We start from the raw sequence: 57514 nt of genomic DNA on the forward strand, positions 1-57514 counted from the left end.
ACCAACGACGTGCTGTACAAGGAGGGCCTGGACCTTCTCGTCGTGCCCTCCGCCGAGCTCTCCCGCGGCCGCGGCGGCCCCCGCTGCATGAGCATGCCCTTCTGGCGCGAGGACCTCTAAGGTTTTCATAGACCGTACGGGTCTTAATACAAACATCTAGCTGCCATTAGATGTCTCCCAATGGGGCGGTGCGGGTTTTTCGCACCGCCCCATTCTTGTCTAATAAGTTAAATTAGCATCAGATAAGGTGTCCATTATGTCTAGAGGCGGTCACGTTGATACCCCAACGGTGTCGGCTTCTTTGTCTTTTGGGCATCATCTCGATTCCCATGACCTTTGCCGGCATCATCCCCGTGTTCTAGCGATTGGAGCTTAGTCATGGATATCAAGACAATTGGCGTTGAGGAATGGCTCAACGTTTGGGAGAAGAGCGCTACGTGGGACATTGCCCAGTCGACGATTTCGTCGCTGACCATGGGCGAGCTTCGCGCGCTCGACGAGCAGGACGGCGCTACGTTCTACGAGCGTCTGGATCGCGAGAAGATGAACTACGGCTGGATCGAGGGTTCGCCGGAGTTTAAGGCCGAGGTCGCCAAGCTGTATCGTCGCGAGGTCAATCCCGATCACATTCTGCAAACCAATGGTTGCACGGGCGCCAACCTCAACGCCATCATGGCTGTTGTCGAGCCCGGCGATCATGTGATTGCCGAGTGGCCTACCTATGCGCCGCTCTATGAGATTCCGCGTACGCTTGGTGCCGAGGTCGAGTATTGGGAGCTTGGCGAGGAGCTCGGATGGAAACCCGATATCGAACAACTCAAGCGCCTCGTTCGCCCTAACACGAAGCTCATCTGCATCAATAACGCATCGAACCCCATCGGTACGGTGCTAAATGCCGATATGCTCGGCCAGATTGCCGAGATTGCCCGTTCGGTGGGCGCCTACGTGCTGTGCGACGAGGTGTATCTGCCGCTCGAGAACACCGAGTCCTTTATGTCGATGGCAGACGTGTACGAGAGGGCCATTGTCACCAATTCGGTGTCCAAGACCTATTCGACGCCTGCAGCCCGCGTGGGCTGGGTCGTTGCGGATGAAGAGGTGTCCAACCGCATCCGCACCTACCGCGACTACACCATGATCTGCGGTGGCGTGTTTAACGATGCTTTGGCGACCTACGTGCTCGAGCACAAGGACAAGATTCTCGAGCGCAACCGCAAGATCGTGTTTGGTAACCGCGATATCGTACAGGCTTGGATCGATACGCAGCAGCGTGTCTCCTGGACGGCCCCGCAGGGCGTGTCAACCTCGTTTATCCAGATGGATATTCCCGAGGATGACGAGGAGTTCTGCAAGCACCTGCTGGCTGATAGGGGAGTGCTGTTGGTCCCCGGTAGCCGTTTTGAGCTTCCCTGCGGAGCGCGCCTGGGCTACTGCGCGAGCGAAGATGTTCTTCGCGAGGGCCTGAGGCTTCTGGGCGAGGCACTGGCCGAGCTCGATCGCTAGTCCCTTGAGGTTCTCGAAGGCCTAAACCTTGCTGGACCCTAGGTGTACCGAATGCAGACCCGCTCCCTTTTGGGGAACGGGTCTGTTTGTCTTTGCTGCCGAAAAAGTCAAGTTGTTACAAATGGAGACGCAAGATCGATCGGGTATTCGATGGGCCTTATACTGAGCTTCCGGTGAACGGTATCCAACGTCTGGTAAACGGTAATCTGTTTGTCAAAAATGAATAGGACGCACTTTTTTCTGAATAAAAATCAAAATGGTTGAGACACAGCGAGAATTGCGAATTCTATTCATATCGTTGCTTGAAATATGCAATTTGAGGGTGGTTTAACAAAGATTAGTTTCAATTGATTTATCGGTTAAAAAAGCGTTTAAGCACGTAAATAAACTTTATTAAATCAAAGTGTGCCATGCGTGAAGTATATGTGTATGCCGTTCACCCCTCATATAAAACCGTTCGGGGGCAAGGTGGAAGTATGGACTGATTTTGGATATAAATATGTCGTCAGCAATAACGCCTCACACGGAGGGGCGCTAACGAATCGGCCCTGACAGGGGCCCGAAAGAAAGGTAGGAGGCCATGACGAAAGGTCTGCACGTGCCTTCCGAGATCGGCAAGCTCAGGAAGGTCTGCCTGCACCGTCCCGGCGACGAGCTCCTCAACCTGCCGCCCGACGAGCTCGAGCGACTCCTGTTCGACGACGTCCCGTTCCTGGAGGTCGCACAGCAGGAGCACGACACCTTCGCCCAGATCCTGAGGGACCAGGGCGTCGAGGTGCTCTACCTCGAGAACCTCGTCGCCGAGGTGTTCGACCAGGTCCCCGGCGCCCGCGCCGAGTTCACCGACCAGTACATCGCCGAGGCCGGCATCCGCGGCCAGCACATGCCGCAGATCGTCCGCGAGAAGCTGGACTCCATCGAGGACAACCTCGAGTTCGTCAAGAAGACCATGGCCGGCATGACCAAGGCCGAGATCGACATGCCCCTCACGGCGTCCACGACCCTCGACTCCCTGGTCAACTCCGAGTCCGAGTCCGACCTGATCATCGACCCGATGCCCAACCTCTACTTCACCCGCGACCCGTTCGCGGTCGTCGGCGAGGGCGTCAACCTCAACCGCATGTACTCGGTCACCCGCAACCGCGAGACCCTGTACGGCAAGTACATCTTCAAGTACCACCCCGACTACAAGGACGTCTCCCTGTACTTCCGCCGCGACTGCCAGTTCCACACCGAGGGCGGCGACGTGCTGAACATCAACGAGAAGACCCTCGCCGTCGGCATCTCCCAGCGCACCCAGGCCGCCGCTATCGACATCATGGCCCAGAACATCTTCTGGAACTCCGACTCCAAGGTCGAGCGCATCCTGGCCTTCGACATCCCGGTCTCGCGCGCCTTCATGCACCTCGACACGGTCTTCACCCAGATCGACGTCGATAAGTTCACGATCCACCCCGCCATCATGGGCACCCTGCGCGTCTACGAGCTGACCGCCGGCAAGAACCCGGGCGACGTGAACATCCGCCTGATCGAGGACACCCTCGAGCACGTCCTGGAGGACGCTACCGGCGTCGACCAGGTCAAGCTGATCCCCTGCGGCGGCGGCGACCCGATCGCGGCCTCCCGCGAGCAGTGGAACGACGGCTCCAACACCCTGTGCGTCGAGCCCGGCAAGATCTGCGTCTACGCCCGCAACACCGTCACCAACGACGTGCTGTACAAGGAGGGCCTGGACCTTCTCGTCGTGCCCTCCGCCGAGCTCTCCCGCGGCCGCGGCGGCCCCCGCTGCATGAGCATGCCCTTCTGGCGCGAGGACCTCTAAGGTTTTCCGTTTCCGGTGCGGTCCCCCTACAACCGCACCGGTTTCGCCCGTCAAACGGGCAACACTAATTACTTACGTAATTCATTTCTTCGAAAGGAAACGAACCATGGGTGTTAACCTCTCCGGCCGTAGCTTCCTCAAGCTCCTCGACCTCACCACCGAGGAGATCGAGTACCTGCTCAAGCTCTCCAAGAACTTCAAGGACATGAAGCGCGCTGGCGTTCCGCATCGCTATCTCGAGGGCAAGAACATCGTTCTGCTCTTCCAGAAGACCTCCACTCGTACCCGCTGCGCCTTCGAGGTCGGCGGCATGGATCTGGGCATGGGCGTCACCTACCTCGATCCTGGTTCGTCGCAGATGGGCAAGAAGGAGTCCATCGAGGACACCGCTCGCGTTCTCGGCCGCATGTATGACGGCATCGAGTTCCGCGGCTTTGCCCAGGACGACGTCGAGGAGCTCGCTGCTAAGTCCGGCGTGCCCGTGTGGAACGGCCTGACTACTGAGTGGCATCCCACCCAGATGCTCGCCGACATCCTGACCGTCCAGGAGAACTTCAACTACGACATCAAGGGCAAGACCCTCGTCTTCATGGGCGACTGCAAGAACAACGTCGCTCGCTCCCTCATGGTCGTCTGCTCCAAGCTCGGCATGAACTTCGTGGCCTGCGGCCCCGAGGAGTGCATGCCCGCTGACGACGTTATCGAGGCCTGCAAGCCCATCGCCGAGGCCAACGGCTGCACCATCAAGCTGACCACCGACGTCAAGGACGGCGTCACCGGTGCCGACGTTATCTACACCGACGTTTGGGTCTCCATGGGCGAGCCCGACGAGGTCTGGGCCGAGCGCATCGCTCAGCTCACCCCGTATCGTGTCACCTCCGAGGTCATGGCTATGGCCAACCCGGGTGCCATCTTCCTGCACTGCCTGCCCAGCTTCCACGACACCAACACCACGATTGGCGCCGAGAAGTGCGAGCAGTTCGGCATCACCGAGCAGGAGGTCACCGACGAGGTCTTCGAGAGCCCCGCTTCCAAGGTCTTCGACGAGGCCGAGAACCGCATGCACACCATCAAGGCTGTCATGTACGCTACGCTCAAGTAAGAGCTTCTAGCATCTCGCTCGGGGTGCATTGCTGCGCACCCCGAGCGCTTTTGTATGGTAAAAATCTCGCACTGAGCGACATGCACGGCACGGAAGAGCCGCTTCGGGCGAGATCAGTAATTGATTTATGAAGGGGGGATGAGAACTATGACTGAGACCGCTAAGAAAAAGCGCGGTATGCCTTCATCGTTCACCATTCTTCTTGCTCTGCTGGCAATCGTCGCGGTTGTTACCGTTATCGTCTCCGGTACGTCCGGTGGCGAGGTTACCGCTGCCCGCCTGAGCGATTTCTGCACCGCCCCGGTTAAGGGCTTCGCTGATGCTCTGCCCGTCTGCCTCTTCGTTATGATCCTCGGCGGCTTCCTCGGCATGATGACCGAGACCGGCGCCCTGGACAACGGCATTGCCGTTCTGGTGCAGAAGCTTAAGGGCAACGAGATCATGCTCATTCCCGTGCTGATGCTCATCTTCTCCCTCGGTGGTACCACCTATGGTATGTGCGAGGAGACCGTTCCCTTCTACGCCCTGCTTGCCGCTACCATGATGGCCGCTGGCTTCGACCCTATGGTCGGTGCTGCCACCGTCCTGCTCGGCGCTGGCTGCGGCTGCCTGGGCTCCACGGTTAACCCGTTCGCCGTCGGCGCTGCCGTCGACGCTCTGACCGGTGTTGGCATTGAGGTCAACCAGTCCATCATCATCGGCCTCGGTGCCGTCCTGTGGATTGTTACCACTGCCATGTCCATCTTCTTCGTCATGAGCTATGCCAAGAAGGTCAAGGCTGACAAGGGTTCCACCATCCTTTCGATGCAGGAGCTCAAGGACGCCGAAGAGGCTCACGGCAAGGCTGCTTCCGAGGTCAACAAGGAGGTCAAGCTCACCGGTCGTCAGAAGGGTGTTCTGATCGCCTTTGCCTTCACCTTCGTCGTCATGATCGTCGGCTTCATCCCGCTGGCCGACCTCAACGAGGGCGTCGCCAACTTCTTTGACGCTGGCGCTGTCTACGACGCCGACGGTAACGCCGTCGTCCAGGGCTGGTCTGCCCTGATCACCGGCCTGCCCATTGGCCAGTGGTACTTCGACGAGGCTTCCACCTGGTTCTTCCTCATGGCTATCCTGATCGGTATCATCGGTGGCCTGTCCGAGAAGCAGATCGTCAACACCTTCATCACCGGCGCTGCCGACATGATGTCCGTTGTCCTCGTCATCGCCCTCGCCCGTGGTATCTCCGTCCTCATGGCTAGCACCGGCCTCGACGTCTACGTCCTCGACGCTGCCGCCAATGCTCTGGCTGGCCTGTCCGGCGTGATCTTCGCTCCCATGAGCTTCCTGGTCTACTTCGGCCTGTCCTTCCTGATCCCCTCGACCTCCGGTATGGCTACTGTCTCCATGCCCATTATGGGACCGCTGGCTGTTAAGCTCGGCTTCTCGCCCGAGGTCATGGTCATGATCTTCTCCGCCGCCATCGGTGTCGTGAACCTGTTCACCCCGACCTCCGGCGCCATCATGGGCGGTCTTGCTTTGGCCAAGATCGAGTGGACGACCTGGCTCAAGTTTGCGCTTAAGCTCATCGTCGCTCTCTCCGTCGTCTGCGCCGTCATCCTGACCGTCGCTTGCGTGATGCTCTAAGTACCCCTTGGGTACCCCACGGAAACCATGACGATCCTGTAAAGGATCACCTGGTCATCGTCTGTCCGGTGGGGTAACCCCACCGGTAGACTCCTACCTTTAGCCCCCTCCCGTTCCGTGCGCGGGAGGGGGCGCTCTTGTGTTCCGGCGTTTTACCAAACGCCGGAACCACTCGACGCTGCAAACCCGCCAGAGCGGCAATCTGACGTTCAATCGTCGGGCATGGCCAAAAGGCCTATGCCCTCCTCTTTCACGTCACCTTGCTCGCTCTGACGGGCTTTCGCTGACTTATGCTCCACCTGCGACGTTCCCCTTGTTGGTGCAGGGGGAAGCTTGCTCGCTCTGGTGCCCGTTCGCTGGCTTCAGCTCTGCCTGCGACGTTTTCATTGTTGGTGCTGAGTGACTTGTTCCCCGTTCCAAACGAGCTGCCCCGGGTCCCCGGTGGTTGTGGTGAGCGTGTTTGGTTGGTGCCTGTTGATGGTCTGGGTATCGGGGAGGGCGGGCTCCGTTATAATCGCCTAGGACATTAAATGGAAACGGGACGGGAGCCACACATGCGCCAGGGTTTCGACAATGCGAAGTACATCGAGCTGCAGGCTGCTCACATTAAGGAGCGCATCTCGCAGTTTGGTGGCAAGCTCTATTTGGAGTTTGGCGGCAAGCTGTTTGACGACTATCATGCGAGTCGCGTGCTGCCGGGTTTTGAGCCGGACAGCAAGTTCCGCATGCTCAAGAGCATTGCCGACGACGTCGAGGTCATCATCGCAATCAATGCAAACCATATCGAGAAGAACAAGGCCCGTGGCGACCTGGGCATTACCTATGACGAGGACGTCTTGCGCCTGGTCGACCTGTTCCGCGGCAACGGTTTTGCTGTCGCGGCCGTGGTTATCACGCAGTATGCCGGTCAGCCCGCTGCCGACGTCTTCCGCAATCGTCTGAATGCACTCGGCATTCCCGCCAAGCTGCACTATCCCATTGAGGGCTATCCGCACGACGTCGATCTGATCGTTTCTGACGAAGGCTACGGCAAGAACGAGTTCGTCGAGACCACGCGTCCGCTCGTTGTCGTGACGGCGCCCGGCCCTGGCTCGGGCAAGCTCGCCACCTGCCTCTCACAGCTGTATCACGAGCATAAGCACGGCACCGCCGCCGGTTATGCCAAGTTTGAGACCTTCCCGGTCTGGAATCTTCCTCTGACGCATCCGGTCAATATTGCCTACGAGGCCGCCACGGCGGACCTCGACGATGCCAACATCATCGATTCCTTTCACCTTGAGGCCTACAACAAGACCACGGTCAACTACAACCGCGACGTCGAGGCCTTCCCGGTGGTCCGTGCCCTGATGGAAAAGATCCTAGGCAAGAGCCCCTACCAGAGTCCCACGGACATGGGCGTCAATATGGTCGGCTTTGCCATCACCGATGACGATGCCTGCCGCGACGCTTCCAAGATGGAGATCGTCCGCCGCTACTTTACCGCGGTCGAAAATGTGCGCCGTACCGGCGTGGGCGATGAGCAAGTCGACCGTCTCAAGATTATTATGAAGAAGGCCGGCATCGATAAGAACTACTCACCGGCGCGCTCGGCGGCCTTAACCAGGGAGCAACTGACGGGTGGTCCCGTGGGCGCCATGGTCATGCCGGACGGTTCCGTGGTGACCGGTAAGACCTCCACGCGCCTGGGCGCCGCAAGTTCGCTCATTATGAACGCTCTCAAGCATGTTTCGGGCGTCGACCTTGAGCTTGAAGTCATCAGCGACGAGGCGATCGAGCCCATCAGCAAGCTCAAGACGCATTTCCTGGGCAGCAAAAACCCGCGCCTTCACACCGACGAGACGCTTATGGCGCTGTCGATCACCTCGGCTACGAGCGAGACGGCCGCTCGTGTCCTTTCGGGCCTGGAGCAGCTGCGCGGTTGCGATGCCTTCTTTAGCGTGATTATCTCGCCGACGGACGAGACGGTGTTGCGTAAACTGGGCATCAACGTGTGCTGCGAGCCCAAGTTTGAGCGTCGTGGTTTCTTCCATCGCTAAGTTTGAAGTACCGCGGTAATTGCATCGCCTTTTGGCCGTATCGGGTTAGCGCCCGGTACGGCTTTTTGATCAATAAAGCGTCTATTTCGGCGAAAAATAGCCGTTTACCTGCCTAAAAACAATTTGGGCGGTATACAATAATCGTAACTGTTTCATCCTTAGCGGGATGCCGCATGATGGATATTACCTGCCATCGTGAGGTGTGTCGGTCGTGCACGGCGCGCTGGATGCTCGTGCTCGGTTAGAGGAGGCTGCCATGGCGGGCAAGGGTCGTGCGAGTGTCAACGATATGAAGCGTGTCGAAGTGCTGGTGTTGATGGAGATTGCCCAGCAATCCGAAAGTGGCGGGACATATGGCTTCTCGCGCAAAACGCTTGCGGAGCACGTTGGGGTGTCTCCGTATCGAGCCCGCGCCGCAATTGAGCGCTTGGATTCTGACGGTTTGATCGAGGTCGTTTCGCGTTATAGCGAGGATGGCGGCCAGCTTGCAAATGGTATTTGCCTTACCGAGCGTGGCGGGTGGTATCTGAAAGGCATCCGCGCGGGTATGCTCGTTCGGGATATGCTCAGGGACGAGCTTGCCGATCGGTAGCGATCTGCCGCCTAAGTTGTTGCTACGCCGCTCGGGTCCCGGGCGGCGTTTTGTTTCGAGATGGAGAAATGCAAGCACTTTGGTGAAAAATGGCGAACTGCTTCTTTCTCGAGTATTACAATGAAGACCCGTAAGATGTGTATGGACAACTTCTACGGGAAGCGCAGGTAATTCAATATGACTAAGCATGTGTTTGTGACCGGCGGCGTGGTTTCGTCTTTGGGCAAGGGCATTACCGCGGCATCGCTGGGCCGTTTGCTCAAGTCGCGCGGCTACAAGGTGACGATGCAGAAGGCCGACCCGTATCTGAACGTCGACCCCGGTACCATGAGCCCGTTCCAGCACGGTGAGGTCTTTGTGACCGAGGACGGCTACGAGTCCGATCTGGACCTGGGCCACTACGAGCGTTTTATTGACGAGAACCTGACCCGCGATTCTAACTTTACGACGGGCGCCATTTACAAGAGCCTGATTGCCCGCGAGCGTCGCGGTGACTTTTTGGGCGGTACCGTCCAGGTGATCCCGCATGTCACCAATGCTATCAAGGACAAATTCCGCCGCATTGAGGAGCAGACTGGCTCCGACGTTGTCATTACCGAGCTGGGTGGCACGATCGGCGACATCGAGTCGCAGCCGTTCGTGGAGGCTATCCGCCAGTACCGCAAGGAGGCCGGTCCCGAGAACGTCTGCTACATCCACGTATCGCTCGTTCCCTATATCGCCGCCGCCCACGAGGTTAAGACCAAGCCCACGCAGCACTCCGTCAAGGAGCTGCGCAGCTTTGGTATCCAGCCGGACATCATTGTGCTGCGCTCCGATCACCATATTGATGACGCTATCCGCGGCAAGATCGCGAGTTTCTGCGACGTCGACACCGACTGTGTCTTTACCAACGAGGATTGCGCGAGCATTTACGACGTGCCGCAGCTGCTCGCGGAGCAGGACTTTGACCTGCGCATTTGCGAGCGCCTTGGCCTCGATCCGCGCGAGCGCGATATGAGCGCATGGAATGAGTTCCTGCGCAAGCAAAACCATGCCAACCATCACGCCGATAAGGTTAAGGTTGCCGTTGTGGGAAAGTACACCCAGCTTCCCGATGCATATCTGTCGGTTATCGAGGCCCTGCATCACGCGGGCGTTTTCTACGATCGTCACGTAGATGTGCAGCTGGTCGATGGTGAGAGCCTCGATGCCGAAAACGTCAATGAGGTTCTGGGCGACGCATCGGGCATCCTGGTTCCCGGCGGCTTTGGCAAGCGCGCCCTGGAGGGCAAGATCCTTGCTGCCGAGTTTGCTCGCGAGCACAAGATTCCGTATCTGGGCATTTGCCTGGGTATGCAGGTTGCCGTGTGCGAGTTCGCCCGCAACGTTGTCGGCCTTGCCGGTGCCAGCTCCTCCGAGTTTGATCCGGACGGTCCGTTTAGCGTAATCGACCTGATGAGCTCGCAGGAGGACGTGACCGAGAAGGGCGGCACCATGCGCCTGGGCGCCTATCCGTGCAAGCTCGCTGCCGATACCCTCGCGCGTGAGGCGTATGGCGAGGAGCTTGTCTACGAGCGCCACCGTCACCGTTTTGAGTTCAACAATGCCTTCCGCGATCAGCTCGAGGACGCCGGTCTTGTCATCTCGGGTCTTTCGCCTGATGAGCGTCTGGTCGAGATGGTCGAGCTGCCGCGCGATGTGCACCCGTGGTTCGTGGCCACCCAGGCTCACCCCGAGTTTAAGAGCCGCCCCACCAATCCTCAGCCGCTATTCCGAGAGTTCGTGCGTGCCTCGATTGGCCAGCATGAGGGCGTCGATCGCCTGCAGGTGACGCCCATGAATCGTTCGACGGACTAAGGTTGCCGGCGAACCGGGAACATATCGGAGAAGCTCCTTCGCCGCTCGCTGTGGCGGCGGGGGAGTTTCTTGATTACCTTGCAGTCGAGCGGGGCTTGGCGCGTAACACGATTGCCGCCTATCGCCGAGACCTGACGACCTACTGTGCCTATCTGGAGCGGACGGGCATTGCGTCCTTTGAGGACGTGAGTCGGCGGGTCATTGAGGACTTTATCGCCGATCGGCGCGATGGGGGCTATTCCGATGCCTCGGTGGAGCGCGCGCTCGCTGCCGTCAAAGGCCTGCATGCCTTTTTGGTGCGCGATGGGGCCGTGACCCAAAATCCTACGGCGGCGTTGCGTTTGCCAAAAAAGGCCGAGCGCCTGCCGGAGTGCCTTTCGGTGGAGGATGTTTCGGCATTGCTCGACCAGGATTTTCCGGATGGTGAGATGGGTCTGCGCGATCGCGCTATCTTGGAAGTGCTGTATGGGTGCGGCCTGCGCGTGAGCGAGCTGGTGGGGCTCGATGTGAGTGATATCCATGCCGATGACGGCTTTGTGCTGGTTCGCGGCAAGGGCTCCAAGGAGCGTCTGGTCCCTTTGGTGGGAAGCGCGGCGCGTGCCCTGACGCACTATATATGTGATGGGCGCCGACTTCTGGCGGCTCATGCTCGTGGGACAGAGACGCCGGCGGTCTTTTTAAACAAGAACGGCGGGCGTCTGTCGCGTCAGGGTGTTCACGTCATATGCGAGCGCTACGGACGCCAGGTGGGGTTGGTGGGACTCCATCCGCACACGTTGCGCCATTCCTTTGCCACCCATATGCTCGCGGGCGGCGCGGACCTTCGCGTGCTGCAGGAGATCTTGGGACACGCCGATATATCGACGACGCAGGTCTACACGCATGTCGATCGTACGCAGCTGACTGAGGTTTACCTGGCGGCCCACCCGCTGGCACATCGCTAATACGCTGCTGAGCTGCGATTACATGCTATCCGAGGACGGACCCCCGATTGCTGGAACGTGCTGTTGCGCACGTTTTGGCAATCGGGGGTCCGTCCCATTTTGCGCCACCGGCCAATGGCGCGGCGGGGTGCACATGCCGCGCGTGGGAGAGTTTGGGGGCGATGTGAACGGGATGTAAAGGGACGTAAAAATCGCCTCAAGGTCAACTTGAAGGTTGAGGTTGAAAGGCGGGGTGCTACAGGTGGCATCCCGCCTTTGCGTTAAACACAACATATTGTGTTTTCGAACATATGCTCGGGGGTGGCGCCCAATAGTTAGGGGGTGGAGTGGTGGGGTAGGGTGGGGGAAGGGGTGGGGAAAGGTGTTGAAAAATGGGGCAGTTCCCCATATTATTAATGACGTCGACAGGCGGGGTGGTTCCCCGCGTACGTGCCATCTGAGTAACCGAGGGGAGGGCGCACATGGGAATGACTGGTGCATACGAGCGCAATCTCGATGCAAAAGGTCGTCTGTCCCTGCCTGCACCCCTTCGCGAGGAACTTGGAGAGCACGTTCGCGTGTTCAAAGCCTTGGATGTCGATGCTCTGTACGTGTTCTCTGCCGAGGCCTTCGATAAGTGGGTCGAAGGACTCTTCGCGGGTCGTGAGGGCCACGAGGGTTTTAACCCGCGTGACATCAACGACCAGAAGCTCATGAGGGCGATCAACAAGCGCACCACGTCGATGGATGTGGACAGCGCCGGTCGTATCGGTCTTTCTGAGTCTCTCCGCAAGCAGGCGAACCTTGACCGCGAGGTCACGGTTGTGGGCAACTACGACCACCTTGAGGTTTGGGACCGCGCCGCGGCCGATGAGGACGATGACGACGAGGCTCTGCTTGACCTCTTCTTCTCGTAAGGGCAAGGCACGAGTAACGGATGGAGCGTGGGATCTTGACACAAGAATATCGGCATGAACCTGTCATGCTCGGCGAAGTGCTTGAGTCGCTGCAGCTCAAGAGCGGCTCCGTTGTCTGCGATTGCACCCTTGGCGGTGCCGGTCATTCGGTAAAGATGGCCGCGCAGGTGGGGGAGACGGGCCTTTTGCTCGGCGTCGATCAGGACGACATGGCCCTCGAGGCCGCTGGCGCCCGTCTGGACCGCGAGGTTCCCGGCGTCCCGCACCAGCTGCTGAAGGGCAACTTCGGCGACTTGGACGAGCTGCTTTGCTCGGCCGAGGTGCCCGGGGTCGATGGCTTCCTGTTTGACTTGGGCGTTTCGTCACCGCAACTCGATATCCCTGGCAGGGGCTTTTCGTATAACGAAGATGCCCCATTGGACATGCGGATGGATCCGGGTAACAACACCCTAAACGCAGCTGAGGTCATCAACACCTATAACGAACACGACCTCGCCCGGATTCTACGCGTCTATGGCGAAGAGAAGTTCGCCTCGCAGATTGCGCGCGAGATCGTGTGCCGTCGCGAGCAAGAACCGATCGAAACCACCGGTCAATTTGTCGAGATCATCAAGGCTGGCATTCCGGCTGCCGCTCGTCGGCATGGTGGACACCCGGCCAAGAAGAGCTTCCAGGCCATTCGCATCGAGGTCAACCACGAGCTCGATGTGCTCGAGAGGGGGCTTGACGCCGCCACCAGGTGGCTCAACCCGGGCGGACGCATCTGCGTCATCTCGTATCACTCGCTCGAGGACCGTATCGTAAAGAACCACTTTAAGGAGATGAGCCAGGGGTGCACGTGTCCGCCGGAGATTCCGGTGTGCGTGTGCGGCAACGTGCCGATACTCAAGGTCATCACCCGCAAACCCTTGGTTGCCCAACCCGATGAGGTCGCGCGCAACCCTCGGGCGAGATCAGCCAAAATCCGCGTGGCGCAGCGCCTGTAGGCGCGACCGCGCGAAATTGGACCTCCCGCTCGCACCATAAACGAAGCTTAAACACACTACCAACGTACTCGGGATGGGAGGCGGCATATCATGGGCTATAACACCTCAAACGCAGCACTCGCCTATGATATGAACGCCATGCCCGCCTACCGCGAGGCACCGCAGGCGCCCGTTGCCCCTCGTGAGCAACGCACGCCGCGTTTTGATGTCTACACGGGCGCGGGCCGTCAGGCAAACCAGGCGGTAAGCCCGGTTTTCATGAGCGTTCTTAAAACGGTTTGCATCATTGCGGCTGTCTTCATGACGATCGGTGTCGCGCGCGTGGCGCTTGCCGGTGTTACGGCCCAGGTGCTTAACGGCAACGCAGGGCTTACCAACACGCTCGAGAAGGCGACCGACGAGAGTTCTAACCTTGAGGTCATGCATTCGGTCTATGGTGCCGACACGCGTATTCGCGATCTTGCGGGCGCCTATGGCATGGTGGAGCCCAGCGAGAGCGTTACGCTTGACTTTTCGCAGGATGCAGCCGCGGGCGCTAGCTCGACTGCGGCCGCTCAGTAAATAAGACGGTAGCTGAGTATGACAAATGACTATCGCCGCGGTTCCGACGGGGACCACGGGTCTGGACGTCCCTCCTCGCGGGGACGTTCTGGTTATCAAGGAACGGGTCGGCCATCTTACAACGCGGGGCCGTCCTATGGCAACGACCCTGCGTCGCGTCTTCGTGGTTCGGGCGGACCTCGGGTGCGCAATACGGGCGCGCGCAAGGGGTCGTCGTCTGAATGGGTTACGGGAACGCCGCTGCCTCGCCGCGATGTCGTTATGGGCTGTATCGGGGTTGGCCTTGCCGCGGGCGTCTTCCGTCTTGCCGAATACCAGATCGTGAATGCTGACAAGCTGCGCGAGCGCGCGGACGCGCGGCGTCTGCTTTCACAGACGCTCTATGCCAAACGTGGCACTATCTACGACCGCAACGGCAACGTGCTGACGTCGTCAGTCGAATGCCGCAATGTCGCCGTGAACCCTCAGCTTGTCGAGGACGTCGACAAGACGGTCTCGGCGCTGGTCAAGGCCACCGGTATCGATAAAAAGACCTGTCGCAAGCTGGTACTGTCTGATGGTTCCTGGGTGTATATCAAGCGCCAGGTCGACGAGGATGACGCTGCCGCCCTGGAAAAGAAGAATCTACCCGGCGTGCTCTTTGAGCAGGCGATGAAGCGGGTTTACCCGTATGGAAACCTGGCTTCTCAGGTGCTGGGCGTCGTGAACGTGGACAACGCTGGCCTGACTGGACTCGAAAAACAATACGATGAGCTTCTGACCGGAACGAATGGCTCTCTTGTGCGCGAGCGCGCAAGAGATGGCGGCTACATCGCGGGCGGTGCCTATAAAAAGGTTGCCGCGATTGATGGCGTGGATATCGTGACGACGATCGACGTCAACATTCAGCGCGCCGCGGAAGATGCCTTGGCCGAGGCGGTCGAGAAGACGAAGGCCAAAAACGGGTCGGCCCTGGTGACCGACCCGACGACTGGAGAGATCCTGGCCGCCTGCTCGTATCCGACCTACGACCAGACCAATTTGGAAAACGCCAAGACCGAGGACATGAACCTTCGTCTGGTGACGGATGCCTACGAGCCCGGCTCGGTCTTTAAGACGCTGGTTGCGGGCGCCGGATTTGATTTGGGCGTTGTGCGCCCGAGCACATCGTTTGAGGTTCCCGCGAGTATCAAGGTGGGCGACGATACCGTTACCGATGCCGACAAGCGTGACTACACCATGACAATGGACGTACGCGAGATGATGCGCCGTTCGTCCAATGTCGGTTTTGTCCTGGTGGGGCGCAAGATCGGTGCCGATGATTTTGCCACCTATGTGGACAAGTGGGGTATCGGTCATAGCTCCGGTGTCGATTTTCCGGGTGAGAGTCTGGGCATCGTCAAGGAGCGCGACCAGTACGATGGTGCCACCTTGGGTGCTATGAGCTTTGGCCAGGCGCTGTCCGTCTCGCCGATTGAGGTCGCACGTGCCGTGGGCGGCATCGCGAACGGCGGCGTGATGATGACTCCGCACTTCTATAAGTCGAGCAAGGGCGATGAAAAGGATTGGGGCGAGGGGGATCGCGCGATTTCCGAGGAGGCCGCCTCGCAGGTGACATCGTGTATGCAGACGGTCGTTGCCGAGGGAACGGGCGTTGGCGGCGCGGTGGACGGCTACGACGTGGCGGGCAAGACAGGTACGGCCGAGCGCGCCGATGAGAACGGCGGCTACCTCAAAGAGAACTACATGTCGTCTTTTATGGGGTTTGCCCCGGCGCAGTCGCCCAAGGTCCTGTGCTATATCACCCTTGACGGAACCCCGTCAGGCTCCGATGCCGCCGCAGTGCCGTTCCAGTCCATTATGGCCAGTGCGCTTGACGTGTTGGGTGTCCCGCGCACCAAGTAGGGGGTTACTATCTATGAAATGGCCAGTCGGTTAATCCGGGTTGTTCACACGCCCTGCACCACGCGTAGGCGGCGCTGGGATACAATACGCCGATAGCATTATTAGGTTTACAGGGGAGCTGCAATGATAGAGATCGCCGTCAACAATCTCGCGGCCGCAACAGGGGCCCGAACCGTGACGGGAGAAGCCGATCGGGTATGCCGCGGTTGCGTTATCGACTCGCGCCAGGTTGAGGAGGGCACGATATTCGTCGCCTTCCCGGGTGAAAAGGTCGACGGCAACGACTTTGCTTCCCGTGCCATCGAGTTGGGTGCCGGCGCCGTAGTGATGACGCGCGAGCCCGATGCCGAGCTGCTTTCGCTGGCCCATGAGAAGGGCTGCGCCATCCTGCATACCGATGACCCCGAGGAGTTTTTGCTGCGCCTGGCTCACGCTTATCGTTTGGAGCTTGGCTGCCTGGTAATTGGCATTACCGGCTCTATCGGCAAGACAACGACCAAGGACGTGCTCGCCGCGGTGCTCGCCAAGCGCTATCGCGTTTGGGCAACCAAGGGTAACTACAACAACCTGATCGGTATGCCGCTCACGGTGCTGGCGGCCCCTGCCGACACCGAGGTTCTGGTGCTCGAGATGGGCATGAACCATTTCCACGAGATTGAGCGCATGTCTCAGTCCGCCAATCCCAACCTTGCCATTGTGACCAAGATCGGCACCTCCCATATCGGTATTCTGGGCAGTCGCGAGAATATCGCTCGTGCCAAATCCGAGATTGTTGGCGGCATGTGCGCCGCCGGAGACCTTCTCCCGTTGCTGGTTTTGGGTGGTGAGGACGACTTTACTCCGTTCATCCGCGACACCTTTGCCGCGCCTGCGGGCGTCGACGTGATGCTTGCGGGCGTCTCGGACGACGATGAGGTCCGTGCGTGCGACATTCGCATTGATGACGAGGGGCGCCCGGTCTTTACGCTCGATTTTGGCTTGGGCGAGACTATCGACACACTGCTTGCCATTCCCGGCGCGCAGTCCGTTCCCAATGCCGTTAAGGCCGCGGCGGTTGCCTATCGTCTTGGCGTGACGCCCGAGCAGATCGATGCCGCCTTTAGGGGTCTTACGATTACCGGGCATCGCCAGGAAATCAAGCGCGCCAAGAGCGGCGCTCGCGTCATCGACGACTCATATAACGCCAGTGCCGAATCGATGGCAGCCGGCCTCGACCTGCTGTGTTCGCTTTCGTGCACGGGTTCGCGCATGGCGGTTCTGGGCGAGATGGGCGAGATGGGCGACGAGGCTCCTCGCATGCATGAGCTGGTGGGCGCCTATGCGGCGGCCAAGAAGCTCGATATGCTCGCATGTGTCGGCGGTGAGCTTGCCCAGCGTATGGCCGAGGCCGCGCGCATGATGGGTATGGATGAGGACCGCATTCAGGTGTTCTCCGACTATCAGCAGGTGCTCGACCGTATGGGCGGCGCTCTTGAGCAGCATGATGTCGTGCTGGTCAAGGGCTCACGCTTCGTTGAGCTCGATCGCTTTGTGGAAGGTGTGTGCTAGTCCATGTTCGGCAATCCTTCGTATCCTACGTACCAGGCATTTTTGGGGTTGGGCATCGCCGCCGTCATCGCGATGCTGCTTATGCCGTGGTGGATTAAGCTCCTGAAGGTCGAGGGCATCGGCCAGCAGGTTCGCGCCGATGGCCCCAAGCGTCACCTGATTAAGCAGGGCACGCCCACCATGGGTGGCGTCATCATCCTGGTTGCCGTTTCGCTGACCTGCCTTTTGATGGGAAAGCTCACCACCGAGCTCGTGCTTGTGCTGCTCGCCACGCTGGCAACCGGCGTTCTTGGCCTCATCGACGACCTGACTTCTGTCACGCACGGCCGCTCGCTCGGCCTGACGCCTCACGCCAAGATGATTGGCCTTACCCTCATCTGCGTTACCTTTACCGTGCTTGCTGTCAACTGGTGCGGCGTCGCCCCCGAGATTCGTTTCCCCGGTGGCCTGACGATCGACCTTGGTGTGCTCTCGACCACCATTTGCGGCCTCTCTTTTCCGTGGCTCTACCTTGTCTTTTGCTGGCTGATGATCGCGGGCCTTTCCAACGCCGTAAACCTCACCGACGGCTTGGACGGTCTTGCCGGCGGCACCTCCATGATCGCCATGCTGGCCATGGCCGCCATGGCGTTTTTGCACGGCGATGTGAACCTGTCCATCTTCTGCACGGCGTGCGCCGGCGCCTGCCTGGGCTTTTTGTGGTTCAACTGCTATCCGGCGAGCATCTTTATGGGCGATACCGGCTCGCTTGCCCTGGGTGCCGCTTTTGCCTGCACCTCCATCATGACCAACACCGAAGTCGTTTCCCTCATCATCGGCGGTCTGTTTATCGTCGAGACCCTGTCGGTCATGATCCAGGTTGTCTATTTCCACTTTACGCACAAGCGCGTCTTCCTTATGGCGCCCATTCATCATCATTTCGAAAAGAAGGGCTGGGCCGAGACCAAGGTCGTCATCCGTTTTTGGATTGTCGCCGCGGCCTTCGGAGCCCTGGGCCTCGCGTTGTTCTTCCAGTTGGGATAGTGGTCTTTCATGCCTCTTGCTAATGTCTTTAGCCTGCTCGTTTTGGGCCAGGGCAAGTCCGGTCTTGATGTCGCTCGCTGGGCGCTTGCGCATCCCGAGCGCGTGAGTGCCGTTACCGTTTACGGTGGCGGCGCGTCCGAGCCCAACGATGCCACGCGCTCGCTCGAGGCGCACGGGGCATCGTTTGTCTACGGAACCGAGCAGGTCGAGGGCGCGTTTGATGTATGCGTGACGTGTCCGGGCATCTCGGAGTTCTCGGCATTCTTTAAGGCTGGCCGTGATCACGCTGCCCAGATTATGGGTGAGCCCGAGTTTGCCTACCGTCTGTCTCCCCAAAATTGGATTGCCATTACGGGCACCAACGGCAAGACGACAACCACGTCGCTGACCGATTACCTGCTTAAGGCGGCGGGCGAGGCGAGCGTTGCTGTCGGCAACATTGGCGAGCCTCCGGTGAACGAGATCGATGGCCGTGCGCATAACGAGTGGTTTGTGGCGGAGCTTTCGAGCTATCAGATCGCAACGACCCAGGAGCTTCACCCCCGTGTGGCGGTGCTGCTCAACATTACCCCCGATCATCTGGGCTGGCATAAGAGCCATAAGAACTATGCGCTCGCCAAGATTAAGCTCTTCGAGAATATGGTCGACGATGACCTGGTGATTGTTGATGTCGAGGATGCCGGTATCCACGAGTTCGATGAGTACATCTATGTTCCGGGCCGTCGCATCTGCAAGGTTGCTTTTGACGAGCCTGCGGGCGAGGACGCCGCATTTGTTCGCGATGGCAAGATGGTCATTCGCCTGAAGGGCGTCGAGACCCCGCTCGTCGATACGTCCGAGCTTAAGATTTCGGGCCATCACAATGTAATCAATGCCCTGTGTGCTGCCACGGCGGCCCTGACGGTCGGCGCCGATGTTGACGGTGTGTGTCGCGGCCTGGTCTCGTTCCAGCCGCTGGAGCACCGCGTTGAGCCCTGTGGCGAGATCGATGGCGTGCGCTATGTTAACGATTCCAAGGCAACGAACACCGATGCGGTCGAAAAGGCCCTGACGGCGTTTCCCGATGACGATGTGATCTTGCTGCTCGGCGGTCACGATAAGGGCACGCCGCTCGAGTCCTTTGCCCGCGTTGTGATGGATAACGTTCGCTCGGTGGTCTGCTTTGGCGACGCGTGCGAGCGCTTTACCGCCGCTATGGACGAGGCGGATGTCGACGGTGATGTCGATATCGCTCAGGCCGACGACCTGCGCGATGCCGTGGACGTTGCCCGTTCGCTCTCGAGCCGCGGCGATGTGATCTTACTGTCGCCCGCCTGCTCTTCGTTCGATGAGTTCTCGGGCTACGAGGAGCGCGGTCGCGTGTTTAAGGACTATGTGGCCCAGCTTGCAGCTGCGTCCAATACGCAAATGGAATAGGGGTTGCCGGTGAGAGAGGAGAGCCCCCGACAGAATATGAGGAGGCCCGACTCGGACCGTGCTTCCTCGCAGCGCAGCACGCCGCGCGCCGGTCGTCGCACGCAGGGCATCGGCGAACGTTATATCGCCGGCGTCCCCGCACGTATCATGCGACCCCGCCTGGTCTTTTTGACCTGCCTGTTCTCGCTGGTCTGTTTTGGCCTGCTTATGGTGTACTCGGCTTCTTCAGTCGAGGCGCTTCACGAGAACGACTCCGCGACCTACTTTTTGTTCCGGCAGTTTATGTTCACTGTCGTCGGCGTTGCTGCCCTCGAGTTCATCGCGCGCGTTGCACCCGATAGCTGGTTTGGCGAAGGGGCGCTTAAACTTGCCCTTATCGCTATGATGATCTTGCTGCTTGCGGTGTTCCTCTTTGGTAGCGGCAGCCGTGGCGCTACGCGTTGGCTGAGCATTGCCGGCATTCAGTTTCAGCCATCGGAGTTTCTCAAGCCGTTTGCCATTGCCTATTCTGCCATCATGCTCGATCGCGTGTTTTCGCCCGGCGGTAACATCAATGAGTTCCTTAAGGGCATGGGCTTATATTTGGGCATATCGCTCGTCTTGATTTTTATTCAGCCCGACTTTGGCACCATCCTGATTATTCTGTTGACGATCATGTGCATGGCGCTCTTTGCCGGTCTTGACCCAAAATTCATTATCGGTGCGATTCTTGCTGGCGCCGTCATCATCGTGATCGCTCTTGTCGTCGAGCCGTACCGTATGGTGCGCATTCAGGTTCTCTTGAACCCTTGGGCAGATGAATATGGAGACGGGTATCAGGCAACGCTCGCCATTATGGCGTTTGCTTCGGGCGGACTGTTCGGCCGCGGTATCGGTAACTCAACCATGAAGTACTCGTATTTGCCCGAGGCACACAACGACTACATCCTGGCCATCATTGGCGAGGAGGTTGGCTTTTTGGGGACGCTGCTGTTTTTCTTGGTGTTTGCGATGCTGATCTACTCGGCGTTTCGAATTGCCGAGCAGGCCGCCGATCGTCGCGGGGCGCTCATGGCTTCGGGCTCTGCGGTTATCCTCGCGGTGCAGTTTTTGATCAACGCGCTGGGTATTCTCAACGTGTTTCCTATGACGGGTAAGCCGCTGCCGTTTATCAGCTATGGCGGCTCGTCGATTATCGTGTCGCTCATGCTCGCCGGGCTTATTTTACGCGTCTCGCACGAGAGCGCTCGACGCGATGAATACGATCGTCGTCGCGATAGCTTTGCCGTTATGGACGAGAGCACTGCCGGTGTTCCCCATACGCGTGGGGAGCGCTCGTCGCGTGGCGGTTTTACCGTCTTGAACGGTTTTGCTTCGGAGTCGGATGCTCGTCCGCGCTCGGTGCCGCAGAGTCGCCCGCAACGACCGACGCCGCGCAATACGGGTGGCGGATATAATCGGATCGACTTGAATTCGGACCCGTCGGCGCGCTTGCGCACCGACGACCAGGGGCCGCGCGTACGAAGGGACTACCATGACCGATAAGATGACCGTTGCTATCGCAGCCGGCGGCACGGCGGGACATATCAACCCCGCACTTGCCTTGGCCGAGGAGCTACGTGACCGTGGCCACCACGTTGTGTTTGTGGGTCAGTCGCATAAGCTCGAGGGTCGTCTGGTTCCCGAGGCAGGGTTCGATTTTGTGCCGATTACGGTTACGGGCTTCGACCGCTCTCGCCCTTGGACGGCATTGAGCTCGCTGTGGCGTGTCTATAAGGCGAAGCGCGCGCTCGGCAGCCATTTTTCTAAAGCCTGCAAGCCCGATGTCGCTATAGGTTTTGGCGCCTATGTCGAGGTCCCGCTTCTGGGCTGGTGCAAAGACTCGGGCATTCCGTATCTGCTGCATGAACAGAACTCCGTTCCGGGCCTTGCTAACAAGATGATGAGTTCGCATGCCGCCCGCGTTTGCATCTCGGTGCCGGCAGCACGTTCCGTGTTTGAGCGTGAGGGCGATCCTGACCATGTGCTCATGACCGGCAACCCCGTGCGCCGTTCTGTGATCGAGGGGGATCGGGTTCGCGGTCGCAGGGCTCTCGACGTGCCTGAGGACGCCACACTCCTGCTGGTTTTTGGCGGCTCACTTGGTGCTCAACATCTTAATGAGCGCGTGGCTTCGCTTAAAAACGAGTTGCTCTCGCGCGATAATCTCTATGTTTTGCATTCGACGGGCGCCGATGGCTTCGAGGACACCGAGCGTGCTCTTGCCCTGATGCCCGAGGAGGCGAAGCGGTATCGCGTCCAGCCCTACATCGACAATATGGGCGATATGCTGGCCGCGGCCGATTTGGTCCTCTCGCGCTCGGGCGCTTCGAGCGTTGCCGAGATCGCGGCCCTTGCCACACCTTCGGTACTGGTGCCGTATCCGCATGCGACGGCCGATCATCAGACCACCAATGCCCGCTATCTGGTCGATGCCGGTGCTGGCGTGCTCTGCGCCGATGCCGATATTGATACCCAGGCGTTTGCCGATGAGCTGCTGCATCTTATCGATGATGCGCAGGCGCGCGATGCCATGCGTCAGGTGGCTCGCGGTTTGGCCCAGGATCGCGCTGCCGTCCTTTTGGCAGACGCGGTAGAAGGATTGCGTTAGTTAGACGGGATATCGCGGGTCGCCCTCGCGCGGATGCGGTAGGTGCGGTACAGTAGACGGGTTACAGGCAGTGTTTACGCAAGGAGTACACGAGCACATGGCTGATTCCCAGACTGCAACCTCCGCGCCCGATTTCAAGAGCGCCCATTTTATCGGTATCGGTGGCGCCGGCATGAGCGGCATCGCCCTCGTCCTTCACGAACGCGGCTATGTCGTTACCGGCTCCGACCTTAAGACGTCGCGCTATATTCGCCAGCTTACCCGCGCCGGCGTGAAGGTGCATGTGGGCCATGAGGCCGCCACCATCGACGAGGTCAAGCCCGACGTCGTCGTGGTCTCTACCGCTATTCCCGAGTCCAACCCCGAGCTCGTCCGTGCGCGCGAGCTGGGTATTCCCGTGTGGCCTCGCGCCAAGATGCTCTCGGCTCTGGGCCACGGCTACACCACCGTCGCCGTCGCCGGTACTCACGGCAAGACCACGACCTCTTCGATGTGTGCCACCATGCTCGACCGCATGGGTCTGGACCCCAGCTTCCTGATCGGTGGCATTGTCGAGGGCTACGATACCAACGGCAAGAACGGCTCGGGCGACTATTTTGTCGCCGAGGCGGATGAGTCCGACAGCTCCTTCCTGTTCCTTAACCCCAATGTGGTCATCGTGACCAACGTCGAGGCCGACCATCTCGATCATTACTCGGGTATCGAGGAGATCGAGGCCACCTTCGCCAAGTTTATGAGTCTGGTGGGCGAGGACGGCACGGTCATCGTCTGTGGCGAGGACCCGCATCTGGTCGAGCTTGCCAAGTCGACGGGCCGTCATGTGCTTTCCTATGGCTTTGCCGAGACCAACGACATCGTCTGCGTGCATCCGGATGTCAAGGGCATCCAGAGCGACTTTATCGTTCGCTTTGATGACGGCACCGAGCACGCTGTCGAGATTAAGAGCAACCCCGGTCGTCACAACATGCTCAACGCCACGGCCGTCTTGACCGTCGCCCATGTCCTAGGCCTCGATATCGACGCCGCCGCTAAGGCACTTTCGAGTTTTGAAGGCGTCCGCCGTCGCTTTACCCACGTGGGCGATATCGACGGCATCACGGTGGTTGACGATTACGGCCATCATCCCACCGAGATCAAGGCGACGCTCGCTGCTGCCTCTTCGCTGGGCTACAAACATGTCGACGTCGTGTTCCAGCCGCACCGCTATTCGCGCCTGCAGGCTCTGTGCGATGACTTTGCCGACGCATTCGCCAATGCTGACAAGCTGCTGTTGATTGACGTGTTCTCTGCCGGCGAGATGCCCATCCCGGGCGTCACGTCCAAGATGCTTGCCGATACCGTGCGCGCCAAGCATCCCGGCAAGGAGGTCGTGTACTGCTCGAGCCGTCTTGAGCTCAATGAGGAGCTCGAGAAGATGGTGGGCGAGGGCGATTTGCTGCTTACCATGGGCGCCGGCGACGTCACGACGGTCGGCCCCGAGTTCATCGAGTATCTGACTGCCAAGAAAGACGCTTAAACCCCATGGGTCTGTTTAACGCCGTCATGGCGCTTTCGGGCATGATCGATACGGACGTAATCGAGGATGAACGCCTCGCGCGCCATACGAGCTATCGTATCGGCGGCAAGGCGGACCTCTTTGTGACGTGTCACAGCTATCATGCCTTGCGTCGCGCCGTGGCGGTGCTCGATCGTGAGCAGGTGCCGTGGGTCATTATCGGCAAGGGATCTAATCTGCTTGTTGCCGATGCAGGCTATCGCGGCGCCGTCATTTCGTTGGGGCGTGAGTTCCAGCGTACGGTTGTCGCCGAAGACGGTTGTACGCTGACGGTCGGTGCGGGCGTGATATTCGCTCGCCTAGTCAACGACGCGCTGTCGCGCAGCCTTTCGGGCCTTGAGTTTGCGGTCGGTATTCCCGGCTCCGTTGGCGGCGCCGTGTCCATGAATGCCGGCACGCGAACCGAGTGGATTGGCTCGCTGGTCGAAGATGTCGTTACGTTTGACCCGGGCTCCGGCATCAAGCATTATGCGGGCTCGGAGATCGCTTGGGGCTACCGTGAATGCAGCCTGCCGCGTAACGAGATCATTCTGGAATGCGTGCTCAAGCTCAAACCTGCGCCCAAGGCCGATATCCGTGAACGTATGGAGCGGTACCTGACGCGGCGTAAGCGCACACAGCCCATGGGCTGTGCATCCTGCGGGTCGGTATTTCGCAACCCGCCCGATGCGAGCGTGGGAAAGCTCATCGAGGATTGTGGATTAAAGGGTTTTTCGGTTGGCGGCGCGGAAGTTTCGCCCGTACACGCTAATTTTATCGTTAATAACGGAACCGCCTCGGCCGATGACGTGGCCGCGGTTATCAGACATGTGCACGGAAAGGTGAGGGAGGCGTATGGCATCGAGCTCAGACCGGAAGTTAAATTCCTCGGCTTCTAGAGCATCGAAACCAACCTTCCGCCGCGCCGGAGGGCGTTCCGGCGCACCGTCTCAGCCTCAACGTAAATCCGTTATGCCTTCTAAGCCTGCTGGGTCCGTGCGGCCTGCCAAGCGTTCGACTGCCGGTTCGCAGCTTGGCGGACGCCCCGCGGCCAAAAATGTTGCTCGTCCGGTGGCACGTCCCTCGGTGACGCCCAAACCGGCGATGGGCGCCATACCTTCTCGCCCCATAGCGTCGCCCAAACCCTCGTTGGGGGCAAAGGTGACGCGTCCCGGTCGCGCGCTGGGTGCATCTAAGCCACGTATGCTGACGTCGGTGTCGGCCTCCGCAAAACCGCAATCGGGCAAAAAGGGCTCTAATCCGTTGTCATCGATCGGCGCCCTGGCAAATCATGCGGCGGGTGCCGCTTCTGCCGTTAAGGGCAAGGGCAAAATCGTGGGCGGCATCCTTGCCGCTCTGGCAGCGCTTGCAGTCGTTGCCGTCGTCGTCATTAACTCTGGCCTGTTCGCCGCTACCGATATTCAGATCCAGGGCAGCGAGCATGTGACCAAGCACGATGCCATCCAGCTGATCGATCTGCCCGAGAACACGTCGCTGTTCAATGTGAATCCCGACCAGATCACCGAGGGCCTTAAGCAAAATCCGTGGGTCTCGGGCGTGGATGTCCAACGTCAATTTCCCCATACGCTCATCATCACGCCGACGGAACGCAAAGTTATCGCAATCGCCTACATTAGCTCCGACGATCTTGCCTGGGCGATCGGGGACGATGACACATGGATTGCACCACTGTCTACCTCGGTCGATGTTGACGACCAGGGCAATGTCATTACAACGGGGGAGGGTGCCAACACCCTAAACGGTATCGATGCCGCCCTGGCACTCGCTAAACATTACGGTGCCGTGCTGTTGACCGATGTCTCGGCCGATGTCGCACCGGTTTCGGGGCAAGCCGTAAATTCCAAGGCCGTCAAGGCCGGCCTGGATTACGTCCGCGGTTTCTCGAGCGAGTTCCTGGGCCAGGTCAAGGATATTTCCACGCCCTCGGTCGAGGCCATCTCGGCGAATCTCGATAACGGTATCGAGGTGTCGCTCGGAGATTCGGACGACATTGCCAAAAAGGAGCGTATCGTGACCAAGCTGCTTTCGCAGGTGGAGGGCGTGACGTATATCAACGTTCGATCTCCTGGCAACTATACGTTTAGGAACGCACCGACCTCGTAGCGTTTTCTGGCCTTTGTTGACGGGGCATACCGCGCCGTTTATCTGGTTTGTTTGGTTTTCACCGTCAATTATTTGACTGATACGTTCATAATGTGCAAACATAATACGGTTTACCTTTGCATTTACTTTCAACTTGAAGGTTAATGTGCGCAGGGGTCAACCCATGCTATGGCAATAACCTTTGTTCGGAGGACCGACATGCACGAGACAGAGATCAACAACTACCTTGCCGTCATTAAGGTGGTCGGCGTCGGCGGCGGCGGTACCAACGCGGTCAATCGAATGATCGAAGAGGGTATCCGCGGCGTCGAGTTTGTTGCCATCAACACCGATGCTCAGGCACTCGCGATCTCTGATGCCGATATCAAGGTGCACATCGGCACCGACCTGACCCGCGGCCTGGGCGCTGGCGCCAACCCCGAGGTCGGCCGTAAGGCCGCCGATGAGTCCCGCGACGACATCGCCGAGGCGCTCGCTGGCGCCGATATGGTGTTCATCACCTGCGGCGAGGGCGGCGGCACCGGTACCGGCGCTGCCCCCATCGTTGCCGATATCGCGATGAACGAGGTCGGCGCGCTGACCGTCGCCGTCGTGACCAAGCCCTTTACGTTTGAGGGCCGCAAGCGCAAGAAGAGCGCCGAAGAAGGCATTAAGACGCTTTCCGACTGCGTCGACACCATGATCGTTATCCCTAACGACAAGCTGCTCGACATCGCCGAGAAGAAGACCACCATGCTTGAGGCCTTCGCAATCGCCGATGGCGTCCTTTCCCAGGGCACCCAGGGCATCACCGACCTCATCACCGTCCCCGGTATCATCAACCTGGACTTCGCCGATGTTAAGACCATCATGAAGCAGGCCGGTACCGCCATGATGGGTATCGGTACCGCTTCTGGGGACACCCGTGCCGTCGACGCTGCCCAGCAGGCTATTTCCAGCCCGCTGCTCGAGAGCTCCATCGATGGCGCTACGCGCGTCCTGCTTTCCATTGCCGGTTCCAAGGACCTGGGCATCCAGGAGATCAGCGACGCCGCCGACGTTGTCGCCAATGCCGTCGACCCCGAGGCCAACATCATCTTCGGTACCGTTGTCGACGAGTCCCTGGGCGATCAGGTGCGTATTACCGTCATCGCTACGGGCTTCTCCGACTCCAACGTCAACCGTCAGGACGAGCTCTTCGCTGCACAGCAGTCCCAGAGCAAGGCCGCTGCTTCTACCGAGCCGCAGCGCACCGCTCCTGCCACGAGCCCGGCTCAGGCTGCCCCGACTCGCAACGTCGGTGGTACCGAGCTCCCCAACTTTGGCAACGACCAGTTTGAGCTTCCTGACTTCCTCAAGCGCGGCAGCTTCTAGTTCGTTTTTCTCAGCGACCTGTATGGGGTGCGTCCGATTGGGCGCACCCTTTTTGTTGTGTTTTGCCTTTGTAAACGAAAGCCTCCAATCTCCTTACGTTCCCCTTACGTTTAGCCCCTACCGCTGCGGGTATCCTTTTGATGAAGTATGGCAGCCGTGTGGCACGGACTGCTGCGGCGTCGCCGCGATACTTGTGTTATTAGGAGGCTTTAGTATGGCAGCACGTGCGGACAGCGTTTCGCGTGTCGACCATGATGGAGTTACGTTGGTAGAGGGCGCGACGCACGATGTTCGCTTTGCTTTTACCGAACGCGCCGGCGGTGTTTCCGAAGATGCGTACTCCTCACTCAATCTGGGCTCGCATGTTGGCGATGACCCCTTTGCCGTTCAAGAAAATCGTCGCCGCGCACTCGAGGCCTTGGGTGCCGCCGAGTGCGAGCACAACCTGCTTGTTCCCAATCAAGTACACGGTGACCATGTCGTGACGGTGACCTCGAACGGTGCTGATGATCTCGAGAACATTCGCGAGCAGATTGCCGAGGGCTGCGATGCCATCGTCTGCATGGCCCGTGAGGTACCCGTGATGCTCTGCTTTGCCGATTGCGTTCCCGTGGTGCTGGTGGCTCCCGGCGGCTTTGCCGTGGTGCACTCTGGCTGGAAGGGCACGATTGCGCGCATTTCCGCCAAGGCGTGCCAAGCGCTCTGCGAGGCGGCTGGCTGCAAGCCGGACGACATCTCTGCCTACATTGGGCCCCATATCCTGGGCGACGAGTACGAGGTGTCCCAAGAACTTATGGATCGCTTTGCCGCCGAGTTCGCGTGCATCGATGCCTCTGCTTCTCGTATGCTCGATCTTTCCGCCGCCATTCGCGAGGCGCTGATGGACGCCGGCGTCGAGGCGAGCAGCATTGTGGACACCAAGCTTTCCACCGTTCGTCAGAACGACCGCTTTTATTCCTACCGCAACGAGGGCGGCACCTGTGGGCGCCATGCTGCGATCGGCGTGATGCTATGAGAAAGATCGCATCGGTCCTGAGTGCTGCAGTGCTTACGCTCACGCTGTGTGCTTGCTCCTTGGGATCTTCCACATCTTCTATTACCGTGGCCGGCTCGACCACGTGCCTTCCCATTGCCGAGATCGCAGCCGAGGGCTTTAAGGAAGAGGCCGGCACCGATGTGCTCGTCTCCGGCCTTGGCTCCTCTGCGGGTATCGAGGCCGTCAGCAACGGCACGGCCGACATCGCCAGCTCGTCTCGTGGCCTCAATGCCGACGAACAAGACCTTGGCCTGACCCCGATCGTAATCGCGCACGACGGCATCGCAGTCATCGTGAACGACGACAACCCGGTCGACAATCTCTCGACCGAGCAGCTCCGCGATATTTACGCCGGCAAGATCACCAACTGGAAGGAAGTCGGCGGAGAGGACCTGAAGATTCAGGTTATCAACCGCGACGAGGCGTCCGGTACGCGCGAGGCCTTCCGTACCATCGTGATGGACGGCACGCCGTTCGATCGCCGCTCGGCCGTTCTTTCGGGTACGGGCCAAGTGCGCGACGTCGTGTCCCGCTCGCATGGCGCCATTGGCTACATCTCGCTGGGTTTTGTCGAGAGCCTCAACGCCACGACCTCGGTTAAGGCCGTTTCGGTCAACCATGTCGAGGCATCCGAGAAGACGGTCGCAAGTGGCGGCTATCCCATCTCGCGCGACCTTTACTTCTTTGTGAAGGGTACGCCTTCGCATCAGGCGCAGGACTACATTGACTATGTGACGTCCGAGAAGATGGACAAGCAGATTCGCGAGGCGGGCTTTATTCCCGTCACCAACGACGGAAAGGGGAGTGAGTAGCGTGGGAGCACAGGAAACCCCCCAGATTGAGCAGGAGGCTCAGACGCCCAAAAAGCGTGAGTTGGCGTTGGTGTCGCGTAGCACCTATCTCAAGGAGAAGGCGCTGCAGTGGATCTTCTTTGCCTGCGCGTTCTTGGCGGTCGTCACCGTTATCCTGATCTTTGTCTTTACCACGTACTCGGCGCTGCCCGTCTTTACCGACATCGGCCTGGCGGACTTCTTTAGCTTTACGTGGGCGCCATCCGAGGGCCACTACGGCATCATGTCGCTGCTGGCGGGCTCTGGTCTGGTGACGGTCGGTGCGCTCGCCATGGGCGTGCCCCTGGGTGTGGGCACGGCTGTATATCTGGTCGAGATCGCCAGCAAGCGCGTGCGCAGGCTCATCAGCCCCGCCGTCGACCTGCTGGCGGGCATCCCCTCCATCATCTACGGCTTCTTTGGCATGGTCATCATCCGCCCGTTTATCGCGCAGCTGACCGGCGGACTTGGCTTTGGCGCGCTGACGGCGTGGTTTGTGCTTGCCATCATGATCGTTCCCACCATTACCACGCTCACGATCGATGCCCTCAATTCCATCCCCATGGGCATTCGCGAGGCGTCCTATGCCATGGGTGCCACCAAGTGGCAGACCATCTACAAGGTCGTGCTGCCTGCAGCCAAGCTGGGCATTGTCGATGCAATTGTCTTGGGTATGGGGCGTGCCATCGGTGAGACCATGGCCGTGCTGATGGTCGTGGGCAACGCCCCGGTCATTCCAGATAGCATCTCGAGCCCCATCTCGACGCTCACGAGCCAGATCGCACTCGACATGAGCTATTCCTCGGGCCTGCATCGCTCGGCTCTGTTTGGCATGGGCGTGGTCCTGTTTATCATCTCAGCTGCACTGGTGGGTATCGTTCGCCTGATTTCAAAGAAGAGGGGGTAGGCTATGTCCGATTCCGTTGACACGACGGTCGATGCGACCTCGTCGCGCGAGCTCATCAAGCGTGCCCTTTCCCATGGCAAGAAGGGCCGCATCAACAAGGACCTGTCCAACAAGATTATGCTCGGCGTGTTTCGCGCCGCGGCCTATATCACCACCCTGGTGTTGCTCGCCATCATCGCCTACGTGGTCATTAACGGTCTTCCGCATATCTCGCTCGACTTTATCTTCGGCTGGCCGCAGGGCGTAAACGCCGAGGGCGGCATTTGGCCCACGATCGTCTCGACTATCTACGTGACGGCACTCGCCATGCTCATCTGCACGCCGGTTGCCGTCTTGGCTGCGGTCTATCTGGCTGAATACGCCAAGCAGGGCAAGATTGTCGACATCATCCGCTATGCTGCCGATGCTCTGGCCTCGGTGCCTTCCATCGTTATGGGCCTCTTTGGTTACGCCTTGTTTGTTGAGGCCATGGGCCTGGGTCTTTCGATGGTTTCGGCCGCCCTGGCGCTGGCGCTTCTGATGCTGCCCATCGTCATGCGCACCACCGAGGAGGCAATCCGCGCCGTTCCGCGCTATATCCGTTGGGGCGCATATGGCCTGGGCGCCACCAAGTGGCAGGTCGTCTCCAAGATCGTGCTTCCTTCGGCCTTTGGCCGCATTGCCACCGGCATCGTCCTTGCCATCGGCCGCGCCATCGGCGAGACCGCGGTGGTGCTCTACACCATGGGTCAGGCCATCAACCTGCCCATATCGCCGTTCGATTCCGGTCGCCCCATGACCGTTCACCTCTATTTGCTTGCCAACGACGGCATCAACATGAACGCAGCCTACGGCACCGCGCTTTTGCTGATGGCGATTATTCTGGCCTTCAACCTGTTTGCGCGTTATCTGTCGCGCAAGCGCCGCTAGTTAAGGAGTCCCATGTCCGTCTATCAGTCCGCTCCCACGCCGGAGCAAGCGGCCATCACGGCCAAGGATTTCAACTTTTGGTACGGTGACTTTCATGCGCTGACGGGGCTCGACCTCAACATCGCCAAAAACGCCATCACCTCGTTTATCGGTCCTTCGGGCTGTGGTAAATCGACGTTTTTGCGCTGCATCAACCGTATGAACGACCTTATCGAGGGTACTCGCGTCGAGGGCACCATGACACTCGACGGCAACGATATCTATGCCGAGGGCGTCGACCCGGTCGACCTTCGTCGCCGCGTGGGCATGATTTTTCAGCAGCCCAACCCGTTTCCCAAATCCATCTACGAGAATGTCGCTTTTGGCCCTCGTCTGCAGGGCGTGACTAGCAAAAGCGACCTCGACGACATCGTGGAAGAATCGCTCAAGCGCGCCAACCTCTGGAAAGAGGTATCCAATCAGCTCAACAAGGATGGTTTGGCGCTCTCGGGCGGTCAACAGCAGCGTCTGTGCATCGCGCGTGTGCTTGCGGTGCAGCCCGATGTCCTTCTGATGGACGAGCCCTGCTCCGCCATCGACCCCACGTCCGTATCTAAGGTCGAGGATCTGATGGCCGAGCTGGCGCCCGAGATGACGATCATCATCGTCACGCATTCTATGCAGCAGGCCGCTCGCATTAGCGACTACACCGCATTTTTCTTGCAGGAAGTTGCCGGTGAGCCCGCCACGCTCATCGAGTATGGTCAAACCGACGCGATCTTCACCAGCCCGGTGGATTCGCGGACGGAAGACTATATCACCGGCCGCTTTGGCTGATCGGTGCGACTAGTCCCAAGCCGATCGGACCTGGTCCGGTGCGTATTCACTGTGCGGGCGGCATGACCGCACCCAACTGATTGGAGTGAACCATGCGCAAACTGTTTTCCCGTCAGCTCATCGAGGCCCGTCACGAGATGTTGAGCATCTACGAGGCCGTCGATCTTGCCCTTCACGACGCCGTGAAGGCCTATGTGACCGACGACCGCAAGCTCGCCACTAAGACCAAGAAGCGCACGCTTTCGATTGATGCTCGCTGCGCCAACTTGGAGGCCGTGTGCTACAACCTGATCGCTACGCAGTCGCCGGTCGCCTCCGACTTCCGTTTGCTGCAGACGATTATCTACGTCGACTTTAACCTGCAGCGCATGACCGATAAGGTTCGCCAGATCTGCCGCGCCACGCGTCACATGGTCAAGGCCGACATCTCGCTGCCTCAGGAGCTCGTCGGCACGGTTGAGGCCGAGGCCGAGGCCGTGTACCAGGTGCTGGGCTCGTCGCTGTCCGCGCTCGTCACCAACGACATGTCCATCATCTGCAACCTGGCCGTCGAGGACGAGCCGGTACATGCGGCGTACGAGAAGTTCTTCCGTACCTTTAACCGCATGGACACCGGCGATTTTATGGACGACGACAGCAACTATGACGACCTGCGCCGTGCCATCATGGTTTCGCGCTACCTCGATCGCATTGCCTCGATTTCCATCGATGCCGCCTGCCGTCTGACCTTCCTTTTGACCGGACAGCGTATGACTGCCGGCGATATCGCCTGTACGGATGAGGACGAGCTCGAGAGCATGCGCGTGCCTTCGGGCGAGGGCGTCATTATGAGGCCCGCCGTGGATGCACGCTTTGTTGCCAAGGTGCCCGCTAACGAGGTGAGCGAGGGTCTTCGCTACCTGTTGGATCATCTTGAGGACGAGGATGATGCCGAGGACGACGAGGAGTAGGGTACCCCGTTCGTTGAGAGATTGTAAATACCTAAGGGAGCGCGGCCTTGCGGATGCGGGGCTGCGCTCTTGCGTTAGCATGGGACTACTTGTTGTGCTGTTAACGGAGGCGATTGGCAATGGATAACTATTTGAATGTAATGCGCGCTCGCCGCGAGCAGATACTCGAGCGTTTCTATGCCGCGCTCGATCGCGCCGGGAGGCCCCGTGATGCCGCGCGTTTGATTGCCGTGTCCAAGACCGTCGGCGTCGATGAGACCATCGCGGCCATCCAGGTGGGATATCGCCATTTTGCTGAGAACCGCCCGCAAGAGCTCGTCCGCAAACTTGCAGGTCTGGCGGATCATCCGGAGCTGCCCGAGGTGCGCTTCGACATGATTGGCAACCTTCAGACCAACAAGATCAACGCGGTGTTGGGCTCGGCCGAGCTGATTCATTCGGTGGGGTCGCTTCATTTGGCGCAGGCGATCTCGAGCCGTGCCATTCGCAAGATCGAAGCTGGCGAGCTCGCCGCCCCCCAGCAGGTGCTGATCGAGGTTAACGTAAGCGGCGAGGAGTCCAAGGGCGGTTTTTCGCCCGATGAGATTCGTGGCGCTGCCGGCGAGCTTGCGGAACTTGAGGGAATTTGTGTGCAGGGCCTTATGACTATGGCCCCTCGGGGGAACAAGGATGTGGCGCGTCGCACCTTTGCCGGGCTGCGAGAGCTGAGGGATGAGTTGGAGGCGGCGCATCCCGATCTGAGGCTGCCCGAGCTTTCTTGCGGCATGAGCGAGGACTTTGAGCCTGCCCTTGAGGAGGGCTCTACGCTCGTTCGCCTGGGCAGGGTAGTATTTAACCCGGAGTTTGCAGTAAAATAGGGCTCTGAAGTGCGCACTGGTTTACAGAGCGCCTGCACTAAACCGTGAGAGGACACAACCATGGGCTTCCTTGACGAGATTAAAAATAAGATGCACCTGGGCGGCCAGCAGGGTTACGACCAGAGCTATGACCAGGATGACGACTACGGCTACGATGACGGCTACGATGATGGCTATCAGAACAACGGCTACAGCGGTACCTCGGGCGAGGGCTTCTATACCCAGGACGAGCCGAGCAACGGCCTGCTGGGCCAGACGCGCCGCGGTGAGGCCGAGTCGGTCGCCGTGTATACGCGCTCCGGCCAGCTGGTCGGCGATGACTCGCGTCATGCAACGACGTACAATCCGCCGTCGCGTTCTCAGGATAGTGCCGCAGGCGGCTATCGCCCCGGCGCTTACGACACGCCGTCGAGTTATGCCGAGAGCGCCCGCGCTCGTGCCGCGGCACCTGCGCCCGCTTCTGCGCCGAGCGACGCCTCGGCCTATGCAAACAACATCATTAACGCCACGCCGCAGCTGCCTGCCTATGTCCTGCGCCCTGAGAGCTATGACGATGTCGAGACCGTTGTCCGCCGCGTGCGCACCAAGCAGCCCGTTGCGCTGATTTTTGTTGGCGTTCGCACCGAGGTCGCCAAGCGTGTCCTGGACTTTAGCTATGGCTTTGCCTGCGGCCTGGGCGCTACAGTCAAAGAGGTGGGCGATCGCGTGTTTATGGTGCTGCCCGCCGGCTGCGAGGTCAAGGATTCGGACCTCAAGAAGCTGCGCGCCGACGGCTACCTTAAGTAAACCCAAGACGAGGAGATTCTCATCAACATCTACACCATTGTCCAGCTGGTCAACACGCTGTTCAACTTCTACTCCACACTTATTGTGGTCTATTGCTTTATGACGTGGATTCCCATGAAGCAGGGCGGCCTGCTGCAGGATATCGCCGCGGTGCTCGATAGCGTCTGCGGTCCGTGGCTCAACCTGTTTCGTCGGTTTATTCCGCCGATGGGCGGCGTTGATTTTTCGCCGGTCGTTGCGATTATTGCGTTGCAGTTGGTGCAGAGGCTGATTCTGCAGCTTCTTATAGGTATACTCGTATAGTACTGGCTCAGTAACTTACGTCGGGCGCCCGGCGCCAAGGCGATGATAAAGGAGAACTTGTTATGGCTATTACCCCTGCTGACATCCAGGCTCAGACTTTCTCTGAGGCCAAGCGCGGCTATGATCCCGCCGAGGTCGACGTCTTTTTGGAGACGCTGTCCTCCGAGGTTGACGCTATGCTTGCCAAGATTGTCGATCTTAAGGGTCGTCTGACTGCCACCGAGCAGCAGCTTGCCGACACGCAGGCCCAGCTTGCCCAGGCTCAGGACGCTGCCGCTCAGGCCGTTCCCGCCGCTCCTGTGGCCGCTCCCGCACCCGACTTCTCCGCTCAGGAGCGCCAGATCTCCGCTGCGCTGATTGCTGCCCAGCAGACCGCCGAGGGCATCGTCAACGATGCCAACGAGAACGCTGAGCGCATCCGCAACGAAGCCGACGCCAAGGCCCGCGAGGTCATCCGTCAGGCCCTGACCGAGAAGCAGGCCGAGCTCGAGGAGATCGACCGTCTGAAGGCTTCCCGTGAGGAGTTCAAAGCCGAGTACCTCAAGCTCATCCAGCACTTCATGGACGATGCGCAGAATTCCTTCCCGTCCGACCTTATGGCCTCCACGCCGGTCGGTTCTGCGGCTTCTCCTGCAGTGACCGTTCCCGCCGCCGAGCCGCTGCCTGTCGCTGATCCGGTTGTCCCCGTGGCTGACCCCTTCGCCCCGATCGACAACTTTGCCGCCGACGACCTGGACTAGCGCCAGAGCTACAATCTCGTGTCCTTAAGAGGAGCTCGCACCTGCGGGCTCCTTTTTTGTGGCTGCATACGGGTTGGGAAACAAAACGCCGAGCTCTGCGTGCGATAGGGCAGAACTCGGCGAAAGGGTGAGCGGTAAAAGGTAGATTTTAGGGCATGCGCAAGAACTACTTGAGGAGGAAGTCGGAGAGGGGAATGGTACGGGCCTCGCGATGCTCGGGATCGGCGATGTGGTCGGCAGGATAGCCGCAGACGAGCATGTGATAGGGATAGACGCCCTCGGGCAGGTTGAACCGCTCTCGGGCTAGCTCGGGCTTAAAATGGCATACCCAACACGTTCCCAGGCCTTGCTCCTCGGCCTCCATCATCATTTGATCGCAAACAATCGAGGTGTCGATAGCGCTGGAGTTCATCTGGTCATAGGGGCGAACCCAAGCGTCGTCGGTAACGCTGCAAATGAGGAAGATGAGCGGAGCGCCAAAGATGGACCCATCACGAGCAAACCGAGGCTGACAAGCAGCCGCCTTCTCCAAAAGCTCGGGTGTATCCAACACCATCACACGGGTTGGATGATTATTACAAGCAGAAGGAGCAATACGCCCAGCCTCAACAATGGCATCCACCACAGCCTGCTCCACAGCCCGAGCCTCAAACAAACGACAAGAATACCGAGACCGAGCCAGATCCAAATACCCCATAACCAAACCCTCCAAAGTCAGCGAATCAATCCAAGGTAAATCAAAAGGTACCCAAGGCTACGCTCAGCCAAACGCTCAATGCAGCCCCAAAGTATCCAATCGGGCATAAAAGGCCGCATCATCCAGGTTCCCATCGCATTCTAACCATCAGCCAAAGTTCCCAATGGTGGTATGTAAGGCGAAGGGCCGGCACCTGTTTACTTTCGAACGACTCTGCCACGCAGCCGGAGTGAGAAAGCAAACAGGTGCCGGCCCTTCGCCGCCGGGACACATACCCCCAATTAACTGTTCTTCATGACAATCGAATCCACGACATCAGCCACATTCTCGCAGCAGTCGGCGCAGTACTCCAGGAAAGCGTAGACGTCACGCCAGGCGATGACCTCGAGCGGGTCCTTGCCATTGACGTGCAGGTTGCGCATAGCGTTGATGTAGAGCTCATCGGCCTCGGACTCAATGGTGTTGATCTGGATGACCAGCTCGCGCAGGGTCTTGGACTTGCGGTAATTAGGCAGCTCGACCATAAGGTCCTTCATGGCGCGGCAGGCGTCGGTCACCTTGTGGGCGATGACAATGGCATCGGGGTGGATGCTCTGGATGTTGGTGAAGTAGACGCGCTGCACGACGCCCTCGATACGGTCAAGCACAGTGTCGAGCGAGCAACTCATCAGGTCCAGATCCTCGCGCTCAAGCGGGGTGATAAAGGCAGTGAGCAGGGCATCCTCGAGCTCATGGTGCTTCTTGTCGGCCGCATGCTCAATCGCATGCATCTCCTCGAGCATGTCGTGGATCTGCGCGGGATCAAAGTTCTCAAAAATCTTGATGAGCAACTCTGCGGCCTGGACAGCAAGGTCGGCGCAGGCGACGTAGTTGTCAAAGTAGAACGAATCGGGTTTCTTTGCCATGAGTGGGTCCTTTCGAGGCGAAGACGGGTGGGCGAGGTATTGCGGTCCGGATGGACGTTCGGTTTGACTAGATGAACATCATGAACAGCTTGGCCATGACAAAGCTGATAAGTCCGCAGGCGGGGAAGGTGAAGAACCAGGTGAACATCATGTCCTTGACGACACCGAAGTTGATCGCCGAGAGGCGCTTGACGGCACCGACACCCATAATGGCGCAGGTCTTGATGTGCGTGGAGGACACGGGGATGCCGGTGAGCGTGGCAAGCAGCAGGTTTGCGGCGCCCGCCAGGTCGGCGGAGAAGCCCTGGTACTTTTCGAGCTTGACCATGCTCTGGCCGACAGACTTGATGATGCGCTCACCGCCCACGCTGGTGCCGATGCCCATGGTGGCCGAGCACAGCAGCATGATCCAGATGGGGATGCCGGCGTCGCCGACGCTCGTCTGTCCGCTGGCAAAGGCGACACCTAAAAAGAGCACGCCGATAAACTTTTGTCCATCTTGCGCGCCGTGCATAAAGCTCATGGCCGCGGCACTTGCGATCTGAGCATATTTAAAGAAGACATTGGCACGTCGCCTGTTGGCGGCGGCGAAAAGAATCGAGACGAGCTTGCACAGGACCCAGCCCATGATAAAGCCCAGGCCGATGGAGAGCGCCAAGCCGTAGATGACCTTCATCCACTCGTGGACGTTGACGCTGCTCGCGCCGCCGAGGGCGATTGCGGCACCGGTCAGGCCGGCGATAAGGCTGTGGCTTTGCGAGGTGGGGATGCCAAAACGCGATGCCGTGGCGCCGTAGACGACGATGGAGAACAGCGCCGCGCAGAGGCACGCGAGCGCCATGGTGCTGTTTCCGCCAAAGTCGACGATATGTGAGATGGTGTTGGCGACGCTCGCGTTAAAGTGCGTCATGATGAGCACGCCGAGGAAGTTGAATGCGGCGCTCATGAGAATGGCTGCGCGGGCGGGCATGCAGCGCGTGGTGACACAGGTCGCGATGGCGTTGGGCGCGTCGGTCCATCCGTTGACGAAGATAGCGCCGAGCGCGAGGATCACGGTGACGGCAAGGACTGGGTTCGACACAATTTGGCCGAGGAAGGCTGAGAACGTTACGTCCATATATGGGCTTTCTCGAAGTTTGCAGGCACGTTACAAAAACATGATAAATCGTATCACCTCCTGCGGGTTTCTTTACCGAGTTCTGATGGGAGAAGTGAATTTTTTGGCACTAACATTGAATATTTGCCCTGTTGACCGCGGGTGTTCTTTTTGCTAGCACGCCATGAGGACACGTGCGCGCCCCAACATCCCAAAACCACAGCCTGTTCGCTTTACAATATGCAAACATGCGTTCGATAATAGGAGGCATGGAATATCGACAGACAGATGGTAAAACTCGACGCGTGCACAAGCAGTATGTGGACGTCGTGGCCCGCATCCTCGCGGGCGGACAAGTCGTGCCGGTTACCGTCTGCTGGGTCGACGGTCGCTGTTTTACGATCGACGAGATTGTCTCATCCACCGGTTTTGGCCTAACGGTTCACGGCATTCGTACGGCAACCTATAAGGTTCGTTTTGGTGGGCATGCGACCGAACTGTATCTGGAAGAACAGGCGCGCGAGCGACCGGATGGCTCGCAGGCCCATCTGATGCGTTGGTGGGTGTGGGCATTCGACCGTACGCTCGAGAGCGGGCGCCGCAGGTAAGAGCGCGCGGCATTCGGGTACAATGGCAGGAATCTTGTCACCTACGGCGCTGTCGCGGCGCTTTTGAAAGGACGATATTATGAACGATATCCAGGGTTATCAGAACGGCCCCATTGAGACCGGCGCAAGCCGTGCCAAGGAGATGTCGCCGCGTGCGTACAACCTTGCCATGTCTGCCCTGATCTTTTTGGGCTTTTGCGCCATGGGTGCCGGTGCTTACTTTACGAGCACCATGGCGTTTGCCCGCATGATGATGAGCGGCGCCGCCTTGCCGCTGGTCTTTGGCTCGTTTATTTTGACCATCGTCGGCATGGTCATGATGTCGGCCGCCGCGGGCAAGCAGTCTGTGGGTCTGTCCCTTGTGGGCTACGTAATCTTTGCGAGTACCTTTGGCCTGACCGCGTCGTTTGGCCTTGCCAATTACGACCTGCCCACCATCAACACTGCCTTTATCGCCACGGCCGCCATCACCTTTGTCTTTGGTGCGCTGGGCGTGACCTTCCCCAAGTTCTTCCAGCGTGTGTACGGCATTGGTTTTGGCATCCTGCTTGCCACGATTCTGGTCGAGATCGTGCTGATGTTTATGGGCGTCTCGCAGTCCATCACCGACCTGATCGTGATCGTGGTGTTCGCCGGCTTTATTGGCTACGACACCTATGTGGCCACGACGGTGCCGCCCACGCTGCCCAACGCCGTGCTCATGGCATCCAACCTGTTCGTGGACATCATCAACGTGTTCCTGCGCATCCTGAACATCCTTGGTCGTCGCGACTAGTGCCAAATTGCAGCGGTGCTTGCGCACGTGTAAATCGATGCGGAAGGCGGTCCTTCGGGGCCGTCTTTTTTGTGCGTGGCGGGGTATCATGGATGGAAAAGCCGATAGCGGCAGAGACCGAGAAAGGTGACCACTTATGGCAGACGTTGACAACAGGAACCGTAACCGCAGACCCAATCGCGCAGGGCAGCCCAATCCCAAGCGCGAGGCCCGTGCCAAGGCCGCCGAGCGTCACGTGGCGACTGTGTCCGAAGCGTGCGCCAAGGATATCGAGCGCTCGCTTGCAGGCGTGCGCGAGTTCGACGGTATGCCTGCCGGCTTTGTCGCGGCGATGAAGGCCAAGGCCCAAGCGGCTGCGGCTGCCGAGGAGCAGGTCGCCGAGGAGTCTGAGGCCGCCGAGGTTGCGTCTGCCGAGGCTGAGGCCGTGGCCGAGCCTGCGCCCGCAGAGGAGGCCGCGGAGACCGAGCCTGCGCCTGCCGCTGAAAAGCCTGCTCCGGTCCTGCCCGAGGTCACCGTGCTCGACGCCTCTGCCACGCAGGCCATTCTGGATAACGGCCGAGGCTACGCGCAGTTCTGCGACATGGCCGTGCTCGCCTTTGCCTCGTTCACCAACCCGGGCGGTGGCTACATCCAGGGCTATCTGGGCCAGGAGGCCACGCTCTGTGCCGATTCGTACCTGTACAACGTGCTCGATAAGCAGCGCAAATGGTACGGCGAGAACCGTCGCCGCAACATCAACTGCGAGCTTTACCGCAACCGTGCGCTGGTGGTGCCTGCGGTGCGCTTCGACCGCAATCACGTACATGCATATGCTGACGTGATCGTTGCCGCCGCGCCCAACGCCAAGCGCGCTCGCCAGGAGTATCGCGTGGGTGACGATGCCTTGCTGGATGCCCTGCGCGATCGCATCCGCTTTGTGCTTGCCATCTGCGATGAGCTGGGTCGCGAGAAGCTCGTGCTGGGCGCTTGGGGCTGCGACAACAACGGCTTTGACGCCGAGGCCGTGGCTGAGCTCTTCCGCAAGGAGCTTGCGTCGGGCGACTTCAAGGTCAAGCAGGTCTTCTTTGCCGTGCCTTCTACGCGTTGGGACGAAGACTTTGCCAAGTTCGAGCACGTGCTGGCAAACTTCCCCGAGCGCAACGAGGAGTCCTATGCCCAGGTTGCCGCTCGCGCTGCGGCTGCTCGCGCCGCCGAGCAGGCCCAGGCTGCTGCCGAGGACGATGAGGACGAGGACGATTGGCGCAAGTACCTGTAATCGGTACGTGCCGACAGATAGGTCGAGCCGGCGGGAGGGCTGCTTCCGTCGGCTTTTTACTAAAGGAAGGGCTTACGATGAAAAACGTTCTGTGCTTTGGTGACAGCAATACCTATGGCTACGATCCGGCAGGTATGCGCGACGGCACCGCGGTGCGCTATGCGCACGATGTGCGCTGGTGCGGCGTGGCACAGCGTGACCTGGGCGAGGACTGGCACGTAATTGAGGAAGGCTTAAACGGCCGCACGACGGTGCGCGACGATATGTGCCATCTGGATACTAATCTCAACGGTATTCGCGCGTTGCCGATGCTGCTCGAGGCCCATAAGCCGCTGGATGCGATCGTGATTATGCTGGGCACCAACGACTGTAAGACGGTCTTTAACGTGACAGCTTCCGATATCGCCCGTGGCGCCATGGCGCTGATTCGCGCTGTCCGCGCGTTTCCGTGGACCGACGCTGCGCCTTGTCCGCGCATTCTGCTGATGGCTCCTATCAAGATCAAGCCGCAGATCGCCGATGTGTATATGACCGACTTTGACGAGCACTCCGTCGAGGCCTCGGAGCATTTTGCCGAATACTATAAGTATGTTGCCGAACAGTTTGGCTGCGACTTTTTGAATGCCGCCGATTTTGCCGAGCCGGGCGATATCGATTATCTGCACATGATGCCGGAAAGCCACGAGAGCCTGGGCCACGCCGTGGCAGCCAAGCTCAAAGAGATGCTCGGAGAGTAGTACGGCCCAAAGCAGTACAAAAGTTCCCCTTGCGGTGGCTTGTTTCGTTGGTTTGTCTTGATCTGTAACAGTTGTAAGGCTGAAAACGGGCTAGATGTTACAGATCGAGATTATTTAGGTCGATATCGGTCGTTTGTCTCGATCTGTAACATCTAGGGTCGATTTTGCCGAGCTACTGTTACAGATCGAGATGTTTGTGGGAACCACCGCAAAGGTGTCTGCCCCCTTTGCGGTGGTTTTGGGCCGCGAATCTTAATACTGCCACATGTGATTGACGGGGCCGGAGCCTCTGCCCATGTCAAAGCCGGCGGCCAGAGCGCCCGTTAGGTAGGCCTTGCCGGCGTTGGCGGCATCGGCAAGATCCATGCCCTGGGCCAGCGCGCAGGCGATGGCGGACGAAAGCGTACAGCCGGTGCCGTGCGTGTTATTGGTGTCGATACGCTTGTGACGGAACCACGTGGTGAGCGGATCGCCCAGATGGTTGCCCTCGTCATCGAGCGGCGCGGGCTCTGCTAGCACATCGTTGGCTTCGTTGACAAAATGCCCGCCCTTAACGAGGGACGCGCAGCCAAAGCGGCGGGTGAGGAGCATGGCGGCATTTTGCTGCGTGCGCTCGGAATCGACCTCGTAATCGAGCAGTGCCATGGCCTCGGGAATATTGGGCGTGATGACGGTCGCCAGTGGGAACAGGCGACGGGTAAGCGCTTCGGCGGCGTCCTCTGCGATCAGGCGAGCGCCCGAGGTGGCGACCATGACGGGGTCGACGACGATATTTTGTGCGTCCCAGGCACTCAGGCGGTCGGCGATAACCTCGATAATCTCGGCAGAGGAGACCATGCCGATCTTGACGGCGCTGGGTCGAATATCGTCAAAAACGGCATCGATCTGCGCCGCGACAATGTCCGGGGAGATATTCTGCACGGTGGTGACGCCGAGCGTGTTTTGTGCGGTGATGGCTGTGATGGCCGTCTCGGCATACAGGCGGTGCGCCGTGATGGTCTTGATGTCGGCCTGAATGCCGGCACCACCGCTGGAATCGGATCCTGCGATGGATAGAACGGCGGGTACCTTACTGCGATCCATGTTCGCTCCCTTGTTCGGTCGGATTCAAATGGGTCTTTAAGCCTGCATTATAAAGTTGCCCGGGCCGGCTGTATGCCGATCCCGGGCGGGCGGTGCAATCTTTACGTAAATGTAAGAAAATGTTCACATGTCAACAATTGACGAACACCTTGTGGCCGTTTGTGGCTCCGGTGACGAGTTAGTCCTCCATGCCGAGGTCGATCGTCGTGCCTTCGAACACCTTGTTAACGGTGCGGACGGCGCACATCTTGCCACACATGGTGCAAGTGCCCTCGGTGGCGGCGGGGGACTCCTCGTAGCGCTTCTTGCCCGTAACCGGGTCGAGCGCGCACTTCCACATGGCGTCCCAGTCGAGCTTGCGGCGTGCCTGGCCCATCTTGTCGTCCATGTCGCGGGCGTGGGGCACCTTCTTGGCGATATCGGCGGCGTGTGCGGCGATCTTGGTGGCCATGAGTCCATCGAGCACGTCTTGGGCGTTGGGGAGGCACAGGTGCTCGGCCGGCGTCACGTAGCACAGGAAGTCGGCGCCGGAGCTGGCGGAGATGGCACCACCGATGGCGGCGGTGATGTGGTCATAGCCCACGCCGATATCGGTCACCAGCGGCCCGAGCACATAGAACGGGGCGTTGTGGCACAGACGCTTCTGCAGCTTCATGTTGGCGGCGATCTCGTCGAGTGCCATGTGACCCGGGCCCTCGACCATGACCTGGACGCCAGCGGCCCAGGCACGCTTGCACAGCTTGCCCAGCTCGATCATCTCGGCGGTCTCGGTGGCATCGTTGGAGTCGTAGAGGCAGCCCGGGCGGCAGGAGTCGCCGAGCGAGATCGTCACGTCGTACTCGTGGCAGATCTCGAGCACCTCGTCGTAGAACTCGTAGAAGGGGTTCTCGTTACCGGTGACTTCCATCCAGCCAAACAGCAGCGAGCCGCCGCGACTGACGATGTTCATGAGGCGGCCGGTCTCCTTAAAGGTTTTGATGACCGACTTGTTGATGCCGCAGTGGATGGTCATAAAGTCCACGCCGTCCTCGGCATGAGCGCGCACGACCTCGAGCAGATCGTCCTTGGTGAGCTTGACCAGCGGCTTTTCCATGTAGCCGATGGCGTCATACATGGGGACGGTGCCCACCATAAGCGGCGTCTCGTCGATGAGCTGCTGGCGGAACTGGTGCGTCTTGCCCGAGTTGGAGAGGTCCATGATGGCGTCGGCGCCAAAGTCCTCGGCGATCTTGACCTTCTTCCACTCCTCGGCGGCATCGGCCTTGTCGCCCGAGATGCCCAGGTTGACGTTGACCTTGGTGGACAGGCCCTCGCCGACACCAAAGGCGCGCATGCCCTTTTTGATATGCACGATGTTGGCGGGAATGGCGATGCGGCCGTCTGCCACGCGCTCGCGGATGTACTCGGGGTCGCGATGCTCGCGCTCGGCAACCTCCTTCATCTGCGGCGTGATCTGCCCGGCGCGGGCGAAGTCGATTTGCGTGACGAGCTTGGGCTCGGTCTGTGTGCTCATTGGCACGGCTCCCTTCGTTGGCATTACCCATATCAGGTTTGCGGGTCAGGGCGGGCGCGCCCAGTCTCAGCCTGCCGTCTTGTCCTGCAAGCTCCCCGTTTATGTGGTGGGCTCAAGTATAGCCTGAATGGGTACGATTGACGCGATGAGCATGCCCGTGGGGAGGCGAACATGGAAGACAAACATCTATATCGAGAGACGCAATGGGATGTATCGGCCGAGGAGAGCCGTGCCCATTATGGACTGGTCGCAATTGGTTTTGCGATCCTTGTCGTGATGGTGATTGCCTTTTGTATTTGGACGTTTGGCGGTCGCGGCGGCGCTGCCTGGGAGTTTGAGGCCGATGATAGCCTACCGATTATGGCGGTGAGGAGTACTGGCGGTAATGCCAATACGCTCGCCATTCCGGGCGATTATTGGTACCCGCGCGATGAGTTTGTGCAGTTGCAGTTGAGCGGTGGGTCCATTCCTGGTGAGGAAATCGAACGCGTGACGTATGATGCGACGCTCAAAACACTGACGGTGAAGCTCAAAGATCAAGGAGATGTGCCCACGACCATGGATATCGCCCTGACGGAATGGCGTCTTGAGCCTCCGTCGGGCGTCAAGGTGTCCGAGGTGGAGCATGTCAAGATTACCTATCAGGACGGTTCGACAAATGAAATTGCCAAAGCCGACGGCTTGGCGGAATAGACGCCGTGCCTAGGCAGCACATTCAAAAGTAGCGGTGGTTCTACAAGGTCTGTTCGTTCAGGAAGACCAAAGTGTTTTTATTTGAAAGCTCGGGAAGGTGACGATAGCCAACGTCGAACGCGGTGAGCCCGCTTACATCCTCGAGCTTGTTTTCTGCCATCCAGCGCACCATGGAGCCGCGTGCCTTTTTGCTGGCGGTCGATCGCTGGATGGGCTTGCCGTTGCGGACACCTTCGCCAAAGAGACAAGTGACGGTTGTGGCGTCGCCTGCGAGATGGGGTAGAACGGCCTTGGCGTACTCCACGCTGGCAAGGTTGACGACCGTGGTGTTGGAGTCGGTCGGCGCAATGGCGCATGCAAGTTTGTCGCCCCAAAACGCATAGAGGTCTCGGGCATCGTCGACGGAGAGCTTCGCTCCCATTTCGAGCCGATAGGGCGACACGCCGTGGAAGGGGCGCACGCATCCATAGAGTCCCGAGAGGATCCAGAGATGGCTTTGCAGCCAGTCGAGCTGTGCGGCATCCATGACCTCGGGCGCCATGCTTTGGTATTGGATGCCGTGGTAGGACATGACGGCAGGGGAGAGGTGACGGGCGAGTGCGGGATTGTCGAGATCGCCGTTTTTCAGGATGGGCCCGAACTCATGCAGGGTGTTGAGACAAGGCCCCAGCAGTTTGTCGCTCACGTTCCATAGCGCCTGCAGGCCGCCGCTACCTTCATTTCGTTCGATATCTAGCAGCGCGCGGTGGAGGCGAGCCGCCTCGTGCACAAAAGGTGGAACGCCCAGGACTTCAAAAGCATCTTGGGCCGCGCGCATCTGCTTGGCGGGCGAAATGATGACCTGCAGCATGGACGCTCCTCTGCCAAAGAAGGAAGTTGCGGTGGAATACAGTCAGTTTTGGCCGTTTATGGGCCAGTTTAGTCCGTATTTCACCGCAACTGATGAAGGGTTGGTTAGGCTCGCTCGATAAAGGCCTTGTAGCCGCGGTAGGCCTCGTAGATGTCGGCCTTGTTGGCGACCTCCCACAGGGCGTGCATGGACAGGACGGCAACGCCGGAGTCGATGACGTTCATGCCGTACTTGGCCATGATGTAGGCGATGGTGCCGCCGCCGCCCGCGTTGACGCGGCCGAGCTCGCAGGTCTGGAAGTCCACGCCGGCCTCGTCCATGATGTCGCGGACGAGGGCCACGTACTCGGCGTCGGCGTCGTTTGAACCGCCCTTGCCGCGGCTGCCCGTGTACTTGTTAAAGCACAGGCCACGACCCATAAAGGCGGCGTTCTTGGTTTCGAACTTGCCGGCATAGCCCGGGTCGAAGCCGGCAGACACGTCGGAGGAGAGCATGCGGCTGCGGGCGAGTGCGCGGCGTAGGGTCAGCGGGCTATCCTCGCCGGCGAGCGTCATGATCTCGGCGACGGTGTTCTCGAAGAAACGGCTCGTCATGCCGGTGGCACCTACGGAGCCGATCTCCTCCTTATCGACGATGAGTGTGATGCTCGTGCGCTCGACATTGGCCACATTGATCTGGGCGAGCATGGAGGGGTAGGCGCAGACGCGGTCGTCGTGGCCATAGCCCAAAATCATGGAGCGGTCGAGGCCCATGTCGCGGGCGGGGCCGGCGGGCACGACCTCGATCTCGGCGGAGAGGAAGTCCTCCTCCTCGACGTCGTACTGCTCCTTGAGGATGTCCAGGAACATCTGCTTGACGGGCTCCTTGGGGGCGTCCTTGTCGTCCTCGTCAAACTTGACGGGACGGCCGCCCACGATCACGTCGAGAATCTCGGCGTCGACGGCGTCCTTGGCGGGCTTGGACATCTGCTCGCTCGAGAGGTGGATCAGCAGGTCGGAGATGGTAAAGACCGGGTCGTCCGCCTTGTCGCCGATGTTGATGTCGACGGTGGTGCCGTCCTTTTTGCAGATGACGCCCACGAGTGCGAGCGGGGAGGCCACCCAGTGGTAGCTCTTGACGCCACCGTAGTAGTGCGTGTCGAGGTAGGCCATGTCGCCGGCCTCGAAGGCGGGATTCTGCTTAAGGTCCAGGCGCGGCGAGTCCACGTGGGCGCCCAGGATGTTAAAGCCCTGCTCGAGCGGGGCGGTGCCAAGGTTGACGAGCATAAGGTCCTTGCCGTGGTTGGCGGCGTACACCTTGTCGCCTGCCTTGAGCTCGCGGCCCTCGGCAATCACGGTCTCCAGATTGACGTAGCCCGCCTCCTCGGCCATCTTGATGCCGGTTTTGACGCACAGGCGCTCGGTCTTGTTCTCGCTCAAAAACTGCTTATAGCCGCGGCAAAGCTCCTCGAGCTCCTCGACTTGCTGTGGCGTGTACTTTTTCCATGCGCAGGGACGCTCCATGACGCAGGCTCCTTTCGGATCGATCGTGCTGGTTGATGTACCGTGAGCCATCGTATCACGCGCGGGCTCACGGTGGCAGGGGAGCTTGATGTGCTGTGGCCGCGGGGCAGGGAGCGTGTAAACTGGTGTGAGCAAACCGTGCCCAGCCCAAAGCGAGGTATTCAATATGTCTGACAAGCGCCGCACCTTTGCCGTTATTGACGGCAACTCGCTCATGCACCGCGCCTTCCACGCCGTGCCGCCGACCATGAACGCGCCGGACGGTCGCCCCACCAACGCGATCTTTGGCTTTCTGAACATGTTTCTCAAGATGATCGATGCCTTTAACCCCGACGGTGTGGTCGTGGCGTTTGACAAGGGCAAGCCACGCGTGCGCATGGAGATGCTGCCGCAGTATAAGGCGCAGCGCCCTCCCATGGACCCCGATCTGCACGCGCAGTTTCCGATGATCAAGGAGCTGCTCGGTGCGCTCAACGTGCCGATTCTGCAGTCCGAGGGCTGGGAAGGCGACGATATCCTGGGTACCATGGCTCGCCTGGGCGAGGAGGCCGGCTGCGACATGCTGCTGGTGACCGGCGACCGAGACATGTATCAGCTCGTGACCGAGCACGTCAACGTGGTCTCGACCCGCAAGGGCCTGTCCGACGTGGCGATCATGACGCCCGAGAGCGTGGATGACCTGTATCACGGCATTACGCCTGCGCTCGTGCCCGATTTTTACGGCCTGAAGGGCGACACGTCCGATAACATCCCCGGTGTGCCGGGCATCGGCCCCAAAAAGGCGAGCGCGCTTATTGCGCAGTACGGCAGCTTGGACGAGGTCATCGCGCATGCTGACGAGGTCAAGGGCAAGATGGGCGAGAACCTGCGTGCGCATATCGACGATGCGCTGCTGAGCCGCAAGGTCGCAACCATTCGCACCGATGCGCCTGTCGAGCTCGACTTTGACGAAACGTCCTTCCCGGCGTTTTCTGCCGATGAAGTGTCCGCGGCACTGGGAGCACTCGGCATTACGGCCATGCAGAACCGTTTCTTGTCATTGATTGGTGGCGAGGGTGGGGCTGCGGTCACCGCCAGCGCGTTTGAGATTCCCCCCGTTATGCGCGCTGCCGCCGGCGATGCCGAGGCGCTCGCTGCCGTTGCCGCCGAGGTTACTCGTGCGATCGAGGCGGGCGAGTGGATTGCCGCCGTGGTGGACGATGACAAGGAGGAGGGTGCGCTCTTTGGCCTGACGCGTACGCTGTGGCTGGCGACGTCCAAGGGGCTGCTTGCGCTTGAGGAGGGCGACGGCGGTACCACTGCCGTAGTCGATGGCTTCAACTTCGCCCACGGCGTCATTGCCGGCGTGCTTGCGCGCCTGTTTATGGAGGGCCGCGTGGCGAGCCCGGACATGAAGGCGCTGCTGCACGAGCTTTCGCCCATCGATTCTTCCGAGTCCGAGCTCATGGATCCGCTGACAGTCGATTCCATGCGCATCTTCGACACCGTGGTCGCCGCCTACCTGTTGGATTCCGACCGCTCCGAGTTTGACGAGGCGTATCTGGCCGATACCTATCTGCAGATGGCGCTGCCCGCGGCGCGCGGTGCAGAGGGTGCCGGCGAGGACGCTCCGGCGCCCGCCGCTCGCACGGCGGCCTTGACGCTGGCGCTGGTCGCACCGCTGCGCGACCGCATGGCCCGCGAGAACGCCGCCAACGTGTTCGACGGCATCGAGATGCCGCTCGTGCCGGTGCTTGCCAAGATGGAGCGCGCGGGCATGCTCGTGGATCCCGACCGCCTGCGCAATCTGTCCGAGGGCCTGGCGACCCAGATTACCGAGGTCGAGCGCAGCATTCGCGATCTGGCGGGTGATGAGACGTTTAACATCGGTAGTCCCATGCAGCTCTCACATGTGCTGTTTGACGTTATGGGGCTTCCGACCAAAGGCCTCAAAAAGACCAAGCGCGGCTACTATTCGACCAACGCCAAGGTGTTGAGCGACCTTGCCCGTGACCACGAAATCGTGCGTCTGATCTTGGACTGGCGTGAGAAGTCCAAGATCAAGTCCACCTATCTGGACACGCTGGGCCCGCTGCGCCGCGGTGACGGTCGCGTGCACACCACGTACAACCAGACCATCACGGCAACGGGACGCCTGTCCTCGAGCGACCCGAACCTGCAGAACATCCCGACGCGCTCGGAGCTGGGCCGTACCGTCAAGACGGCGTTTTCGGCAGGCGAGGGCAGCGTCTTTTTGGCGGTGGACTACTCGCAGATCGAGCTGCGTCTGCTGGCACATCTCTCGGGTGACGAGCACCTGGTGCGCGCCTTTAACGAGGGCGAGGACTTCCATGCCGAGACGGCCGCGCGCGTGTTTGGCGTGCCGGTGTCCGAGGTAACGCCCGACTTGCGCAGTCGCGCCAAGGCCGTGAACTTTGGCATCGTGTATGGTCAGCAGGCTTATGGTCTGTCGCAGTCGCTGCATATCTCGATGGCCGAGGCGCGCGACATGATCGACCGCTACTACGAGGCCTACCCGGGCGTGCGCACGTTCCTAGACAACGTGGTGGTACGTGCCAAGCAGACGGGCTACGCCGAGACCATGTACGGCCGCCGTCGCCACATTCCGGAGCTCAAGGCCAAAAACCCGCAACTCCGCGGCTTTGGCGAGCGCACGGCAATGAACCACCCCATGCAGGGCACAGCCGCCGACATCATCAAGATTGCGATGGCCCGCGTGAGCCGCCGTCTGGAAGAAGAAGGCTTTGCCGCCCACATGATCTTGCAGGTGCACGACGAACTGGACTTTGAGTGCCCCATCAACGAAGTCGAGCGCCTCACAGCTATGGTCCGCGACGTCATGGAGCACGTAGTAGACCTACGCGTACCCCTAATCGCCGAAGCTTCGACTGGAGTAACCTGGGCAGACGCCAAATAAGGGCACACCCACAATCCCAAAGTAATCAAAACCAGAAGGGGGGCTCCTTGCCAACAAGGAGCCCCCCTTCATTCAATTAAATTCAGCCAAAGTATCTAGGCGCCAAGACGCTATCTTGGCGGCAAGCAAGTCACCGCAGGACCTGGCCGGGCGAGGCGGGTAAGTTTTTCGTAGATTCCGCACGAGCCGGAAAGCACTTAATGTGCTTTCCGAGCGAGCCCAGGACCTGACCGAGCGAAAAACTTACCCGCCTCGCCCGGCCAGGTCCGACGAGCCACGTTAACGAGCCGCCAAGATGGCGTCGATGAGCGTCAGTACGCCCCCGTCGTTGTTGCTCGGAATGCGCCATTTGGCATGCGCGTTCATGTGCTCCTCGGCATTGTCCACGATAAAGCTATGTCCGACGCGCTCCAGCATGGGGATATCGTTGTACGTATCGCCCACGGCGGCGGCGTCGGCGATATCGATGTCCAGGTGCTCGCACAGGTGCGCGACGCCGGCGCCCTTGTCGACGCCCAAGTTCATGAAGTCGATCCACTCGCGCCCGGCGTTGGTGACGTAGAGCTTGTCCGAGAACTCGGGGCTATAGGTCTCGCGGAATGCGGGCTCGGCATCGTAGGCGGGGAAGAAGATCGAGATCTTGTTGGACTCGATATCAATGCCCTCAAAGCTGTCGACGTAGTTGATTGTGTTGTAGTAGACGCTGATCTCGTCGTGGTATTGATGGTCGCGGGCAAGCACGTAGAACTCGTCAAAGCAGCACAGGACGGGGACAGCGCGAGGATCCTCCGAGGCGCGGCTCAAGACCTGCTGGTACAGCTCCACGTCGATAATGCTCTTATAGATATAGCTGCCACGATAGATCACGCATGCGCCGTTGTCGGGACAAAAGGCGAGGCGGTTCTTGATGCCCTCGAACATCTCTTCGAGCTTGGGGGCGGGACGTCCGCTGGCGGGGCAGAATACGATGCCGGCTTCGGCGAGCTTGTCCAGGCGTTCGTCAAGGCCTTGCGGCAGCACGCGCTCGTCGGTCAGCAGTGTCTTGTCCATGTCGACGGCGATGAGCTTAATGTTTCCGATATTGGCGTCCGATTCGTAAGTTTGCATAAAAGCGAGCCTTTCGTTTCGAAATTGTTTCAGACGTTATAACCATCAACTCGTAGTCAGGCGTATTTTCGCAGGATTGGCGCGCGTTTGCATCTTCATTCACAAAGTAATGAAAAAACTTTTCAGAAATATGAATTTGTCGCTTGTACAGCAGGCACTTTAGCGTAATATAGCGACCATCGAAAACGGAGACGGAAAAACAACCGTTTACCGAGGAAAAGGTACCGTTTACGATATAAGAATTGCGCCCGGCGATAGGTGAAAGGAGAGGCAGATGCAGTTCGTAAAGATCATCACTACTGCAGACAATGCCATCCGACGCCAGCGCGCAATTTCCCGACGACGATAACAATCGTCTCTGTCCGCATGGGGCGAATTGCCTCAACAGAGTCATTTTGAGGTCGTTGGGTTTTAGCACGACATTGCTGCATGTTTCTAGGGCATGTATGTGCTGATTTTTGCTATTTAACCTGATATTGCACGGTATATGACCTTGAAATGACTTGCAACTGACCGATGTTCTAACTAGCTACCAAGGGCGAAAGGAAACAGCCATGAGCAAGGAAAAAGTCGTTCTCGCATATTCCGGTGGTCTTGATACATCCGTATGTGTCAAATGGCTCCAGGACGAGAAAAATCTCGATGTCGTTTGCGTCTGCGGCAACGTGGGCCAGGAGGAGACCGGCCTGGATGCCAAGAAGCAGAAGGCTCTCGACCTGGGCGTTCTCGATTGCCAGGTGCTCGACCTGCGCGACGAGTTCTCCGATGAGTTCCTGACTAAGGCCATCGCCGCAAATTCCATGTACGAGAACAAGTACCCGCTGCTCTCCGCTCTGTCTCGCCCGCTGCTCGCCAAGAAGCTTGTCGAGGTCGCTCACGGGTTTGGCGCGACCTACGTCGCCCACGGCTGCACCGGCAAGGGTAACGACCAGGTTCGTTTTGAGGCTGCGGTCAAGGCCCTCGACCCCGAGCTTAAGGTTATCGCCCCCGTTCGCGAGTGGGATCTGAAGTGCCGTCCCGACGAGGTCGCCTATGCCCACGCCCACAACGTGCCGGTTCCCGAGGGTGCCAACGACAACCCCTATTCCATCGACGACAACCTGTGGGGTCGTGCCATTGAGTGTGGCCACCTGGAGGACCCCTGGAATGAGCCGCTCGACGACGCCTGGGTTATGACCAAGAATCCCGAGGACACGCCCGACACCCCGACGTATACCGAGATTGAGTTTGAGGTCGGCAAGCCCGTCGCCGTCGACGGCAAGAAGATGAAACTCTCCGAGATCGTCATCGCCCTCAACAAGATTTCGGGCGACAACGGCTTTGGCCGTCTCGACCTGGTTGAGGATCGTCTGGTGGGCCTCAAGAGCCGCGAGTGCTATGAGGTTCCCGGCGCCCTGACGCTCATTACCGCCCATAAGGCACTCGAGGACATTTGCGTTGAGGGCGACCTGCTCAAGACTAAGATTAAGCTCGAGCAGGATTGGGCCACCGCCGTGTACAACGGCCAGTGGTACAGCCCACTCAAAAACGCGCTCGACGCCTTTATGGCCGATACCCAGAAGTTCGTGACCGGCACCGTCCGTCTGAAGTTCTTTAAGGGCAATTGCCATGTCGTTGGCCGCAAGAGCCCGTTTAGCCTGTATGACTACGGCCTGGCCACCTACGACCGCGACACCACGTTTGACGAGAAAGCCAGCGCCGGCTTTATCGAGATCGATACCTTGTCGCTCAAGACGTGGGCTAAGGTCCAGGGTCCCAGCTCTGCTGCCGCCCAGGCTTAAGTCTTCCTTTCCTTGGTATCCGCGCGGCCCATCCGCGTGATACATAACGGGCGCACGGGGTCCCTACCTTTCGTTATGCTTGCTGACACTTCTTAACATCGGTGGCCCCTACGTTCCGCCCGCATATATGATGCCGCGACTGCGGCTGAGTCCGAGCCCCGCCGGGGTTGTCCGGCGGGGCTCCTTCTATCAATTTGGCGGCTCTGCGCCTATATATATGAGGAGTATCCATTATGTTCGATGCTATCGCGCATGCCTTACTTGTCCTCGCGCCCGTGTTCGATGCTGCAAAGGTCGAGGACGTTCCTATGAGCCTGAAGGCCTGGATCGACGATTCGCAGGGCAACATCCGGAGGGAGACGTTGGGCGCCAAGTGCATGGCGCGTCACTTCTTTGCAAATTAGCTACATGATCCCGCGCACGGCGGGGAATGTGTAAAACTAGCGGTTGAAAAATCGCTTTAGCGACAGGGCGCATTGCTTTGGGCGCATGTTTTTGGTATTTGATGAAAGGGGACGGTTCTATGGCTCTTTGGGGCGGTCGTTTTGAGGCGGGCGTGGCCGAGGTCACGCAGGAGTTTGGCGCGTCGCTGCCGGTCGACAAACATCTCTATAAGCAGGATATCGCCGGATCTAAGGCACATGCCAAGATGCTGGCGGCCCAGGGCATTATCAGCGCCGAGGACGAGCAGGCGATTGCCGAGGGCCTGACCGGAATCGAACAGGATATCGATGCCGGCAACTTCACCTTCGACATCAACGACGAGGACATTCATATGTCCATCGAGAGCGAGCTGACGCGTCGCATCGGCGAGGCGGGCAAGCGCCTGCATACCGGGCGTTCGCGCAACGACCAGGTGGCGACCGATACGCGCCTGGGCGTCAAGGCGCTGGCCAAGGAGCTTATGGAGGCCAATCTTGAGCTGCGTCACGTGCTGGTGGATGCGGCCAAGAAGTACCACAAGGTGATTCTGCCGGGCTACACGCACATGCAGCACGCTCAGCCCGTGCTGCTGTCGCACCATCTGCTGGCGTATTCCTGGATGTTCGCGCGCGACTTTACACGCCTGCAGGCCGCCTTTGATGCCGCCGACAACTGCCCGCTGGGCGCTGCCGCGCTTGCCGGTACGAGCTATCCGCTCGATCGCCAGATGACGGCTGCCGAACTTGGCTTTGCGGGCGTGATTCCCAACTCGCTCGATGCCGTTTCTGACCGTGATTTCCTCCTCGACCTGCATTACGCCGGCTCCGTCATGGCCATGCACCTGTCGCGTCTTTCCGAGGAGATCGTGCTGTGGTCGAGCTCCGAATTTGGCTTTATCACGCTTTCCGACTCCTACTCCACGGGCTCGTCCATCATGCCGCAGAAGAAGAACCCCGACTTTGCCGAGCTTATCCGCGGCAAGAGCGGCCGAGTCTATGGCAACCTGGTGCAGCTGCTCGTGACCATGAAGGGCCTGCCGCTCGCTTATAACAAGGACTTGCAGGAAGACAAGGAGGGCGTGCTCGATACCGCCCATACGCTCATGCAGTGCCTGTCCGTTATGTCCGGCATGATTTCGACCTGGACCGTCAACGAGGATGCCATGGCGCGCGAGTGCGGCGTGGGGCACCTTGCCGCTACTGATGTTGCCGATTACCTGGCCAAGCGTGGTCTGCCGTTCCGCGAGGCACATGCCGTGGTGGGCCATCTGGTCCTGATGTGCGAGAAGCGCGGCTGCAATCTTGAGGACCTGCCGTTTGAGGTGTTCCATGAGGCAAGCCCGCTCTTTGAGCACGATATTACCGAGGCGCTCGACATCCCGTCGATTGTCGCTGCGCGCACGACCGAGGGCGGCACTGCTCCTGCTGCCGTTGCCGTACAGCTGCAGCGCGCCGAGGCGCAACTCGTTGCCGACGAAGGTGTGTTTGGATCGCTGACTAAGGTCGTCGAGATGGGCCACGGGGCAAAGTAAGGGTTTGGCTGAAGCGTTTTGGCCATGTATTGATAAATCGTTGTTGCTTTTACGGGCGTCTGCTGCTGCGGACGTCCGTATTTTGTTGCAATGGGGAAAGGGCTTGTCGAGAACTTCTGTAGGACCTTTGGGCAGGTTGTGAAGGGGGTACGTTCACGGGAGGCAATCGACCGTCCGCTCGGTTCGATGCGGTTGATGCGCGGTCGGATGGTACTCTAATCGGGTTTTGAAACAGAAGTGACACATATGGAACGTTTTAATAAATTGTAGCGTTTCAAAAATCAGCTTTTTGTTTAACTGCAGCTAAAACTCTGTTACGATGCAGTCCAGGCGGGTGCCGGAATGGGACTTGGGCACGCGCGAACCTACTTGAAAGGCTACCTTATGGCTATCGAGAAGACCTTCATCATGATTAAGCCCGACGCCGTGCGCGATCGCAAGATCGGCGAGATCGTTGCTCGCATTGAGCGTAGCGGCCTTGTCATCGAGCGCATGGAGATGACCACGCTCGAGCGCGCTACCGTCGAGGAGCACTACGCCCATCTGGCCGATAAGCCCTTCTTTGGCGGTCTCTGTGACTTTATGACGAGCGGTCCGGTCGTCAAGATGGTCGTTTCCGGTCTCTCCGCTGTCTCCAAGATGCGCACCCTTATGGGCGCTACCAACCCGCTTGATGCTGCCCCCGGCACCATTCGTGGCGACTTCGCTGTCGATGTCAACGCCAACGTGATTCATGGCTCCGACTGCCTGGAGAACGCCGAGATCGAGATCAAGCGCTTCTTTGGCTAAACCAGCTTTGACTCCTTAAAGCTGTTAGCGTGTGGCTTTGGCGCCGCGGAACTCCATCCGCGGCGCCCTTTTTATTCCAGTAGATTTTTGGTAAACGCCTAGAAATCTACTAAAGAGCCCCCGTCCGGATGTGTGTTCCGGACGGGGGCTGGCGTTAGCGTATGGCTTTGTAGGTCTTTAGGCCTCGTCGACGACCTTGAGGCCGCGCGTGTGGTCGATCTCGTTGAGGAGATTGACGCGACGCTCGTGGCGGCCGCCCTCAAACTCGGCGTCGAGCCACTCATCGACAATCATCTTGGCGAGCTCGGAGCCCACGACGCGAGCACCAAAGGCGAGCACGTTGGTATTGTTGTGCATGCGCGATAGCTTGGCGCTGAAGGGCTCGGAGCACACGACGGCGCGTACGCCCTCGACCTTGTTGGCAGCCAGGCTAATCCCGACACCGGTGCCACAGATCAGGATGCCTAGGTCGACATCGCCGTTGGCAACGGCCTTACCCACCTTGTAGCCGGCGATGGGGTAGTCGAAGCTCGCGGAGGTGTCGGTGCCAAAGTTCACGACCTCGCAGCCGCGCTCCTTCAGGTGCTCGGAGATGATGTTCTTGAGCTCGACGGCGGCGTGATCGTTACCGATACCGATCTTCATAGATGGTTCCTCTCTGTTCTGTGCGGCGCAAATGCTAAAGGTGTTTACCGCTTTCAACTGCATGATAGCGCGACTTTTGCGTAAACGCTCGGGCGTTATTTGTTCAAATGCTTTAGCATGCAACAAGACCGGCTTCTCATGAATGAATGCCGCCAGTTTGCGCCTGAACGCCGTCTACCGGAACCTGGGTTGCGGTTTTTGATGCATTGTTATCAAATAAAAGAGCTAACTATTAATGAGAGCCCAGCCCGTTATATAAGTAGGAGATACCTATGCCTGCCGATTCCCTTCGCGATACCGCGTTTTGCGATGTTTTGAACCGCGAGCTTGTCTGCGCACTCGGCTGCACCGAGCCCATTGCCGTTGCCTATGCAGCGGCGTTGGCGAGCCAGACGCTCGGTTGCGAACCCGATCATATGGACGTTGCCTGCTCGGGCAACATCATCAAGAACGTTAAGAGCGTGACCGTGCCCAACTCGGGCGGCATGCACGGTATTGAAGCGGCGGCCGTGCTGGGTGCCGTGGGCGGCGACGCCAAGAGCGCGCTCGAGGTGCTCGAGAGCGTTGACGATAAAGACCGTGCGCGCGTGGCCGAGCTCCTCGCTGACGCCGGCTACAGCGATGTGTCGCTTGTCGAGGGTGTGCCCAACCTCTACATCAAGGTGACTGCCACGGCCGGGGGCCATACCGCGGTCGTCGAGATTACCGACCACCACACCAATGTCACGTGCCATACGCTCGACGGTATTCCGGTATGCGGCAAGCCGGCGGGGGAGTGTGCCGCCTGCGCCGAGCGCGTGGTGGCCGAGCGCGCGGCGGATAACGCCGATACGCCCATGTCGATTGAGTCAATCATCGACTTTATCGAGGACGGCGACATTGAGGGCGCCCGCGCTGCCGTTGAGCGTCAGATTGAGCTGAACGGCGCGATCAGCGCCGAGGGCCTGGCGCACGCTTGGGGTGCCGAAGTGGGCCGTACGCTGCTGGGTGCTCGTGCCGATGACGTCGCCTGCCGTGCCCGTGCCCGTGCAGCCGCCGGGTCCGACGCCCGCATG

Annotated in this window: 52 protein-coding genes and 1 riboswitch (1 of these 53 cut by a window edge); of the genes, 43 read left to right on the forward strand and 9 right to left on the reverse strand. The window is 59.5% G+C overall.

Annotation, left to right across the window (positions count from 1 at the left end; genetic code table 11):
- The first annotated feature begins 9 nt into the window (after positions 1-9).
- The 32 genes from AAAX73_RS06855 (at position 10) to AAAX73_RS07010 (ending at position 35552) form a co-directional block, all read left to right on the forward strand.
- Positions 10-120, forward strand: coding sequence for an arginine deiminase family protein (locus tag AAAX73_RS06855; RefSeq protein WP_349125493.1), 111 nt, complete (start codon positions 10-12; stop codon positions 118-120).
- Between the two features lie 258 nt (positions 121-378).
- Positions 379-1503 (forward strand): aminotransferase, encoded by a 1125-nt coding sequence (locus tag AAAX73_RS06860; protein ID WP_349125463.1) that lies wholly within the window; start codon positions 379-381, stop codon positions 1501-1503.
- Between the two features lie 580 nt (positions 1504-2083).
- Positions 2084-3325, forward strand: coding sequence for an arginine deiminase (gene arcA, locus AAAX73_RS06865; RefSeq protein WP_055252566.1), 1242 nt, complete (start codon positions 2084-2086; stop codon positions 3323-3325).
- 106 nt (positions 3326-3431) lie between these two features.
- Complete coding sequence (gene argF / locus AAAX73_RS06870; RefSeq protein ID WP_006234279.1) at positions 3432-4427, forward strand: ornithine carbamoyltransferase; 996 nt, start codon at positions 3432-3434, stop codon at positions 4425-4427.
- 147 nt (positions 4428-4574) lie between these two features.
- Complete coding sequence (locus tag AAAX73_RS06875; protein ID WP_349125464.1) at positions 4575-6053, forward strand: YfcC family protein; 1479 nt, start codon at positions 4575-4577, stop codon at positions 6051-6053.
- A 554-nt stretch (positions 6054-6607) separates the two neighbouring features.
- Entirely contained in the window at positions 6608-8089 is a 1482-nt protein-coding gene (locus AAAX73_RS06880) for a DUF1846 domain-containing protein (protein ID WP_022094206.1), read from the forward strand.
- Positions 8090-8345: 256 nt separating this feature from the next.
- Entirely contained in the window at positions 8346-8681 is a 336-nt protein-coding gene (locus AAAX73_RS06885) for a hypothetical protein (RefSeq protein ID WP_118080324.1), read from the forward strand.
- A 177-nt stretch (positions 8682-8858) separates the two neighbouring features.
- Positions 8859-10520 (forward strand): CTP synthase, encoded by a 1662-nt coding sequence (locus AAAX73_RS06890; protein ID WP_118080326.1) that lies wholly within the window; start codon positions 8859-8861, stop codon positions 10518-10520.
- A gap of 50 nt (positions 10521-10570) precedes the next feature.
- Positions 10571-11464 carry a site-specific tyrosine recombinase XerD gene (gene xerD, locus AAAX73_RS06895; RefSeq protein ID WP_349125494.1) on the forward strand — a complete coding sequence of 298 codons (894 nt, stop codon included), beginning with the start codon at positions 10571-10573 and terminating at the stop codon, positions 11462-11464.
- Between the two features lie 461 nt (positions 11465-11925).
- Complete coding sequence (locus tag AAAX73_RS06900; protein WP_006234269.1) at positions 11926-12360, forward strand: division/cell wall cluster transcriptional repressor MraZ; 435 nt, start codon at positions 11926-11928, stop codon at positions 12358-12360.
- A gap of 20 nt (positions 12361-12380) precedes the next feature.
- A complete protein-coding gene (rsmH, locus tag AAAX73_RS06905) occupies positions 12381-13346 on the forward strand; it encodes a 16S rRNA (cytosine(1402)-N(4))-methyltransferase RsmH (protein ID WP_349125465.1) in 966 nt (321 codons plus the stop codon).
- Positions 13347-13436: 90 nt separating this feature from the next.
- The gene (locus AAAX73_RS06910; protein WP_349125466.1) at positions 13437-13907 is read left to right on the forward strand and encodes a hypothetical protein; all 471 of its coding nucleotides are present in this window, start codon (positions 13437-13439) and stop codon (positions 13905-13907) included.
- 261 nt (positions 13908-14168) lie between these two features.
- Complete coding sequence (locus AAAX73_RS06915) at positions 14169-15791, forward strand: penicillin-binding protein 2 (RefSeq protein WP_349125467.1); 1623 nt, start codon at positions 14169-14171, stop codon at positions 15789-15791.
- A gap of 123 nt (positions 15792-15914) precedes the next feature.
- A complete protein-coding gene (gene murF, locus AAAX73_RS06920) occupies positions 15915-17339 on the forward strand; it encodes a UDP-N-acetylmuramoyl-tripeptide--D-alanyl-D-alanine ligase (RefSeq protein ID WP_118080335.1) in 1425 nt (474 codons plus the stop codon).
- Positions 17340-17342: 3 nt separating this feature from the next.
- Positions 17343-18362, forward strand: a complete 1020-nt coding sequence (mraY, locus tag AAAX73_RS06925; RefSeq protein ID WP_118080337.1) for a phospho-N-acetylmuramoyl-pentapeptide-transferase — start codon at positions 17343-17345, stop codon at positions 18360-18362.
- A 9-nt stretch (positions 18363-18371) separates the two neighbouring features.
- The gene (gene murD / locus AAAX73_RS06930; RefSeq protein ID WP_349125468.1) at positions 18372-19778 is read left to right on the forward strand and encodes a UDP-N-acetylmuramoyl-L-alanine--D-glutamate ligase; all 1407 of its coding nucleotides are present in this window, start codon (positions 18372-18374) and stop codon (positions 19776-19778) included.
- 9 nt (positions 19779-19787) lie between these two features.
- On the forward strand, positions 19788-21302 hold the full coding sequence (gene ftsW / locus AAAX73_RS06935; RefSeq protein WP_349125469.1) for a putative lipid II flippase FtsW: 1515 nt from the start codon (positions 19788-19790) through the stop codon (positions 21300-21302).
- Positions 21292-22407, forward strand: a complete 1116-nt coding sequence (gene murG / locus AAAX73_RS06940; protein WP_349125470.1) for an undecaprenyldiphospho-muramoylpentapeptide beta-N-acetylglucosaminyltransferase — start codon at positions 21292-21294, stop codon at positions 22405-22407. The genes ftsW and murG overlap by 11 nt, the downstream gene beginning before the upstream one ends.
- A gap of 97 nt (positions 22408-22504) precedes the next feature.
- Positions 22505-23923: a UDP-N-acetylmuramate--L-alanine ligase gene (gene murC / locus AAAX73_RS06945; RefSeq protein WP_349125471.1), complete on the forward strand. Its 1419-nt coding sequence runs from the start codon at positions 22505-22507 to the stop codon at positions 23921-23923.
- A gap of 5 nt (positions 23924-23928) precedes the next feature.
- Positions 23929-24840, forward strand: a complete 912-nt coding sequence (murB, locus tag AAAX73_RS06950) for a UDP-N-acetylmuramate dehydrogenase (RefSeq protein ID WP_349125472.1) — start codon at positions 23929-23931, stop codon at positions 24838-24840.
- 262 nt (positions 24841-25102) lie between these two features.
- Positions 25103-26065: an FtsQ-type POTRA domain-containing protein gene (locus AAAX73_RS06955; protein ID WP_250787366.1), complete on the forward strand. Its 963-nt coding sequence runs from the start codon at positions 25103-25105 to the stop codon at positions 26063-26065.
- 198 nt (positions 26066-26263) lie between these two features.
- Entirely contained in the window at positions 26264-27418 is a 1155-nt protein-coding gene (ftsZ, locus tag AAAX73_RS06960) for a cell division protein FtsZ (protein WP_118080350.1), read from the forward strand.
- Between the two features lie 214 nt (positions 27419-27632).
- A complete protein-coding gene (locus AAAX73_RS06965) occupies positions 27633-28433 on the forward strand; it encodes a polyphenol oxidase family protein (protein WP_118080352.1) in 801 nt (266 codons plus the stop codon).
- Positions 28430-29266 (forward strand): phosphate ABC transporter substrate-binding protein, encoded by an 837-nt coding sequence (locus tag AAAX73_RS06970; RefSeq protein WP_349125473.1) that lies wholly within the window; start codon positions 28430-28432, stop codon positions 29264-29266. Before AAAX73_RS06965 ends, AAAX73_RS06970 begins: the two co-directional genes overlap by 4 nt.
- Before the next feature lies 1 nt (position 29267).
- On the forward strand, positions 29268-30191 hold the full coding sequence (pstC, locus tag AAAX73_RS06975) for a phosphate ABC transporter permease subunit PstC (protein ID WP_349125474.1): 924 nt from the start codon (positions 29268-29270) through the stop codon (positions 30189-30191).
- 3 nt (positions 30192-30194) lie between these two features.
- Positions 30195-31100 (forward strand): phosphate ABC transporter permease PstA, encoded by a 906-nt coding sequence (gene pstA / locus AAAX73_RS06980; protein WP_349125475.1) that lies wholly within the window; start codon positions 30195-30197, stop codon positions 31098-31100.
- Between the two features lie 12 nt (positions 31101-31112).
- Positions 31113-31916, forward strand: coding sequence for a phosphate ABC transporter ATP-binding protein PstB (pstB, locus tag AAAX73_RS06985; RefSeq protein ID WP_035137966.1), 804 nt, complete (start codon positions 31113-31115; stop codon positions 31914-31916).
- Between the two features lie 92 nt (positions 31917-32008).
- Positions 32009-32866: a PhoU domain-containing protein gene (locus tag AAAX73_RS06990; protein ID WP_349125476.1), complete on the forward strand. Its 858-nt coding sequence runs from the start codon at positions 32009-32011 to the stop codon at positions 32864-32866.
- A gap of 119 nt (positions 32867-32985) precedes the next feature.
- A complete protein-coding gene (locus AAAX73_RS06995; RefSeq protein WP_349125477.1) occupies positions 32986-33723 on the forward strand; it encodes a YggS family pyridoxal phosphate-dependent enzyme in 738 nt (245 codons plus the stop codon).
- A 60-nt stretch (positions 33724-33783) separates the two neighbouring features.
- The gene (locus AAAX73_RS07000) at positions 33784-34509 is read left to right on the forward strand and encodes a cell division protein SepF (RefSeq protein ID WP_343000982.1); all 726 of its coding nucleotides are present in this window, start codon (positions 33784-33786) and stop codon (positions 34507-34509) included.
- 57 nt (positions 34510-34566) lie between these two features.
- Positions 34567-34812, forward strand: coding sequence for a YggT family protein (locus tag AAAX73_RS07005; protein ID WP_255360343.1), 246 nt, complete (start codon positions 34567-34569; stop codon positions 34810-34812).
- Between the two features lie 62 nt (positions 34813-34874).
- Positions 34875-35552 (forward strand): DivIVA domain-containing protein, encoded by a 678-nt coding sequence (locus AAAX73_RS07010; RefSeq protein WP_118080366.1) that lies wholly within the window; start codon positions 34875-34877, stop codon positions 35550-35552.
- A gap of 166 nt (positions 35553-35718) precedes the next feature.
- Here the strand turns inward: AAAX73_RS07010 and AAAX73_RS07015 are convergent, their stop codons facing one another.
- The 3 genes from AAAX73_RS07015 to AAAX73_RS07025 form a co-directional block, all read right to left on the reverse strand.
- A complete protein-coding gene (locus AAAX73_RS07015; RefSeq protein WP_343001261.1) occupies positions 35719-36249 on the reverse strand; it encodes a nitroreductase family protein in 531 nt (176 codons plus the stop codon).
- A 281-nt stretch (positions 36250-36530) separates the two neighbouring features.
- Positions 36531-37154 carry a DUF47 family protein gene (locus tag AAAX73_RS07020; protein ID WP_035137980.1) on the reverse strand — a complete coding sequence of 208 codons (624 nt, stop codon included), beginning with the start codon at positions 37152-37154 and terminating at the stop codon, positions 36531-36533.
- 67 nt (positions 37155-37221) lie between these two features.
- Positions 37222-38271 (reverse strand): inorganic phosphate transporter, encoded by a 1050-nt coding sequence (locus tag AAAX73_RS07025; protein ID WP_343001259.1) that lies wholly within the window; start codon positions 38269-38271, stop codon positions 37222-37224.
- Positions 38272-38519: 248 nt separating this feature from the next.
- On the opposite strand from AAAX73_RS07025, the gene AAAX73_RS07030 reads away from it, so the two are divergent.
- The 4 genes from AAAX73_RS07030 (at position 38520) to AAAX73_RS07045 (ending at position 41625) form a co-directional block, all read left to right on the forward strand.
- Entirely contained in the window at positions 38520-38858 is a 339-nt protein-coding gene (locus tag AAAX73_RS07030) for a hypothetical protein (RefSeq protein WP_343001258.1), read from the forward strand.
- Between the two features lie 79 nt (positions 38859-38937).
- Entirely contained in the window at positions 38938-39633 is a 696-nt protein-coding gene (locus AAAX73_RS07035) for a Bax inhibitor-1 family protein (RefSeq protein WP_343001257.1), read from the forward strand.
- A 136-nt stretch (positions 39634-39769) separates the two neighbouring features.
- Entirely contained in the window at positions 39770-40888 is a 1119-nt protein-coding gene (locus tag AAAX73_RS07040; RefSeq protein WP_349125478.1) for a TIGR02452 family protein, read from the forward strand.
- A 77-nt stretch (positions 40889-40965) separates the two neighbouring features.
- The gene (locus AAAX73_RS07045; RefSeq protein WP_349125479.1) at positions 40966-41625 is read left to right on the forward strand and encodes an SGNH/GDSL hydrolase family protein; all 660 of its coding nucleotides are present in this window, start codon (positions 40966-40968) and stop codon (positions 41623-41625) included.
- 252 nt (positions 41626-41877) lie between these two features.
- Here the strand turns inward: AAAX73_RS07045 and thiD are convergent, their stop codons facing one another.
- Together thiD and thiC are read right to left on the reverse strand one after the other, a co-directional pair.
- The gene (gene thiD / locus AAAX73_RS07050; protein WP_349125480.1) at positions 41878-42708 is read right to left on the reverse strand and encodes a bifunctional hydroxymethylpyrimidine kinase/phosphomethylpyrimidine kinase; all 831 of its coding nucleotides are present in this window, start codon (positions 42706-42708) and stop codon (positions 41878-41880) included.
- 178 nt (positions 42709-42886) lie between these two features.
- On the reverse strand, positions 42887-44221 hold the full coding sequence (gene thiC, locus AAAX73_RS07055) for a phosphomethylpyrimidine synthase ThiC (RefSeq protein ID WP_349125481.1): 1335 nt from the start codon (positions 44219-44221) through the stop codon (positions 42887-42889).
- Positions 44214-44329: riboswitch (TPP riboswitch) on the reverse strand. (Overlaps the previous gene by 8 nt.)
- 63 nt (positions 44330-44392) lie before the next feature.
- Between thiC and AAAX73_RS07060 the strand changes: the two genes are divergently transcribed.
- Complete coding sequence (locus AAAX73_RS07060) at positions 44393-44914, forward strand: hypothetical protein (protein WP_349125482.1); 522 nt, start codon at positions 44393-44395, stop codon at positions 44912-44914.
- Positions 44915-44954: 40 nt separating this feature from the next.
- Here AAAX73_RS07060 and AAAX73_RS07065 read toward each other — a convergent pair whose 3' ends face one another.
- Positions 44955-45764, reverse strand: coding sequence for a YaaA family protein (locus tag AAAX73_RS07065; RefSeq protein WP_349125483.1), 810 nt, complete (start codon positions 45762-45764; stop codon positions 44955-44957).
- A gap of 104 nt (positions 45765-45868) precedes the next feature.
- Positions 45869-47266 (reverse strand): aminopeptidase, encoded by a 1398-nt coding sequence (locus AAAX73_RS07070; RefSeq protein ID WP_349125484.1) that lies wholly within the window; start codon positions 47264-47266, stop codon positions 45869-45871.
- A gap of 166 nt (positions 47267-47432) precedes the next feature.
- On the opposite strand from AAAX73_RS07070, the gene polA reads away from it, so the two are divergent.
- Positions 47433-50183: a DNA polymerase I gene (gene polA, locus AAAX73_RS07075; protein ID WP_349125485.1), complete on the forward strand. Its 2751-nt coding sequence runs from the start codon at positions 47433-47435 to the stop codon at positions 50181-50183.
- Positions 50184-50462: 279 nt separating this feature from the next.
- Here the strand turns inward: polA and AAAX73_RS07080 are convergent, their stop codons facing one another.
- Positions 50463-51290, reverse strand: coding sequence for an HAD family hydrolase (locus AAAX73_RS07080; RefSeq protein WP_349125486.1), 828 nt, complete (start codon positions 51288-51290; stop codon positions 50463-50465).
- A 554-nt stretch (positions 51291-51844) separates the two neighbouring features.
- Here AAAX73_RS07080 and AAAX73_RS07085 point away from each other — a divergent pair.
- The 4 genes from AAAX73_RS07085 (at position 51845) to ndk (ending at position 55814) form a co-directional block, all read left to right on the forward strand.
- Complete coding sequence (locus AAAX73_RS07085) at positions 51845-53071, forward strand: argininosuccinate synthase (protein ID WP_349125487.1); 1227 nt, start codon at positions 51845-51847, stop codon at positions 53069-53071.
- A gap of 233 nt (positions 53072-53304) precedes the next feature.
- Entirely contained in the window at positions 53305-53475 is a 171-nt protein-coding gene (locus tag AAAX73_RS07090; RefSeq protein ID WP_349125488.1) for a hypothetical protein, read from the forward strand.
- A 119-nt stretch (positions 53476-53594) separates the two neighbouring features.
- On the forward strand, positions 53595-55025 hold the full coding sequence (gene argH, locus AAAX73_RS07095) for an argininosuccinate lyase (protein ID WP_349125489.1): 1431 nt from the start codon (positions 53595-53597) through the stop codon (positions 55023-55025).
- A gap of 384 nt (positions 55026-55409) precedes the next feature.
- The gene (gene ndk, locus AAAX73_RS07100) at positions 55410-55814 is read left to right on the forward strand and encodes a nucleoside-diphosphate kinase (RefSeq protein ID WP_055251725.1); all 405 of its coding nucleotides are present in this window, start codon (positions 55410-55412) and stop codon (positions 55812-55814) included.
- A 177-nt stretch (positions 55815-55991) separates the two neighbouring features.
- Here ndk and rpiB read toward each other — a convergent pair whose 3' ends face one another.
- The gene (gene rpiB / locus AAAX73_RS07105; RefSeq protein WP_349125490.1) at positions 55992-56459 is read right to left on the reverse strand and encodes a ribose 5-phosphate isomerase B; all 468 of its coding nucleotides are present in this window, start codon (positions 56457-56459) and stop codon (positions 55992-55994) included.
- 272 nt (positions 56460-56731) lie between these two features.
- Here rpiB and AAAX73_RS07110 point away from each other — a divergent pair, with 272 nt between their 5' ends.
- Positions 56732-57514, forward strand: partial view of an L-serine ammonia-lyase, iron-sulfur-dependent, subunit alpha gene (locus tag AAAX73_RS07110; RefSeq protein WP_349125491.1) — the 5' portion only. 537 nt of this gene lie beyond the right edge of the window; only the first 783 of its 1320 coding nucleotides appear in the window; the start codon lies at positions 56732-56734; its stop codon lies beyond the right edge, outside the window.

The sequence above is a fragment of the Collinsella sp. CLA-ER-H9 genome (genome assembly GCF_040092295.1).
Lineage (GTDB): Bacteria > Actinomycetota > Coriobacteriia > Coriobacteriales > Coriobacteriaceae > Collinsella.

Excerpts from the sequence above, each read along its gene's own strand:
- AAAX73_RS06860 (WP_349125463.1), top strand. The coding sequence starts at position 379 with ATGGATATCAAGACAATTGGCGTTGAGGAATGGCTCAACGTTTGGGAG.
- arcA (WP_055252566.1), top strand. The coding sequence starts at position 2,084 with ATGACGAAAGGTCTGCACGTGCCTTCCGAGATCGGCAAGCTCAGGAAG.
- argF (WP_006234279.1), top strand. The coding sequence starts at position 3,432 with ATGGGTGTTAACCTCTCCGGCCGTAGCTTCCTCAAGCTCCTCGACCTC.
- AAAX73_RS06875 (WP_349125464.1), top strand. The coding sequence starts at position 4,575 with ATGACTGAGACCGCTAAGAAAAAGCGCGGTATGCCTTCATCGTTCACC.
- AAAX73_RS06880 (WP_022094206.1), top strand. The coding sequence starts at position 6,608 with ATGCGCCAGGGTTTCGACAATGCGAAGTACATCGAGCTGCAGGCTGCT.
- AAAX73_RS06885 (WP_118080324.1), top strand. The coding sequence starts at position 8,346 with ATGGCGGGCAAGGGTCGTGCGAGTGTCAACGATATGAAGCGTGTCGAA.
- AAAX73_RS06890 (WP_118080326.1), top strand. The coding sequence starts at position 8,859 with ATGACTAAGCATGTGTTTGTGACCGGCGGCGTGGTTTCGTCTTTGGGC.
- AAAX73_RS06900 (WP_006234269.1), top strand. The coding sequence starts at position 11,926 with ATGGGAATGACTGGTGCATACGAGCGCAATCTCGATGCAAAAGGTCGT.
- rsmH (WP_349125465.1), top strand. The coding sequence starts at position 12,381 with ATGGAGCGTGGGATCTTGACACAAGAATATCGGCATGAACCTGTCATG.
- AAAX73_RS06910 (WP_349125466.1), top strand. The coding sequence starts at position 13,437 with ATGGGCTATAACACCTCAAACGCAGCACTCGCCTATGATATGAACGCC.
- AAAX73_RS06915 (WP_349125467.1), top strand. The coding sequence starts at position 14,169 with ATGGGCTGTATCGGGGTTGGCCTTGCCGCGGGCGTCTTCCGTCTTGCC.
- murF (WP_118080335.1), top strand. The coding sequence starts at position 15,915 with ATGATAGAGATCGCCGTCAACAATCTCGCGGCCGCAACAGGGGCCCGA.
- mraY (WP_118080337.1), top strand. The coding sequence starts at position 17,343 with ATGTTCGGCAATCCTTCGTATCCTACGTACCAGGCATTTTTGGGGTTG.
- murD (WP_349125468.1), top strand. The coding sequence starts at position 18,372 with ATGCCTCTTGCTAATGTCTTTAGCCTGCTCGTTTTGGGCCAGGGCAAG.
- murG (WP_349125470.1), top strand. The coding sequence starts at position 21,292 with ATGACCGATAAGATGACCGTTGCTATCGCAGCCGGCGGCACGGCGGGA.
- murC (WP_349125471.1), top strand. The coding sequence starts at position 22,505 with ATGGCTGATTCCCAGACTGCAACCTCCGCGCCCGATTTCAAGAGCGCC.
- murB (WP_349125472.1), top strand. The coding sequence starts at position 23,929 with ATGGGTCTGTTTAACGCCGTCATGGCGCTTTCGGGCATGATCGATACG.
- ftsZ (WP_118080350.1), top strand. The coding sequence starts at position 26,264 with ATGCACGAGACAGAGATCAACAACTACCTTGCCGTCATTAAGGTGGTC.
- AAAX73_RS06965 (WP_118080352.1), top strand. The coding sequence starts at position 27,633 with ATGGCAGCACGTGCGGACAGCGTTTCGCGTGTCGACCATGATGGAGTT.
- AAAX73_RS06970 (WP_349125473.1), top strand. The coding sequence starts at position 28,430 with ATGAGAAAGATCGCATCGGTCCTGAGTGCTGCAGTGCTTACGCTCACG.
- pstA (WP_349125475.1), top strand. The coding sequence starts at position 30,195 with ATGTCCGATTCCGTTGACACGACGGTCGATGCGACCTCGTCGCGCGAG.
- pstB (WP_035137966.1), top strand. The coding sequence starts at position 31,113 with ATGTCCGTCTATCAGTCCGCTCCCACGCCGGAGCAAGCGGCCATCACG.
- AAAX73_RS06990 (WP_349125476.1), top strand. The coding sequence starts at position 32,009 with ATGCGCAAACTGTTTTCCCGTCAGCTCATCGAGGCCCGTCACGAGATG.
- AAAX73_RS06995 (WP_349125477.1), top strand. The coding sequence starts at position 32,986 with ATGGATAACTATTTGAATGTAATGCGCGCTCGCCGCGAGCAGATACTC.
- AAAX73_RS07000 (WP_343000982.1), top strand. The coding sequence starts at position 33,784 with ATGGGCTTCCTTGACGAGATTAAAAATAAGATGCACCTGGGCGGCCAG.
- AAAX73_RS07010 (WP_118080366.1), top strand. The coding sequence starts at position 34,875 with ATGGCTATTACCCCTGCTGACATCCAGGCTCAGACTTTCTCTGAGGCC.
- AAAX73_RS07015 (WP_343001261.1), bottom strand. The coding sequence starts at position 36,249 with ATGGGGTATTTGGATCTGGCTCGGTCTCGGTATTCTTGTCGTTTGTTT.
- AAAX73_RS07020 (WP_035137980.1), bottom strand. The coding sequence starts at position 37,154 with ATGGCAAAGAAACCCGATTCGTTCTACTTTGACAACTACGTCGCCTGC.
- AAAX73_RS07025 (WP_343001259.1), bottom strand. The coding sequence starts at position 38,271 with ATGGACGTAACGTTCTCAGCCTTCCTCGGCCAAATTGTGTCGAACCCA.
- AAAX73_RS07030 (WP_343001258.1), top strand. The coding sequence starts at position 38,520 with ATGGAATATCGACAGACAGATGGTAAAACTCGACGCGTGCACAAGCAG.
- AAAX73_RS07035 (WP_343001257.1), top strand. The coding sequence starts at position 38,938 with ATGAACGATATCCAGGGTTATCAGAACGGCCCCATTGAGACCGGCGCA.
- AAAX73_RS07040 (WP_349125478.1), top strand. The coding sequence starts at position 39,770 with ATGGCAGACGTTGACAACAGGAACCGTAACCGCAGACCCAATCGCGCA.
- AAAX73_RS07045 (WP_349125479.1), top strand. The coding sequence starts at position 40,966 with ATGAAAAACGTTCTGTGCTTTGGTGACAGCAATACCTATGGCTACGAT.
- thiD (WP_349125480.1), bottom strand. The coding sequence starts at position 42,708 with ATGGATCGCAGTAAGGTACCCGCCGTTCTATCCATCGCAGGATCCGAT.
- thiC (WP_349125481.1), bottom strand. The coding sequence starts at position 44,221 with ATGAGCACACAGACCGAGCCCAAGCTCGTCACGCAAATCGACTTCGCC.
- AAAX73_RS07060 (WP_349125482.1), top strand. The coding sequence starts at position 44,393 with ATGGAAGACAAACATCTATATCGAGAGACGCAATGGGATGTATCGGCC.
- AAAX73_RS07065 (WP_349125483.1), bottom strand. The coding sequence starts at position 45,764 with ATGCTGCAGGTCATCATTTCGCCCGCCAAGCAGATGCGCGCGGCCCAA.
- AAAX73_RS07070 (WP_349125484.1), bottom strand. The coding sequence starts at position 47,266 with ATGGAGCGTCCCTGCGCATGGAAAAAGTACACGCCACAGCAAGTCGAG.
- polA (WP_349125485.1), top strand. The coding sequence starts at position 47,433 with ATGTCTGACAAGCGCCGCACCTTTGCCGTTATTGACGGCAACTCGCTC.
- AAAX73_RS07080 (WP_349125486.1), bottom strand. The coding sequence starts at position 51,290 with ATGCAAACTTACGAATCGGACGCCAATATCGGAAACATTAAGCTCATC.
- AAAX73_RS07085 (WP_349125487.1), top strand. The coding sequence starts at position 51,845 with ATGAGCAAGGAAAAAGTCGTTCTCGCATATTCCGGTGGTCTTGATACA.
- AAAX73_RS07090 (WP_349125488.1), top strand. The coding sequence starts at position 53,305 with ATGTTCGATGCTATCGCGCATGCCTTACTTGTCCTCGCGCCCGTGTTC.
- argH (WP_349125489.1), top strand. The coding sequence starts at position 53,595 with ATGGCTCTTTGGGGCGGTCGTTTTGAGGCGGGCGTGGCCGAGGTCACG.
- ndk (WP_055251725.1), top strand. The coding sequence starts at position 55,410 with ATGGCTATCGAGAAGACCTTCATCATGATTAAGCCCGACGCCGTGCGC.
- rpiB (WP_349125490.1), bottom strand. The coding sequence starts at position 56,459 with ATGAAGATCGGTATCGGTAACGATCACGCCGCCGTCGAGCTCAAGAAC.